Annotated in this window: 54 protein-coding genes and 1 other RNA gene (2 of these 55 running past the window's edge); 16 read left to right on the forward strand and 39 right to left on the reverse strand. The window is 69.0% G+C overall.

Annotated features, from left to right (window positions below; translation table 11 throughout):
• The 10 genes from ACMV5O_RS00790 to ACMV5O_RS00835 all read right to left on the reverse strand — a co-directional run.
• Positions 1-253 carry the 5' end (the start) of a TIGR03088 family PEP-CTERM/XrtA system glycosyltransferase gene (locus ACMV5O_RS00790; RefSeq protein ID WP_416161674.1) on the reverse strand. It extends 941 nt beyond the left edge of the window, so the window shows 253 of its 1,194 coding nt (coding positions 1-253); the start codon lies at positions 251-253; its stop codon lies beyond the left edge, outside the window.
• Complete coding sequence (locus ACMV5O_RS00795; RefSeq protein WP_416161675.1) at positions 253-1,539, reverse strand: TIGR03087 family PEP-CTERM/XrtA system glycosyltransferase; 1,287 nt, start codon at positions 1,537-1,539, stop codon at positions 253-255. Before ACMV5O_RS00795 ends, ACMV5O_RS00790 begins: the two co-directional genes overlap by 1 nt.
• Positions 1,540-1,543: 4 nt before the next feature.
• A complete protein-coding gene (locus ACMV5O_RS00800) occupies positions 1,544-2,593 on the reverse strand; it encodes a FemAB family XrtA/PEP-CTERM system-associated protein (protein WP_416161676.1) in 1,050 nt (349 codons plus the stop codon).
• A gap of 35 nt (positions 2,594-2,628) precedes the next feature.
• Positions 2,629-3,474, reverse strand: coding sequence for an XrtA system polysaccharide deacetylase (locus ACMV5O_RS00805; RefSeq protein ID WP_416161677.1), 846 nt, complete (start codon positions 3,472-3,474; stop codon positions 2,629-2,631).
• Positions 3,475-3,481: 7 nt separating this feature from the next.
• Positions 3,482-4,639 carry a non-hydrolyzing UDP-N-acetylglucosamine 2-epimerase gene (wecB, locus tag ACMV5O_RS00810; RefSeq protein WP_416161678.1) on the reverse strand — a complete coding sequence of 386 codons (1,158 nt, stop codon included), beginning with the start codon at positions 4,637-4,639 and terminating at the stop codon, positions 3,482-3,484.
• Positions 4,636-5,742 (reverse strand): XrtA/PEP-CTERM system-associated ATPase, encoded by a 1,107-nt coding sequence (locus ACMV5O_RS00815; protein ID WP_416161679.1) that lies wholly within the window; start codon positions 5,740-5,742, stop codon positions 4,636-4,638. Before ACMV5O_RS00815 ends, wecB begins: the two co-directional genes overlap by 4 nt.
• 11 nt (positions 5,743-5,753) lie before the next feature.
• The gene (locus ACMV5O_RS00820; protein WP_416161680.1) at positions 5,754-7,310 is read right to left on the reverse strand and encodes a TIGR03016 family PEP-CTERM system-associated outer membrane protein; all 1,557 of its coding nucleotides are present in this window, start codon (positions 7,308-7,310) and stop codon (positions 5,754-5,756) included.
• Positions 7,273-8,244 (reverse strand): XrtA-associated tyrosine autokinase, encoded by a 972-nt coding sequence (locus ACMV5O_RS00825; RefSeq protein ID WP_416161681.1) that lies wholly within the window; start codon positions 8,242-8,244, stop codon positions 7,273-7,275. Before ACMV5O_RS00825 ends, ACMV5O_RS00820 begins: the two co-directional genes overlap by 38 nt.
• A gap of 13 nt (positions 8,245-8,257) precedes the next feature.
• Positions 8,258-9,799 carry an XrtA system polysaccharide chain length determinant gene (locus ACMV5O_RS00830; protein ID WP_416161682.1) on the reverse strand — a complete coding sequence of 514 codons (1,542 nt, stop codon included), beginning with the start codon at positions 9,797-9,799 and terminating at the stop codon, positions 8,258-8,260.
• A 70-nt stretch (positions 9,800-9,869) separates the two neighbouring features.
• Positions 9,870-10,451, reverse strand: a complete 582-nt coding sequence (locus ACMV5O_RS00835; RefSeq protein ID WP_416161683.1) for an XrtA/PEP-CTERM system exopolysaccharide export protein — start codon at positions 10,449-10,451, stop codon at positions 9,870-9,872.
• A gap of 295 nt (positions 10,452-10,746) precedes the next feature.
• Here ACMV5O_RS00835 and ACMV5O_RS00840 point away from each other — a divergent pair, with 295 nt between their 5' ends.
• A complete protein-coding gene (locus ACMV5O_RS00840) occupies positions 10,747-11,532 on the forward strand; it encodes an N-acyl amino acid synthase FeeM domain-containing protein (protein WP_416161684.1) in 786 nt (261 codons plus the stop codon).
• 10 nt (positions 11,533-11,542) lie between these two features.
• Here ACMV5O_RS00840 and ACMV5O_RS00845 read toward each other — a convergent pair whose 3' ends face one another.
• Entirely contained in the window at positions 11,543-12,943 is a 1,401-nt protein-coding gene (locus tag ACMV5O_RS00845; RefSeq protein WP_416161685.1) for a DUF1302 family protein, read from the reverse strand.
• A gap of 11 nt (positions 12,944-12,954) precedes the next feature.
• Positions 12,955-13,704 carry an ABC transporter ATP-binding protein gene (locus tag ACMV5O_RS00850; protein WP_416161686.1) on the reverse strand — a complete coding sequence of 250 codons (750 nt, stop codon included), beginning with the start codon at positions 13,702-13,704 and terminating at the stop codon, positions 12,955-12,957.
• Positions 13,705-13,748: 44 nt separating this feature from the next.
• Between ACMV5O_RS00850 and ACMV5O_RS00855 the strand changes: the two genes are divergently transcribed.
• Complete coding sequence (locus ACMV5O_RS00855) at positions 13,749-14,528, forward strand: outer membrane lipoprotein-sorting protein (RefSeq protein ID WP_416161687.1); 780 nt, start codon at positions 13,749-13,751, stop codon at positions 14,526-14,528.
• A gap of 15 nt (positions 14,529-14,543) precedes the next feature.
• Here ACMV5O_RS00855 and ACMV5O_RS00860 read toward each other — a convergent pair whose 3' ends face one another.
• The 4 genes from ACMV5O_RS00860 to ACMV5O_RS00875 all read right to left on the reverse strand — a co-directional run bounded on the left by ACMV5O_RS00860 (position 14,544) and on the right by ACMV5O_RS00875 (position 19,257).
• Entirely contained in the window at positions 14,544-15,953 is a 1,410-nt protein-coding gene (locus ACMV5O_RS00860) for an MBL fold metallo-hydrolase RNA specificity domain-containing protein (protein WP_416161688.1), read from the reverse strand.
• A 73-nt stretch (positions 15,954-16,026) separates the two neighbouring features.
• The gene (locus ACMV5O_RS00865; RefSeq protein ID WP_416161689.1) at positions 16,027-17,439 is read right to left on the reverse strand and encodes a sigma-54-dependent transcriptional regulator; all 1,413 of its coding nucleotides are present in this window, start codon (positions 17,437-17,439) and stop codon (positions 16,027-16,029) included.
• A complete protein-coding gene (locus tag ACMV5O_RS00870; protein ID WP_416161690.1) occupies positions 17,436-19,046 on the reverse strand; it encodes a sensor histidine kinase in 1,611 nt (536 codons plus the stop codon). Before ACMV5O_RS00870 ends, ACMV5O_RS00865 begins: the two co-directional genes overlap by 4 nt.
• The gene (locus tag ACMV5O_RS00875; protein ID WP_324537724.1) at positions 19,012-19,257 is read right to left on the reverse strand and encodes a PP0621 family protein; all 246 of its coding nucleotides are present in this window, start codon (positions 19,255-19,257) and stop codon (positions 19,012-19,014) included. Before ACMV5O_RS00875 ends, ACMV5O_RS00870 begins: the two co-directional genes overlap by 35 nt.
• Positions 19,258-19,409: 152 nt before the next feature.
• On the opposite strand from ACMV5O_RS00875, the gene ACMV5O_RS00880 reads away from it, so the two are divergent.
• From ACMV5O_RS00880 to ACMV5O_RS00890, 3 genes are all read left to right on the forward strand, one after another.
• Positions 19,410-20,567: a pyridoxal phosphate-dependent aminotransferase gene (locus ACMV5O_RS00880; RefSeq protein WP_416161691.1), complete on the forward strand. Its 1,158-nt coding sequence runs from the start codon at positions 19,410-19,412 to the stop codon at positions 20,565-20,567.
• 99 nt (positions 20,568-20,666) lie between these two features.
• Positions 20,667-21,746: an S-methyl-5-thioribose-1-phosphate isomerase gene (gene mtnA / locus ACMV5O_RS00885; protein WP_416161940.1), complete on the forward strand. Its 1,080-nt coding sequence runs from the start codon at positions 20,667-20,669 to the stop codon at positions 21,744-21,746.
• Positions 21,747-21,766: 20 nt separating this feature from the next.
• Positions 21,767-22,471: a class II aldolase/adducin family protein gene (locus tag ACMV5O_RS00890; protein ID WP_416161941.1), complete on the forward strand. Its 705-nt coding sequence runs from the start codon at positions 21,767-21,769 to the stop codon at positions 22,469-22,471.
• Between the two features lie 126 nt (positions 22,472-22,597).
• On the opposite strand, the gene ftsZ is transcribed toward ACMV5O_RS00890, so the two are convergent.
• The 19 genes from ftsZ to rsmI form a co-directional block, all read right to left on the reverse strand.
• Complete coding sequence (ftsZ, locus tag ACMV5O_RS00895; RefSeq protein WP_416161692.1) at positions 22,598-23,743, reverse strand: cell division protein FtsZ; 1,146 nt, start codon at positions 23,741-23,743, stop codon at positions 22,598-22,600.
• Between the two features lie 141 nt (positions 23,744-23,884).
• The gene (gene ftsA, locus ACMV5O_RS00900; protein ID WP_324537730.1) at positions 23,885-25,114 is read right to left on the reverse strand and encodes a cell division protein FtsA; all 1,230 of its coding nucleotides are present in this window, start codon (positions 25,112-25,114) and stop codon (positions 23,885-23,887) included.
• Positions 25,111-25,974: a cell division protein FtsQ/DivIB gene (locus tag ACMV5O_RS00905; protein WP_416161693.1), complete on the reverse strand. Its 864-nt coding sequence runs from the start codon at positions 25,972-25,974 to the stop codon at positions 25,111-25,113. The genes ftsA and ACMV5O_RS00905 overlap by 4 nt, the downstream gene beginning before the upstream one ends.
• Positions 25,967-26,881, reverse strand: coding sequence for a D-alanine--D-alanine ligase (locus tag ACMV5O_RS00910; protein WP_416161694.1), 915 nt, complete (start codon positions 26,879-26,881; stop codon positions 25,967-25,969). The genes ACMV5O_RS00905 and ACMV5O_RS00910 overlap by 8 nt, the downstream gene beginning before the upstream one ends.
• On the reverse strand, positions 26,878-28,293 hold the full coding sequence (gene murC, locus ACMV5O_RS00915; RefSeq protein ID WP_416161695.1) for a UDP-N-acetylmuramate--L-alanine ligase: 1,416 nt from the start codon (positions 28,291-28,293) through the stop codon (positions 26,878-26,880). The genes ACMV5O_RS00910 and murC overlap by 4 nt, the downstream gene beginning before the upstream one ends.
• Positions 28,290-29,360 carry an undecaprenyldiphospho-muramoylpentapeptide beta-N-acetylglucosaminyltransferase gene (gene murG, locus ACMV5O_RS00920; RefSeq protein WP_416161696.1) on the reverse strand — a complete coding sequence of 357 codons (1,071 nt, stop codon included), beginning with the start codon at positions 29,358-29,360 and terminating at the stop codon, positions 28,290-28,292. Before murG ends, murC begins: the two co-directional genes overlap by 4 nt.
• Positions 29,357-30,586: a putative lipid II flippase FtsW gene (gene ftsW / locus ACMV5O_RS00925; protein ID WP_416161697.1), complete on the reverse strand. Its 1,230-nt coding sequence runs from the start codon at positions 30,584-30,586 to the stop codon at positions 29,357-29,359. The genes murG and ftsW overlap by 4 nt, the downstream gene beginning before the upstream one ends.
• Positions 30,583-31,983 carry a UDP-N-acetylmuramoyl-L-alanine--D-glutamate ligase gene (gene murD, locus ACMV5O_RS00930; RefSeq protein WP_416161698.1) on the reverse strand — a complete coding sequence of 467 codons (1,401 nt, stop codon included), beginning with the start codon at positions 31,981-31,983 and terminating at the stop codon, positions 30,583-30,585. Before murD ends, ftsW begins: the two co-directional genes overlap by 4 nt.
• Complete coding sequence (gene mraY, locus ACMV5O_RS00935; RefSeq protein WP_416161699.1) at positions 31,980-33,068, reverse strand: phospho-N-acetylmuramoyl-pentapeptide-transferase; 1,089 nt, start codon at positions 33,066-33,068, stop codon at positions 31,980-31,982. The genes murD and mraY overlap by 4 nt, the downstream gene beginning before the upstream one ends.
• 1 nt (position 33,069) lies before the next feature.
• On the reverse strand, positions 33,070-34,482 hold the full coding sequence (locus ACMV5O_RS00940) for a UDP-N-acetylmuramoyl-tripeptide--D-alanyl-D-alanine ligase (RefSeq protein WP_416161700.1): 1,413 nt from the start codon (positions 34,480-34,482) through the stop codon (positions 33,070-33,072).
• Positions 34,479-35,984, reverse strand: a complete 1,506-nt coding sequence (locus ACMV5O_RS00945; RefSeq protein WP_416161701.1) for a UDP-N-acetylmuramoyl-L-alanyl-D-glutamate--2,6-diaminopimelate ligase — start codon at positions 35,982-35,984, stop codon at positions 34,479-34,481. The genes ACMV5O_RS00940 and ACMV5O_RS00945 overlap by 4 nt, the downstream gene beginning before the upstream one ends.
• Positions 35,981-37,744 (reverse strand): peptidoglycan D,D-transpeptidase FtsI family protein, encoded by a 1,764-nt coding sequence (locus ACMV5O_RS00950; protein WP_416161702.1) that lies wholly within the window; start codon positions 37,742-37,744, stop codon positions 35,981-35,983. The genes ACMV5O_RS00945 and ACMV5O_RS00950 overlap by 4 nt, the downstream gene beginning before the upstream one ends.
• Complete coding sequence (gene ftsL / locus ACMV5O_RS00955; protein WP_416161703.1) at positions 37,741-38,007, reverse strand: cell division protein FtsL; 267 nt, start codon at positions 38,005-38,007, stop codon at positions 37,741-37,743. The genes ACMV5O_RS00950 and ftsL overlap by 4 nt, the downstream gene beginning before the upstream one ends.
• A complete protein-coding gene (gene rsmH, locus ACMV5O_RS00960; protein WP_416161704.1) occupies positions 38,004-38,939 on the reverse strand; it encodes a 16S rRNA (cytosine(1402)-N(4))-methyltransferase RsmH in 936 nt (311 codons plus the stop codon). Before rsmH ends, ftsL begins: the two co-directional genes overlap by 4 nt.
• A complete protein-coding gene (mraZ, locus tag ACMV5O_RS00965) occupies positions 38,936-39,379 on the reverse strand; it encodes a division/cell wall cluster transcriptional repressor MraZ (protein WP_416161705.1) in 444 nt (147 codons plus the stop codon). Before mraZ ends, rsmH begins: the two co-directional genes overlap by 4 nt.
• 396 nt (positions 39,380-39,775) lie before the next feature.
• Positions 39,776-40,159, reverse strand: an RNA gene (rnpB, locus tag ACMV5O_RS00970) — RNase P RNA component class A.
• 25 nt (positions 40,160-40,184) lie between these two features.
• The gene (locus tag ACMV5O_RS00975; RefSeq protein WP_416161706.1) at positions 40,185-40,619 is read right to left on the reverse strand and encodes a hypothetical protein; all 435 of its coding nucleotides are present in this window, start codon (positions 40,617-40,619) and stop codon (positions 40,185-40,187) included.
• A 2-nt stretch (positions 40,620-40,621) separates the two neighbouring features.
• On the reverse strand, positions 40,622-41,665 hold the full coding sequence (gene pyrC, locus ACMV5O_RS00980; RefSeq protein WP_416161707.1) for a dihydroorotase: 1,044 nt from the start codon (positions 41,663-41,665) through the stop codon (positions 40,622-40,624).
• A 124-nt stretch (positions 41,666-41,789) separates the two neighbouring features.
• Positions 41,790-42,665 carry a 16S rRNA (cytidine(1402)-2'-O)-methyltransferase gene (gene rsmI / locus ACMV5O_RS00985; RefSeq protein ID WP_416161708.1) on the reverse strand — a complete coding sequence of 292 codons (876 nt, stop codon included), beginning with the start codon at positions 42,663-42,665 and terminating at the stop codon, positions 41,790-41,792.
• Here rsmI and ACMV5O_RS00990 point away from each other — a divergent pair.
• From ACMV5O_RS00990 to ACMV5O_RS01000, 3 genes are read left to right on the forward strand one after another with little or no spacing between them, the layout of a single operon-like run.
• The gene (locus tag ACMV5O_RS00990; RefSeq protein WP_416161709.1) at positions 42,664-43,074 is read left to right on the forward strand and encodes a YraN family protein; all 411 of its coding nucleotides are present in this window, start codon (positions 42,664-42,666) and stop codon (positions 43,072-43,074) included. The two genes, rsmI and ACMV5O_RS00990, sit on opposite strands and share 2 nt — an antisense overlap.
• A gap of 44 nt (positions 43,075-43,118) precedes the next feature.
• Positions 43,119-43,712, forward strand: coding sequence for an SIS domain-containing protein (locus tag ACMV5O_RS00995; RefSeq protein WP_416161710.1), 594 nt, complete (start codon positions 43,119-43,121; stop codon positions 43,710-43,712).
• Positions 43,712-44,386 (forward strand): BON domain-containing protein, encoded by a 675-nt coding sequence (locus ACMV5O_RS01000; RefSeq protein WP_416161711.1) that lies wholly within the window; start codon positions 43,712-43,714, stop codon positions 44,384-44,386. Before ACMV5O_RS00995 ends, ACMV5O_RS01000 begins: the two co-directional genes overlap by 1 nt.
• Before the next feature lie 87 nt (positions 44,387-44,473).
• On the opposite strand, the gene mpl is transcribed toward ACMV5O_RS01000, so the two are convergent.
• Positions 44,474-45,823, reverse strand: coding sequence for a UDP-N-acetylmuramate:L-alanyl-gamma-D-glutamyl-meso-diaminopimelate ligase (mpl, locus tag ACMV5O_RS01005; protein WP_416161712.1), 1,350 nt, complete (start codon positions 45,821-45,823; stop codon positions 44,474-44,476).
• A gap of 81 nt (positions 45,824-45,904) precedes the next feature.
• Here mpl and ACMV5O_RS01010 point away from each other — a divergent pair, with 81 nt between their 5' ends.
• The 6 genes from ACMV5O_RS01010 (at position 45,905) to ACMV5O_RS01035 (ending at position 51,365) form a co-directional block, all read left to right on the forward strand.
• Positions 45,905-46,522 (forward strand): hypothetical protein, encoded by a 618-nt coding sequence (locus tag ACMV5O_RS01010; RefSeq protein WP_416161713.1) that lies wholly within the window; start codon positions 45,905-45,907, stop codon positions 46,520-46,522.
• Positions 46,519-47,070, forward strand: a complete 552-nt coding sequence (locus ACMV5O_RS01015; protein ID WP_416161714.1) for a TlpA family protein disulfide reductase — start codon at positions 46,519-46,521, stop codon at positions 47,068-47,070. The genes ACMV5O_RS01010 and ACMV5O_RS01015 overlap by 4 nt, the downstream gene beginning before the upstream one ends.
• Before the next feature lie 364 nt (positions 47,071-47,434).
• Positions 47,435-47,893: an acetyl-CoA carboxylase biotin carboxyl carrier protein gene (gene accB, locus ACMV5O_RS01020; protein WP_416161715.1), complete on the forward strand. Its 459-nt coding sequence runs from the start codon at positions 47,435-47,437 to the stop codon at positions 47,891-47,893.
• Positions 47,894-47,900: 7 nt separating this feature from the next.
• Positions 47,901-49,259, forward strand: coding sequence for an acetyl-CoA carboxylase biotin carboxylase subunit (gene accC / locus ACMV5O_RS01025; RefSeq protein WP_416161716.1), 1,359 nt, complete (start codon positions 47,901-47,903; stop codon positions 49,257-49,259).
• A gap of 7 nt (positions 49,260-49,266) precedes the next feature.
• Entirely contained in the window at positions 49,267-50,169 is a 903-nt protein-coding gene (gene prmA / locus ACMV5O_RS01030) for a 50S ribosomal protein L11 methyltransferase (protein WP_416161717.1), read from the forward strand.
• Positions 50,166-51,365, forward strand: a complete 1,200-nt coding sequence (locus ACMV5O_RS01035; RefSeq protein ID WP_416161718.1) for a DUF3426 domain-containing protein — start codon at positions 50,166-50,168, stop codon at positions 51,363-51,365. The genes prmA and ACMV5O_RS01035 overlap by 4 nt, the downstream gene beginning before the upstream one ends.
• A gap of 43 nt (positions 51,366-51,408) precedes the next feature.
• On the opposite strand, the gene ACMV5O_RS01040 is transcribed toward ACMV5O_RS01035, so the two are convergent.
• From ACMV5O_RS01040 to ACMV5O_RS01050, 3 genes are all read right to left on the reverse strand, one after another.
• On the reverse strand, positions 51,409-51,864 hold the full coding sequence (locus ACMV5O_RS01040) for a glycine zipper 2TM domain-containing protein (protein ID WP_324537858.1): 456 nt from the start codon (positions 51,862-51,864) through the stop codon (positions 51,409-51,411).
• A gap of 11 nt (positions 51,865-51,875) precedes the next feature.
• Entirely contained in the window at positions 51,876-52,811 is a 936-nt protein-coding gene (locus ACMV5O_RS01045) for a carbohydrate kinase family protein (protein ID WP_416161719.1), read from the reverse strand.
• 78 nt (positions 52,812-52,889) lie between these two features.
• Positions 52,890-53,309 (reverse strand): HIT family protein, encoded by a 420-nt coding sequence (locus ACMV5O_RS01050; RefSeq protein ID WP_416161720.1) that lies wholly within the window; start codon positions 53,307-53,309, stop codon positions 52,890-52,892.
• Positions 53,310-53,420: 111 nt separating this feature from the next.
• On the opposite strand from ACMV5O_RS01050, the gene ACMV5O_RS01055 reads away from it, so the two are divergent.
• Together ACMV5O_RS01055 and ACMV5O_RS01060 are read left to right on the forward strand one after the other, a co-directional pair.
• Entirely contained in the window at positions 53,421-54,188 is a 768-nt protein-coding gene (locus ACMV5O_RS01055; protein ID WP_416161721.1) for a GNAT family N-acetyltransferase, read from the forward strand.
• Between the two features lie 38 nt (positions 54,189-54,226).
• Positions 54,227-54,653 carry the 5' portion of a lysophospholipid acyltransferase family protein gene (locus ACMV5O_RS01060; protein WP_416161722.1) on the forward strand. 425 nt of this gene lie beyond the right edge of the window, so the window shows 427 of its 852 coding nt (coding positions 1-427); its start codon is at positions 54,227-54,229; its stop codon lies off the right edge, out of view.

Raw genomic sequence — 54,653 nt, forward strand, 5'->3', positions numbered from 1 at the left:
GCTCGCGAAACAGGCGCCACAGGCGCGGATAGAGCTTGATGCCCTGACCAGGCGGCTTGTGCAGCGAAACGAAGCCGACGTCCTCGCGCGTGATGCGCTGGCAGAAACTGTCCACACAGCGCGTGAGCGCGACCACCGTGTGGCGGTAGCGCTCGGGCGGCATGCGGTTGATGAGGTTGACGACGCCGTTCTCCAGCCCGCCGACGTCGAAGTTGTAGACGAGGTGCATCACCAGCGGCCGGCGTTCGGACATCAGGCCACCTGCGAGCGTGCGAGCGCGGGGGTGTCGCCGATGACGGTCGGGATGTCGTCCGCCGCCCCACCCTGGGCCGGCGCCACTTCGAGCAGCCCGTCGAGCATGCGCAGATTGGCCGACCAGCTGTAGCCGCGCAGCACGCAGGCACGGGCTGCGCGGCCCATGTTTGCGCGTCGCGCTTCGTCCTGCAGCAGGCCGACGACGCGGGCGCAGAAGCTGGCATCGTCGGCGGCGATCTCGCAGTCGCGGCCATCTTCGGCGGCGAGGCCTGTGGCCGGCGCGGCGGACACCACCACCGGGCGCGCCATCGCCATCGCCTCGAGCACCTTGTTCTGAATGCCGCGCGCGATGCGCAAGGGGGCCACGACGGCGTCGGCATGGGCCAGATAGGGCCGCACGTCGGGCACGGTGCCGGTGACGACCACACCCTCGCCGGCGAGCGCCTGCACCGCCGGTGCCGGGTTCATGCCCACGATCCAGAAGCGCGCGCCCGGGACCTGGGCGCGAATGCGCGGCAGCAGCTCGCGGGCGAACCCGGTGACGGCGTCGATGTTGGGCCAGTAGTCCATGGCGCCGCTGAAGACGAGCACCGGCCCGCCCGCCGGGTAGGGTGAGTCGAAGCGGTGATTGGGCGAGAAATACTCGGCGTCGACGCCGTTCTGCATGACGCCGACCTGGGTGGACAGTTCGGGCGCGGCGGCGCGAAACAGATCGGCCTCGGCCTCGGTGACGAACAGGCTGGCATCGCAGCGCGCGGCAGTGTCGCGCTCGAAGGCGAGCAGGCGCTCGCCTTCGCGGCGGTAGAGCCAGGACAGCGGCCAGCGGCGGTCGGCGGCGTATTGCGTCCACTTGGCCGAATCGACGTCGCAGAAGTCGATGACGCGGCGCTCGAGGCCGGGGGTGTCGAGGTACTGCGCCATCGGCCCGGAGAAGGCCACCGCGCTGCGGATGCCGTGCTCGGTCACCATGCGCTGCACCCAGGCCGCCAGGCGCGGGCTGCGGTAATAGGGCAGGCTGAGGGCTTCGCCCCGCAGCAGGCCGCGCAGGCTGGCGAGGCGGCGGATGCCGGGCTCGATCGGGACGACGCAGCATTGCTCGCACCACTGACGCAGCGCCGGGATGTGCTGGCGGTCGTCGGGATGGTCGACGAAGCTGCCGAGAAAGACGCGATGCGTGCGCGCGAGCTGACGCAGGATGTTGAAGGAGCGCACCTTGTCGCCCTTGTTGGGCGGATACGGGATGCGGTGCGTCAGGTAGAGCAGCGTGGGGCGGTCGTGCAGCACCGCCCTACCCCAGACTGCGCACGATGTGCGGCCCAAGGCGGTTGGCGACGCCGAGCGGCAGACGCTTCCAGAGCGCGATGAAGGCGCGGTACTTGGGGTTCATCGGGTTGTTCTGCGGCACGCTGTCGCGCTTGTACAGACAGTACTCGTAGGACAGCGGCTGCGGCTCGAAGCCCCAGTTCTTCTTGAAGCTGTAGGGGCCGGTGCCGACCTTGCTGCGACCGTAGTCGAAGACCTTGCAGCCACGCTCGCAGGCCCGGCGCATGAGCTCCCAGTACTTGAAGTCGTTGGCGGCGAGGTCGCGCGCGGCGAAGTCGTCGCCGGCGTAGTAAGGCAGCACCTCGTCACGGAAGTAGAAGCTGAGCACGCTCGACAAGGGTTTGCCGGCGGGGTCGGTGACGGTGAGCACCTCGCAGGCCTCGCCGAAGTCGGCCTTCAGGCGCTGGAAGAAGCGCTTGGGCAGGGCCGGCGTGCCGTGGCGCAGCACGTTGTCGGCGTAGAGGGCGAAGAAGCGCTCGACGTCGTCGTCGATCTCGCTGACGAGCCCGTTCTTGATGCCCTTGCGCACCATCGCGCGCTGCTTGCGCGGGATGGCGAGCATGTTGGCCTCGACCTCGGGCAGGAGCGTCTTGCGGAAGGTGACGTAGAGCTCCTGGCGCGGCCAGTCGCGATGCACCGGCTTGAGGTTGCGGTACTCGGTGTGCTGCACGCCCAGCGCCATCGCCAGCGCCTCGGCGCGCATCTCGAGCGCCTGGTAGATCTCGGGGCCGGCATCGACATCGGCCGCCACCCCGCCATAGACGCAGAAGGGCAGCGAGGTGAGCGCGTGGCCGAACAGGCGGCTGCGCACCTCGGCCAGCGGCAGCACGGCGACGATGTCGCCGGCGCGCTCGGCGTAGAGATAGAAGGTGCGATGGCGGAAGACGTCTTCGAGGATCTCGCGCCAGGCCGACAGGTGAAAGAAGGTGGCCTGCGGGCAGCGGCGGACGAAGTCGTCCCAGCGCTCGACCTGGTGGGGGGTGAGCAGGCTGACGTGAATCGGCAATCGGTCCATGACGCGCATCCGTGTCCGGGCAGGTTGAGGCGGGGTCAGGCGGCGTCGCGGAAGACTTCGTCAGCGCGCCCCCAGGAGAAATCCGCAAGCAGGCGGTCGAGCCGCGCTTGGGTGTGCTGAAGGTTAATGTAGTGCCGAAAGCGTGTTTTTGCCGTGGCGCCGGTCACGCGGGGCTGTTCGGGGTCGATCTCCCAGGGGTGGAAGTAGAAGATCGCGGGGCGGCGATCGTCGGCGTTGACGCGGGCGATCTGCCAGCGTGACAGCGAATAGGGCAGCAGGCGGAAGAAGCCGCCGCCGCCCGCCGGCCAGTTGCGCCCGAACAGGCGCACGGTGCTGACCGGCACCTCGACCAGGCCGTTGGGCAGGCGCCAGGGGAAGCGCGGCGCATCGGGGATGCCGTAGTGGTCGTGCTTGACCGGATAGACGCTGGAGCTGTAGCGGTAGCCGACCTCGGCGATGCAGTCGTGCGCCCACAGGTTGGCGGTGCCGATGGAGAAGCTCGGCGCGCGGTAACCGGTGACGGCCGCGCCGGTGATGTCCTCGAGCACCGCCTTGGCGAGCCGGATGTCGGCCTTGAAGGCCTCGGGACTGAGATCGCTGGCGCGCTCGTGGGCGTAGCCATGGCTGGCGACTTCGTGGCCAGCGTCGGCGATGCGACGCACGAGCTGCGGGTAGCGCTCGGCCACCCAGCCGAGGGTGAAGAAGGTGCCGCGCGCGCCATGTCGCGCGAGCAGTTCGAGCACGCGGTCGACGTTGCGCTCGACCCGGCAGGGCACGCTGTCCCACTGGCTGCGCGGGAAGTGCGGCGCCAGCGCCGAGACCTGGAAGTAGTCCTCGACGTCGCAGGTGAAGGCGTTGGTGATGCGGGCGGCAGCGTTCATGGCGGGGTCAGGCCTGGCGAGGGTGGGTGAGCAGCCAGTCGTGAAGATGGGCGGCGATGCGCTCGGCACAACGGCCGTCCCAGTACTCGGGCACGCGCCCGGCCTTGCCGCCGGTGGCCAGCACCTGTTCGGCGGCGGCGACGATGGCCTGCGGGTCGATGCCGACCAGGGTGTTGGTGCCCTGCTCCACGGTGATCGGTCGCTCGGTGTTCTCGCGGATGGTGATGCAGGGCACGCCGAGCGCGGTGGTCTCTTCCTGGATGCCGCCGGAGTCGGTGAGGACCATGCGCGCGCCCGACATGAGGCCGAGCATCTCCAGATAGCCCTGCGGCGGCAGCACCAGGAAGCCGGGCGTGTCGAGCTTGGCCAGCATGCCGAAGCGCTCGAGGTTGCCGCGGGTGCGCGGATGGAGGGCGATGACGAGCGGCAACTTGCGGCTGACGGCGTACAGGGCGTCGATGATGGGGCCGAGCACCTCGGGGTGATCGACGTTGGACGGACGGTGCAGCGTGACCACGCCGTAGCCGTGCTCGATGCGGCGGGCGTCGAGACCGGCCTGGGCAAGCAGCACGTCGGCGGGCACCGCCTTGGGCAGGCTGGCGCGCAGGCTGTCGATCATGACGTTGCCGACGAACACCGCACGCTCGGCGGCGATGCCCTCGCGCGCGAGGTTGTCGTGGGCGGAGCGCTCGGTGGTGTAGAGCACGTCGGAGATCTGGTCGGTGAGGATGCGGTTGATCTCTTCGGGCATGCGCCGATCATTGCTGCGCAGGCCGGACTCGACATGGATCACCGGGATGTGACGCTTGCTGGCGACCAGCGCGCAGGCGAGCGTGGAATTGACGTCGCCCACCACCAGCACCGCGCTGGCGCCGAACTGGTCGATGACCGGCTCGAAGCGCTTCATGACCTCGGCCGTCTGCACCGCGTGCGAACCCGAGCCGACCGCGAGGTTGATGTCGGGCTCGGGCAGTTCGAGGTCGGCGAACAGGCGGTCCTTCATCGCCGGATCGTAGTGCTGGCCGGTGTGCACCAGCAGCGTGGGGATGGGCGGATTGTGCGCGGCGAAGGCGCGGATGATGGGCGCGACCTTCATGTAGTTGGGGCGGGCGCCGACGATGCAGATGACCGGTGCGGCCGCCTCCGCCGCAAGCGAGGTGCTCATTCGCGCGCCTCCCCGGCCGTCTCGTCACGACGCACGGCCTGCAGCAACTGGCTGAGCACATTGAGGGTGGCGGCGACCGACTGCTCGAGCCCGGCGAGGCGAGCCTCGATGCGCTGCAGATCGTAGCTGCCCGCCATCTCCGCCGCTTGCGCCGCGAGCTCGGGCGACACCCGCAGGCGGTCGAGGGCGAGCTTGTTGGCGCCGAGCAGTTCGAGCGCTGCTGCCCCGGCCGCGCCGCCGGCATCGGCCTGCACGGCGTCGGTGAGCACCGGCCGGGCCCCGCCCGGCGTGGCGAACTCCTGCTTGAGCTCGTCGATGACCTCGCGCACGTCGGATTCGCCGATGCTGTGACGCTCGGCGATGTAGGCGGCGAGCATGAGGCGGTCGCACAGCGTGTTGATGCGGCGCGGGATGCCGCCGGTGTAGCCGTAGATGACGTTGTAGGCGGCGGGCTCGAAGATCGGGTCGTCGGTCCAGCCGACATGCGACAGGCGGTGTTCGATGTAGCCGCGGGTTTCCTGCGAGTCGAGCGGGCCGAGGTGGTAGGAGGCGATGACGCGCTGGCGCAACTGCTGCATCTCGGCGCGCTGCATCATGTCGCGGAACTCCGGCTGGCCGACCAGGAAGCTCTGCAGCAGGGCGTGGTCCTCGAGCTGGAAGTTCGACAGCATGCGCAGCTCTTCGACCGCGGCGGCGCTCAGGTTCTGCGCCTCGTCGACGATCAGCAGCGCGCGCTTGCCGGAGGCGGCGATCGAGACCAGGTAGGTCTCCAGCGCAAGCAGCAGCCCCGCCTTGTCCAGATTGCGGCTGGGCACGCCGAAGGCCGCGGCCACCATGCGCAGCATGTCGTTGGCGTCGACCTGGGTGCTGACGATGTTGGCGGCGACAACCTTGGCCGGATCGAGCTGCTCGAGCAGGCTGCGCACGATGGTGGTCTTGCCGGCGCCGACCTCGCCGGTGATGACGATGAAGCCCTCGCTCTGGTGCAGGCCGTACTCGAGGTAGGCCATCGCCCGCCGGTGGCCCCGGCTGCCATAGAAGAAGGCGGGGTCGGGGTTGAGCTGGAAGGGCTTGGCGCGGAGCTTGAAGAAAGTTTCGTACATCGGGTGTCCGGTCAGAAGCGCATGCCGAGCGTGGCGGTGATGGCGTTCTCGGTGTAGTCGGTGGAGCCCTCGGCCTTCTGGTAGCGGTAGCGCAGGCTGGTCTGGGTATTGGGGCCGAGCGTGCGGCTCACGCCCAGCGAGCCCAGCAGGCGTGTGGTCTCGAGCGTGGGGTCGTCGCGCCCTTCGGATTCGGAGCGCGTGAGGCTGGCATCGAGCGAGCTGGTGCCGGTGAGCTGGTGACTCCAGGCCACGGTCGCCGAGGTGGTGCGCACGCGGTCGGTGTTGAGGAAGTCGTCGCCCGGCAGCAAGCCGGAGATGTTGCTGACCAGCGAGCGGTCGGCGCGAGTGACGGAAAAGCTCAAGGTGTTGCGCACCCCGAGCAGCGAGAAGCCGCCGCCCACCGACTGATTTACGTAGGCGGCATTGGAGCGCAGGCTGACGATGCCGAGACACTCGAGCAGGAGCAACTGCCGCAGCGTTGGGTCGGTGACGTCGGGCCGGTAGGCCGGGTTGGACACCAGGCTGAGGCAGGCCTGGTCGAACACGAAGGCGTTACCGAGTTCCTGCGCCGTGGACGACAGATCCCTTGACGCGTTGACGAACCATACCGAGCGCCGCATGCGGTGATTGAAGCTGAAGTCGTAGCCGCGGCCGAAGATGCGGTCCTCGACCGTCGCCGAGATCGCGGTGCGATCCGTGGGGTACCAGTCGAAGCCGCCACCGACGATGCTGCCGCTGTCCTCGCGGCCGTTGTCGTAGTCGTTGGACTCGTGGCCGACGATGCCGCGCAGCCGGAACTGAGGCGAGAGGTTGGCGAACAGGGTGCCGCGCACCGTCTCCTCGGTGCGCGAACTGGTCGCCGCCGTGCCGCCGTCGGATTCGGTACGGCTGTAGGCAACACCCCAGCCGAAGAAGCGAAAGCCGCCCGGATCGGCCAGATTGACGCTCAAGGTATCCACGCTCTGGTTGCCCAGGCCTTCGCTGCCGGAGGTGATGCCACGCGAGGAGTACTGCACCGAGCCCCTGGCCGATTCGCCGAAGCGCAGCTCGGACTCGAGCCGCGGCGCGATGGACCAGGTGCGCGTTTCATTGGCCCGGCTCGAGGCGAGCGGATCCCCGGCTGCGCCGCCCGAGAACGCCGACAGGTTGTTGCGGCTGATGCCGGCGTCGAAGTCGAGGAACAGGAGATCCTCGATCGCTTCGAAGCTCCCGCTGCCCTGGAGGCTGAGAAAGGACGTGTTGTTGTCCGTGTTGTCGGCGTAGAGCAGGTTGCGCAAGCGTGCACTGAGGCTGCCGCTGAGCCGACCGCTGGTGCGCGAGACCGAAATGCCGGGCGAGACTTCAAGAATCCAGTCCGAGCCGCCCCCACCCGCTGTCCCGCCCCGGGATGCACTGGCGTTGTCGGTCCAGGTGAGTTCGGTGTCGAGGGTCGGCGTGACACGGACGGATTGCGCATGCGCGCTGCCGCCGACGCCGAGCACGGCGAGCGCCAGGGCGCCGAACCACTGCCCCCTGACGGCGCGCCTTGGCTCAGACCGCCTGCGGCTGGGCTTCCTGCGCTTGTCCATGTCCATATCCGTATCCATAGCCGTAACCGTAGCCGTAGTAGCCACCCACCGAACGCTCACGGGACTTGTTGAGCACCATGAGCCGCACGGCGCAGTCCTCAACGGTGTTCAGTGCCTGCCTCACGTGGGCATGGGTGGTGCGCTCGGCCTCGACGACCAGCACCACCTGCCCCATGTGCGTGGCCAGCACGCGGGATTCGGTGGTGACCAGAACAGGCGGCGAATCGAAGATGATGATGCGATCGGCGTAGCGGTGCGCCATCTGATCGAGCAGGTGGTCCATGGCCTCGGAGGCCAGCAGCTCGGTCGCGCGCTGATGCGGCATGCCCGCGGGGAGGATGGAGAGCTTGTCGATGTTGGTCTTGAGCAGCACCTCGCGCAGGTCGGCCACTTCGCCGGCCAGCACGTCCATGAGGCCAGGCTGCGCCGGCAGGCCGAGCTCGCGCAGGACCGACGGACGGGAGACGTCGGCATCGACCAGCAGCACCGTGTAGTCGAGCTCCATCGCCATGCTGATGGCGAGGTTGATGGCGTTGAAGGTCTTGCCCTCGCCCGGCAGGGCGCTGGTGATCATGATGAGGTTGCCGTTCTCGATTGCGGCCGGGCCCTCATCGGTGGCGTTGTGCAGCAGCGGGCGCTTGATGATGCGGAACTCTTCCGCGATCGAGCTGCGCGGTTGATCGGGGGTGACGAAGCCTCGCGCGGCCAGGCGCTCGAGGTCGATCCGCACCGAGCGCGCGGGCGTGCGCGGCGGCTCGCCGGCTACGGGCGCGGCGGACGCCGCTGGCGCGGCCTTGGCAGGCGCTGCCTTGGTGGCGACGACCGGCTCGGCTACCGGTTCGGGTGCAGCAGGCGCCTGGCCCTGCTCTGCGGGCTCGCTGGCCGCTTGCTTCAAGCGGTCGAGACGTTCGACTGCTTTCTCGATAATGCTCATCGTTTGGTTCCGTTCAGCCCTGCAGGATCTGGAGTGCGACCGTGGCCATCGCGAACACGCCGGCATAGGCCGCGAGTCCGGTACCGAAGGCGATCAGGCCGTTGCGGCGTTTGCGCCGGCGCTCGGGCGTCGGCAGCATGGACACCGTGCCGAGGACGGGCAGGCCGCTGATCTCGCGCAACTGACGCGGGTCACTGAAGGCAGGACGCAGCTGACTGATCAGGAAGGTCAGCGCGAAGCCCGCACCCAGGCCGACGAGCGCGGCGAGCGGCAGCAACAGCAGGCGGTTCGGCGCCGACGGCTTGTTGGGCAGCGAGGGCGGATCGATGACGCGGAAGTCGGCGATCCCGGACTGCGAGCTCATCTCGGCGGCGATGTTGGCGGATTCGCGACGCGAAACCAGCGCATCGTAGTTGCTCTTGTGCACGCTGTAGTCGCGGTTGAGCTGGGCCATCTCGGTCTCGAGCTCGGGAATGCGCTGGGCGTCTTCCTGGAGCCGCAGCAGCCGGCTCTCGAACTCACCGACACGGGCACGCAGGGAGGCTACCCGCGCCTCGCCCTGCGCGAGCGCGAGCTTGGTCTGCTCGATGCCCGAGCCCATGCCGTAGCCGCCGAACTGACCCATGGACGGGTTCTCACGCATCTGGGCCAGCTGCTCCTGCTTCTGCTTTTCGAGATCCTCGATGACGCGGCGGGCGCCGATCACATCGGGGTGGAGCTCGGTGTAGCGCTGCAGCAGGTCGTCGAGGCTGCGTTTGAGGGCGTCGATGCGCGCGTCGAGCTCGGGCGTGGCCATCATCGGCGGCGGGGCGAGCTCGTCGTCCGAGGGGTTGCTCGACAGCTGCTGGCGCATGGCGTCGCGCGAATTTTCCGCCTCGCGCAGTTCGAGCTGGGCCTGGCGCAATTGCTCGGTGACATCCGCGATCTGGCTGATGTAGTCGCGCGTGCCGGCTCCGATCAGCGCCATGTTGCGCAGACGGAAATCCTTCAGGCGATTCTCGGCCTCGGTGAGCTTTTGCTCATAGGCGCGGATCTGCTCCTCAATGAAGCGACGCGCGGTATCGGTGTCCTGGCGCTTGCCGCCCAGACCCGATTCGACGAACAGCGACAGCATGGACTGCACCACGCGCTGGGCGCGCTCGGGCTGTGTATCGCTGAAGGAGAGCGTGAACAGGTTGTCGCCCCGACCGGACTGGATGCGCAGGCGATTGGTCACCGAAGCGATCAGGGCCTCACGCTGCTCCGGGTTCTGCGCAGTGAGATCGAGGTCGGCCATCGTGATCAGCTTCTCGACGTTGGGCCGACTGATCAGGGTCCGGCTCAGCATGTCGATCTGCTGGCCGACGTTGGGTTGCACGGCCAGCCCCGACATGAGCGGCCGCAGGATCGATTGCGTGTCGACGTGGATGCGCGCGCTCGACTGATAGGTGTCGGGCATCGTGTAGATCACCACGCCACCGACCACGCCCACGATCCAGGCCAGCGCCATGCCCCACCAGCGAAAGCGCCACATGCCGCGCAGGTAGCCGATGACTTGTGTTACGAGTTCTTCCATGAGTCCGTGCCGTGCTGCGCGCCGCGCCAGCGCCCGTGAGGGGCGGACGGCGCGGCGTCGGGATGAAAAATCAGAACCAGCTCTGCGGGATGATGAGCACGTCGCCCGGACGCATCTCGACGTTGGCCGAGACGTCGCCGCGCTTGACGAGATCGCGAATGCGGACGCTGTACTGCTTGTTGCCTTCTGCCGTGCGCAGGATCGATGCCCCGTTGCCATCCGCGAAGTCGGTCAGCCCGCCGACGGCAATCATGACGTCGAGCAGGGTCATCTTCTGCTTGTACGGAAGCGCCTGCGGATTGGCCGCCTCGCCGATGACGCGGATCTGCTCGCTGTAGGGACCGACAAAACCACCGACGATGACCGTGACGACAGGATCACGGATGTACTTGGCAAGATGCTGCTCGATGTCGCGCGCCAGGGTGGTGGAGTCCTTGCCCATCGCAGGCAGGTCCTCGACCAGCGGCGCGGTGAGCTTGCCGTCGGGACGAACCGGCACGGAGGTGGACAGCTCGGGATTGCGCCACACGCTGATATTGACCGAGTCGCCCGGACCGATCACGTAGTTGTAATCCGCGTCCGCAGCGGACGCCGGGGCAGGCGGAAACTTCGACGCACAACCGGCCAAGCCGCCGACGACCAGCGCCAGCATCAGAAAACGACCCAGCGCCACCCACGCGCCCCGAATACTGCTGACCATGACACGCCCCCTGTGTTATCTCAAGACCGGCAATGATACGACGCCAATGTTTCCTTTGCGATGCTACGCGGATGGTCGCAACGCAGCGCAGGAACAAATGCACACAATCGCTTACACTGCGAACTAATCAGCGGCGGTAGATTCCGGAACATTTGCTGCAACAGGAAGACGCTCTCGCGGGATTGGGCGAGCGAGGCGTTGGAGCGAAGCTGTCCCCGAACATCAAAACGAGAACCCGGCCACTCCTATGCAACCACCACTCTCCGCGCTGGGCGCCGCATACGCGTCCAAGGCGGGCAAGGCCGTGCGCTTTGCTCCCGCCTCGCCGTTGACCAGCAGAGCGGGGCAGCCCGTTTCGCTACCTCATGACCCTCACCTCGCGCCGAACCTGTCGTTCGAGCGCAACGGCTTCCAGATCCGCATCGCCAATGGCTGCGACGTTCTGAAGAAGCAGACGACCAAGCTCATCGAGCGCATGTACTCGGCGCGCGGCCTGTTTCCCTACGGCATGCACGCCGAGCTGGACCGTCGCGACATCACCGTCGTCGCCCTGCGTGAGCATCACGCAGTGGCGACCCTGACGCTGCGCATGGACCACGGCGCTGGGCTGCTGGCAGATACCTTGTACCGCAAGGAGATCGACGCGGTCAGAAATATCGGCGGCCGAGTGTGCGAAATTACACGCTTGGCGATCGATCCCGAGCTCGGATCGCACGATGCGCTGGCGGGACTGCTGCAGGCGCTCTATGTGCTGGCAAGGCTGACCCAGCGCATGACCGACATCTTCATCGAGGTGCACCCGCGCCATGCGCGCTTCTATCAGCGCATCTTCGGCTACCGCATGGCGGGACCGGAGCGGATCTGCCCGCGCGTGGGCGCAGCGGCCGTGTTGCTGCACCTGTCGCAACAGGAGTTCGAGCGCTCGCTGGCCTACCACGAGAACCTGGCGGCACGGCGGCCGCAGCGTGTGCAGCGCCTGCTGCCATCGGAGACCGAACTGCAGGCGGTGCTGAAGGGCTTCGAAGCCGCCTGAGGGGCGGCGGTCAGAACCAGTGGCGCAGCTCGACGTAGGCGCGGTCGCTGCGGTCGTAGGCGCTGAATAGCCCATCCCCGCTGCCACCAAACACGTCGACACCCGTGACGGCGCGCCAGGCGGGCGCGAACTTCCAGGTGAGCTTGGGGCGCAGCATGTAGTCGGAGCGATTGAGGCTGGACACCGCGAGGAGCTCCATCTCGATCTCACTGCCGACCGTGTGCACGGCCTGGAAGGTGACGCCGGTTTCGCTGCGGTCGCTGATCATGTGCGGACGGTGCTCGTCCAGCCAGCGGCCATAGAGCTGCGCATTGAAGCGCCAGTCGCTGCCAGCCGGGACGTCGACGCCGACCGCGTAATCGACCATCGCGGTCTTCTCCAGCCCCACGAGCACACCGCCCGGCACCGGCGTGAACGTATTGACCCCGCGCCCACGGGTATGCACCGCCTCGCCCTTGAGCACGAAGCTGCCGAGATCCTTGCTGAAGGTGCCGCCGAGCTGGTGCAGGCGCTCGTGACGCAGCGAGGCCGCACCGGGCGTGACTTCGTATACGGTGGGCGAGATGTCGTAGCTGCGATAGTAGAAGGCCGACAGGTCCCAGCCATCGACGAGGTGGGAGATGCGCGCACCATAGTTGCCGTTGCTCACGCTGTCCGACGGCTCGTGCTCGGTGACCAGGGTGCCGGCCGGCAGCCATGGAAAGGCGTAGAAGTCGCCGCCGGGCTTGCCGATCTCGTCGAAGCTGGGCTTGGGAATCCACAGCAGCTCGAAGTGGGTGTCGGTGCCGAAATATTCGGCACGCGCGGCCCACTGACCGATCCGCATGCTTTCGAATTCGGGCAGCAGGAAGTCGCGCAGGTCGCGGGCGGAGACCACGTCGGCAAAGAAGAAGCCGACCATCTCGCCCCAGATGATGTGCTGCCGCCCGAAGCGGAATTCCCACTCACCGTGACCGATGTCGACATAGGCCTCGCGCAGCATGAAGTCGCGGCGCTGGTCGCGGCGCACGGCCGCCGGGTAATACTGATCCTCGAGATCGAAGGCGCCATCGACGTCGCCCCGCGCGGTGAGCTTCCAGCGCGCGCGCGGCGCAAGCTGGCCACTGCCGGTGAGTTCGGCGCGGGCGCGCAGGTGCGACCAGCGGTCGGGCTCGGGCAGGGTGTAGGCGGCGGCAAACTCGGCGTAGCCGCTCCACTTGATGCCGCTGCCGGCCGCCGCCGCCGCGCCTGCCGGGGCACCGACATCGAGTAGCGCATCGAGCTCGGCATCGAGCGCTGCATCGTCCTCCATGGTATCCGCGGCCAACTCGAGTTCATCCGCGGCGGTCGCGACTGCGGTGGCGGACACGGTGAGCACACCCAGGAGGGCGCACGCGAGCGCGTTCAGGGCAAGCTTGTTCGGTACGGGCATGGCTGACCTTTCTAGATTTCGGAGTCTTCTTCGTCGCGCGGCCGACGGTCCTGCACGAAAACCCAGCGCCCGTCGGCCTTCATGCCCAGCGCCGTAATCTGGCCGTCGGCGATGCGGACGAGTCGGTCTGCCATGTTCATGACCTTGCGGTCGTGGGTGGAGAAGACGAAGGTGGTGCCGGAGTGACGGTTGATGTCGCGCATCAGCTTGAGAATGCTCGAGCCCGTCTTGCTGTCGAGGTTGGCGGTGGGCTCGTCGGCGAGCACGATCTTGGAGTGGGTGGCGAGGGCACGCGCGATCGCCACGCGCTGACGCTGACCGCCCGACAGTTGGTTGGGCCGATGGTCGGCATACTTCTTCAGCCCCACCATGCCGAGGTAGTGCGCGACGCGCTCGGCGCGGTCCTTCTTCGACAGCTCGGGCATCTGCAGCAGCGGGTATTCGACGTTTTCTTCCGCCGACAGCACGGGCAGCAGGTTAAAGGTCTGGAAAATGAAGCCGATGGTACGGGCACGCAGGTCGGCCAGTTCGTCCGGGGTGCGATTGGACACATCATGCCCGTCGATGACGACCTGCCCCGCGCTTGGGGTGTCGATGCAGCCGATGATGTTGAGCAGGGTAGACTTGCCGCTGCCGGAGGGGCCGGCGATGGCAAGGAAGACACCGGGCTCGATGGACAAGGAAACGTCATCGAGCGCCTGGACGATCTGCTCGCCCAGACGGAAACTCTTGCTCACGTGTTCGATCTGGACGACGGGCATCTGGACGACCGAAAATTGACGAAAACGCCGAAAGGATAGCACTCATGACGCACAGTTTACGATCCCGTCGCCACTTCATCGCCACCCTCGCCGGTGGCCTGCTGTTGCCGGCCTTCGGGCGCGCCGCCGATACGCCGGCGGCAGCCGACGCCGAGGCCGTGCGCCTGGTGACGGCGGCTGACGCGATCCGCTTTCCGCGCGAAAGCTTCCAGACCGAGATCACGGTGCGCAATTTCAGCGACGGCGTCGAGGGCGACGCACGCAAGTTCCGCGTGCTGTCGCGCGGCAACGAGAACACCATCGTGCTGACCCTGGAGCCGGCCACCGAGCGCGGCCAGGCCCTGCTGATGCGAGGTCGCGACCTGTGGGTGTTCATGCCCGCCGTGTCGCAGCCGGTGCGCCTGTCGCTGGCACAGCGGCTGACCGGCCAGGTTGCCAACGGCGACCTGGCGCGCGCCAACTTTGCCGGCGACTACACGCCCACGGTGGCGGGCCGCGACACGGTGGGCGACGCGTCGGCGGTGGTGCTGGAGCTGGCGGCGGTGGACCGCGGCGTGACCTATGCGCGGGTGAAGTACTGGGTCGGCGAGGCCGACATGCGGCCGCTGAAGGCGGAGTTCTACGCCCTCTCGGGTCGCCTGCTGAAGACCGCGCTGTACGAGGACTTCCGCGACATGGCCGGCCAGTTGCGCCCCACCCGCCTGGTGATGGAGGACGCACTGAAGAAGGGCGAGGTGTCGGTGCTGACCTACGAGAACATGAACGTGCGCGAGCTGCCCGAGCGCATGTTCACCCGCGAGTACATGCGCCGGCTGCAGCAGTGAGCGGGGGCGCCGTGCTCAGGGGATGACCTTCACCTTGCCGCCCGTAACGGCGCTGAGGTGGGTGGCGAAAGCCTGACGCACGCTGTCCTCACCATGCACCAGGCGCACCTCGGCGGGCAGGTGGCGCATACGGGTGATGAAACGGGTGAGGTCATCGCGGTCAGCATGCGCCGAGTAGCCGGACAAGCTGTGGATGCCGGCGCGGATGGCGATGCGCTCGCCGTCGAGCTCGACATAGCCGCCGCGCGGGCCGTAGGTCTGGATCGCGTTGCCGGGCGTGCCGCGCGCCTGGTAGCCGACGAAGACGACGTCGTGGCGCGGATCGCCGAGCATGGCCTTGAGGTAGTTGACCACCCTGCCGCCGGCGCACATGCCGCTGGCGGCGATGACGATCGCCGGCTCGCGGCTGCGCGCAAGGCGGCGCACATTGGCCTCGTGCAGGGCGTGGCTGTCGATGGCAACGAGCTGCTCGTACGACAGCGGCCGGCGTCCGGCGCGTACCCGCGCCTTGGCCTCGGCATCCCAGAACGGCTGCAGCTCGCGGTAGAGCTCGGTGAAACGCTGGGCGAGCGGAGAATCCAGATAGATCCGAAGTTGCGACCACTGCTCGGCGAGCTTGCCGGGCCGCTGGCGCTGCCGGTGCAGGATGTCCTCGAATTCGTAGAGCAGCTCCTGCGTGCGACCGATGCTGAAGGCGGGGATGATCACCGTGCCGCCATCGCGTAAGCCATGCTCGACCACCGCCTGCAGGCGCTCGCGGCGGGCACGGCGGTCTTCGTGATTGCGGTCGCCGTAGGTGGTCTCGAGCACGAGGACATCGGCCTGCCAGGGCGACTGCGGCGCCGGCAGCAGGGGCGCGTGCGGCGCGCCGAGGTCACCCGAGAACAGCACGCGCTTGCGCTGCGGCCAGGCCGCACCGGAGAGCTCGCACTCGACATAGGACGAGCCGAGGATGTGGCCGGCACGCTGCAGGCGGATGCGGCAGGTGGCGTCGGGGCTGCGGTAGAGCGTGTGCCATTGGCGGTAGGGCAAGGCACGGATGCGTGGCTCGATGAGCTTGAGGTAACGCTCGACGAGATCCTTGTTGCGACTGACACCGACCGCGAAGGCATCGGCGAGCACCGTGGGCAGCAGCCGTGCCGAGGGCTCGCTGCAGAAGATCGGCCCCTTGAAACCCGCCGCGAGCAACCACGGCAGGCGGCCGCAGTGGTCGATATGGACATGGGTGAGCACGAGCGCACCAATGCCCTTGACCGGGAAGTCGATGTCGAGCTGATTGGCGCCCGCCCTGCCGTCGGGCGACGTCTCGGCGCCCTGGAACAGCCCGCAGTCGATGAGCAGGCTGTTGTCGTCCTCGATGAAGAGCTGATGGCAGGAGCCGGTGACGCCATTGCGGGCGCCGTGATGGAGGATGGTCGGAGTCATGGGCCGATTCTATATTTCGATGCCACCCATGCCAAATGGAAGCCCCTCCCCTTCCGACGCACGCCTTCCAGCCCTACTCCATGCCCCACTTCTGCAGCCGGTAGCGCAACTGGCGCAGCGTCATGCCGAGCTTGCGCGCCGCGGCGCTGCGGTTCCAGCGCGTCTGCTCGAGCGCGTGCAGGATGCGCAGGCGCTCGACCTCGTCGCCCGCCGCCTCTGTCGTCGGATCCATGCCGGGCTCGATCGCCGGCGCTTCGTGCGGTGCCGTCGCCCCCAGGCCGAAGCCCGAGTCGGTGAGCCAGCCTGCAGCGCAGGGATCGGGGTGGAGCTCGATGTCGGCGGCGCCGATCTCCTCGCCCTCGCACAGCGCGCAAGCGCGCTCGAGCAGATTCTCGAGCTCACGCACGTTGCCGGGAAAGGCGTAGCCCTGCAGCGCGCGCATCGCCTCGGCCGACAGCCGGTGGGGGGCGCCGCCCTCGCGCGCGGCGAGGCGGGCGAGGATGTGTCGGGCCAGCTCGGGCACGTCCTCGCGCCGCTCGCGCAGCGGCGGCACGCGCAGCGTGATGACGTTGATGCGGAAGAAGAGATCCTGACGGAAGCGCCCTTCGGCGACGAGACGGCCAAGGTCCTGGTGCGAAGCCGACAGCAGGCGCACATCGACCGGCTCCTCGGCATGGGCGCCGACCGGGCGCACCGCACGCTCCTGGATCGCGCGCAGCAGCTTGACCTGCATCGCCAGCGGCAGCTCGCCGATCTCGTCGAGGAACAGCGTGCCGCCGCTGGCGGCCTGGAACAGGCCCTCCTTGTCGCTCGCGGCGCCGGTGAAGCTGCCCTTGCGGTGGCCGAAGAACTCGCTCTCCATCAGCTCGGGCGAGATCGCGCCGCAGTTAACCGGCACGAAGGGACCGGCCGCGCGCGCGCCCAGGCTGTGGATGAAGCGGGCGATGACCTCCTTGCCGGTGCCCGATTCACCATGGATGAAGACCGGCGCCTGGTTACGGGCGAGCTTCTCGGCCTGACTGCGCAGATGCAGGAAGGCCGGGGAATGGCCGATCAGGGCCCGCTCGGGCGCGACCGCGGCCGACTCGCCGCTGCGCAGCTTGAGGGCGTGGGTGACGAGCTCGCGCAAGGCCTTGAGCTCGACCGGCTTGGTGACGAAATCGAAGGCGCCGAGCTTGAGCGCGCGGATGGCGGTCTCGATGCTGCCGAAGGCGGTGATGACCGCGACCGGCAGGCCGGGCTGGCAGGCCTGGATGTGCTCCACCAGCTCGAGGCCATCGCCGTCGGGCAGGCGCATGTCGGTGAGGCACAGCCGGTAACGCCGCGCCGCAAGCTGCGCGCGCGCCTCGGCCACCGAGCCGGCGGTGTCGCAGGCCAGGCCCATGCGCATCAGGGACAGTTCGAGCAGTTCGCGGATGTCCTCCTCGTCGTCGACGACGAGGACATCGATGGACTGGGGGCGGTTGCGGCGGTCGACGAGGGTCATGGCGAGGTGGGTCCGGTCAGCACCAGGTCGGCACCCGTGGCGGCAGTGGCGGCGAGCTCGAGGGTGGCGTCGTTGGCCTCGGCCAGCTCGCGGGCGATGTAGAGGCCCAGCCCGGTGCCCTTGGGGTGGGTGGTGAAGAAGGGTTCGAACATGTGCGCGCGGGTGCGCTCGTCGAAGCCGGGGCCGTCATCGGCCACATGCAGCGCGATACGCTCGCCCGCCAGCGGCTCGGCGTGCAGGCGAACCGAACCCGGCTGGCGCGAGCAGTAGCGGCAGGCATTGGCAAGCAGGTTGTCGAGGATCTGGTGCAGGTGGGCGCGATCGATGGCGAGCGTGAGCGCGGCGTCGATGTCGATGGCGTAGAGGGCGGCTTCGTCCGGATCGCGGAACACGCGCGCGTCGATGACCTCGCGCACGAAGGCGGCCAGCGGCAGCGCCTCGGGCATGGCCTGCTCACGGCGGCCGAGCGCGAGCACGTCGCGGATCATGCGCTCGATGCGCAGCGCGTTGTCGTTGATGATGCGCACCAGCCTGGCCTGCATCTCGCCGCGCTTCTCGTCCCGCAGCAGCTCGGCCGCCTGGGTGACGGCCGACAGCGGGTTGCGGATCTCGTGCGCCATGCTGGCGGTGAGGCGGCCGAGGGCGGCGAGCTTGATCTGCTGCAGCTGGCGCTGGATGTCGTCGAAATCGGTGAGGTAGAGCAAGGTGTCGCCCGCCGCGGCGCTGCCAGGCTCGCCCAGCACCGCGCGACAGCGCAGCAGCCGCCCGGCAGCACCGATGCGCAACAGCCGGCCCTCGACCGGGGCGTCCTGTTGCACGAAGCTGCGAAAGGCATCGTCCAGATCGGCCAGCACGAGCCCCTCGAGCGCTTCGGCGCGGGTGTGGGCCATGCCGAGCAGGCGCATCGCCTGCGGATTGGCGTGCAGGATGCGGCCGCCCGCGTCGACCACGAGGACGCCGTCCTGCATGTCGCGGATGATGTGCTCGCTCACCGCCTGCTGCTTGGCCAGCGCGGCGCCACGCTCGGCGGCGAGCGTGGCGTTGGCCTTGGCGCGCAGCGCGAGCAGGCGCGCGACGAGCGCAATGCCGAAGAAGCCCGCACAGAAGATGCCCACCTGCAGGAAGTCCACCGACTGCCCGCCGACGGCATGGCGCCAGGCGTTCTCGATCAGCACCGCGATGGTGGCGATGGCGGCGAAGAACAACACCATGCGGCCTTCGGCGACGAGGCCGGCGCCGGCCAGCACAACCATCATCAGCGCCGGCATGCCGCTGCGGTAGCCGCCGCTGACCCACATGATCATCGACAGCGCGAGCACATCGACGACCCCCTGGATGGCGATCGCGCGCTCGACGCCCAGCCGCCTCAGGGCGTCGGGGAAGCCGAGGGCGAGCACGGCCCCGAGGTAGGCGAAGGCGACGACCTGATAGACCACCGGGCGCTCGCCGCCCAGGCCGAGCTCGCGCCCGGCAACGAGAAACAGGCCGGCGATGACGAGGCGAAAGAGGTTGAGATAGCGCAGCGAGACGCGGCGCGCACGGTCGAGGTCGACCGGCGCCACCGCCGCATGCTCAGTCGCCACGCGGGCCGGCGTGGCGGTGGGCATCGCAGCAGTAGAAGGCCTCGCCGCTGCGCACGCCCTCGGATTCGGGGACGATCAGGCCGCAGTGCGAACACTCGAGCATGCGCTCGGGCGCAGCCGGCTTGCGCCCGGCTGCGCGGCCGGCGAAGCCGCCCTTGTCCTTGAACCGCCGCAGCGCGCCACGCAACCACCAGGCAGCAATGAAAAGCAGGATGAGGATGAGCAGGTTGCGCACGATGGAGGCCGCGCCCGACAGGCGCCGCAGGCAGTGAAAACTGCGCCGATTCTAGCATGCGGCCCTGCGGCCACTGCCCATGAGGGGCGCGGGTTTGCGACAATGACGGCATCGCCAGCACGCCCCGCCCCGTTCACGCCACCGCCGCCGCCATGCCGACCTTTCCTGCCGCCCTCGAATCCCGCCTGCCGGGCGTGGGCACGACGATCTTCACCGTGATGTCGCGCCTGGCCCAGCGCTGTGGCGCCATCAACCTGTCCCAGGGCTTCCCCGACTTCAATGCCGAGGAGGTGCTGTTCGAGCGGGTCGCGCACTGGATGCGCGCCGGCCACAACCAGTACGCGCCGATGGCCGGCTGCCTGCCGCTGCGCGCGGCGATTGCAGCCAAGGTCGAGGCCCTGTACGGCACGCGCTACGACGTCGAGACCGAGATCACGGTGACCGCGGGCGCGACTCAGGCGCTGTTTACCGCGGTGACCGCCTGCGTGCGCCCGGGCGACGAGGTGATCGTGTTCGAGCCGGTGTACGACTCCTACGTGCCGGCCATCGAGCTCGCCGGCGGCACCCCGTTGCGCCTGCAACTGACCGCCCCCGACTACCGCCCCGACTGGGACGCAGTGGCCGCCGCGATCACGCCGCGCACGCGCATGATCATGATCAACACGCCGCACAATCCCACCGCCACGGTGTGGACGCAGGCCGACCTCGAGCGCCTGGCGGCGCTGACGCGCGGCACCGGCATCGTGGTGGTGGCCGACGAGGTGTATGAGCACATCGTCTTCGATGGCGCAATGCACGCGAGCTGCGCCGCCCACCCCGAGCTGGCCGCACGCAGCTTCGTGGTGTCGAGCTTCGGCAAGACCTACCACATCACCGGCTGGAAGGTGGGCTACGTGCTGGCCCCGCGCGAACTGATGGCCGAGTTCCGTAAGGTGCATCAGTTCAACGTATTCACGGTGAATACGCCCGTGCAGCTCGCGCTCGCCGACTACATGGCCGACGCCTCGCGCCACACCGGGCTGGCTGCCTTCTACCAGGCCAAGCGCGACTTCTTCCGCACGGCGCTGGCGGGCTCGCGCTTCGAGCTGCTGCCTTCGCACGGCACATATTTCCAGCTCGCACGCTATGCGCGCATCAGCGACATGGGCGACGCCGCCTTCTGCGAGCACCTGACGCGCAACGTGGGCGTGGCGGCGATCCCGGTCTCGGCCTTCTTCGCCGACGGCCGCGACGAGCGCGTGATCCGCTTCTGCTTTGCCAAGAACGAGGCCACGCTGGCAGCGGCCTGCGACCGGCTCGCCGCGCTCTGAGGGCACGGCTCCGACGCGATCTGGGCGGCGTGCGCGTCCCGCCCTGCCGCTGAGCCGACCTCCCTTCTCTTTCCGACCCGGACCCCTCCAGCCATGACGATGTTCGAACAACCGATTCCCACCCTGTGCCGCGATGGCGACCGCCTGCTGATCCTGGACCAGGCCCTACTGCCGTTTCGCAGCGAGCGCGTCGCGCTGACCAGCGTGGACGAGGTCGCCGGCGCGATCCGCCACATGCAGGTGCGCGGCGCGCCGCTGATCGGCGCCACCGCGGCATTTGGGGTGGCGCTGGCGCTGGCGCGCCAGGGCGCCGACGACGCCACGCTGCAGGCGGCGATCGCGCTGCTCGGTGCGACCCGCCCGACCGCGGTCAACCTGCACTGGGCGCTGGAACGCATGGCCGCCGCGCTGCGGCCGCTGGCGCCGGCGCGCCGGGTCGAGGCAGCGTGGGCCGAGGCCGAGGCGATCCGCCACGACGACGCCGCGACCTGCGAGGCGATCGGACGCCACGGGCTCGACATCCTGCGCGCGCTGGCCGCGCGCCGCAGCGGGCCGCTGCGCGTGATGACCCACTGCAACGCCGGCTGGCTCGCCACCTGCGGCGCCGGCACGGCGCTGGCGCCGATCTACGCGGCACAGGCAGCGGGCCTGGCGGTCGAGGTCCTCGTCAGCGAGACGCGGCCGCGCAACCAGGGCCTGCTCACCGCCTGGGAGCTGCGCGCCGCCGGCGTGCCCCATGTGCTGATGGCCGACAACGCCGCCGGCCTGCTGCTGATGCGCGGCGAGGTCGACCTGGTGATCACCGGTGCCGACCGCGTCGCCGCCAACGGCGACACCGCCAACAAGGTCGGCACTTACCTGAAGGCGCTCGCCGCGCAGGCCGCCGGCGTGCCCTTCTACATCGCCGCACCGCATTCGACGCTGGACTTCGCCTGCGCCGACGGCAGCGCCATTCCCATCGAGGACCGTGGCGCCGACGAGGTCTGCCGCCTGCGCGGCATGGCCGATGGCACCGACCCTGCCGAGCTCGCCACGCTGCGGCTGGCGCCCGCCGACAGCCGCGTGGCCAACCCGGCCTTCGACATCACCCCCGCCAGCTTGATCCGCGGCATCATCACCGAGCGCGGCGTGGTGGCAGCCGATGCGCTGGCAAGCCTGTATCCGGAGGGCGGGCGATGAGCGCGGACGGTGGCGTGGACATGCGCGAGACGGTGGAGCATGGCGAGCCCGCGGGCGACGCCTGCGGCCTGCCCGCGGACGAGGAGCTCGCGCTGCGCAGCACCCTGCTCGACACTCTGCGCGCGATGGGCGAGGCGCGTCTCAACGTCGGCACCGCCGGCAATGCCAGCGTGCGCCTGCCGGCAGGAAAGATGCTGATCTCGCCCAGCGGGGTGCCGGCCGAACGCTGCCGGCCCGAGGACATGGCCGTGGTCGATGGGGACGGCCGCCATGCCGGCCCGCTCGCGCCCTCGTCCGAGTGGCAGCTTCACCGCGACATCTACGCCGCCTTTGCGGCCGCCGGCGCGGTGCTGCACGCGCACGCGCCCTTTGCCACCGCGCTCGCCTGCCAGCGCCTCGAGATTCCGCCCTTCCACTACATGATCGCGCGCTTTGGCGGCATCAGCGTGCGTTGCGCGCGCTACGCCACCTTCGGCACCCAGGCCCTGTCAGACGCCACCGTCACCGCGCTGCAGGCGCGCAACGCCTGTCTGCTCGCCAACCACGGCATGGTCGTCTTCGGCCGCGACCTCGGCCATGCGCTGGCGCTCGCGATCGAGTTCGAGACCTTGTGCGAGCAGTACTGGCGCACCCTGCAGCTCGGCCCACCGGTGCTGCTGTCGGAGGCCGAGATGGCCGAGGTCATCGAGCGCTTTCGCTGGTACGGCAAGGCACGCCGGGCCTGAAGCCGGCCTGAGGCGGGCACACGCGCAAATACAAAGCCCCTGCGCGGACGGGAGGCATTCGTCCGGACAGGGGCAGGACGCTGCATGGCAGCGTCGGTGGGCGGCGGGGCGCCGCCCGGGTCAGGCTCAGTCGGCCTGGCGGCGCAGGAAGGCCGGGATGTCGTAGGTGCCGACGCCGCTGGTGCTCATCGCCTCGACCGTGGTGCGACGGCCGCTGCGCATGACGGCGGGGACATCGAGGTTGCTCATATCCACCGCACCGCTGCTCATCGACGGACCGTAGGTGCCGGTGCCCTGCACTACCTGCATGACCGGCTGGCGCGCGGCACGCGGGGCGCCGAGGCCGGTGGCCACGACGGTGATGCGGATGCGGTCTTCCATCGCGTCGTCGAACACGGTGCCGTACTTGACGAAGGCTTCCGGCGCGGCAAAGGCCTGCACCGTCTTCACCGCGTCGCGCACTTCGGACATCTTGAGCGACTTGCTGGCGGTGATGTTGATCAGCACGCAGCGCGCACCGGAGAGCTCGGTGCCTTCGAGCAGCGGCGACACCGCGGCCTGCTCGGCGGCGATGCGGGCACGATCGAGCCCGGCGGCTTCGGCCGAGCCCATCATCGCGCGGCCCATCTCGGCCATCGCGGTGCGCACGTCCTGGAAGTCGACGTTGACCAGCCCGGGCACGTTGATGATCTCGGCAATGCCGCCAACGGCCGAGCGCAGCACGTTGTCGGCCGAGCGGAAGCATTCCTCGAAGCCGGCGTCGTCGCCATAGACGTCGAGCAGCTTGTCGTTGAGCACGACGATCAGCGAGTCGACATGGCGGGTGAGCTCTTCGACGCCGCTTTCGGCGACGCGGATGCGGTTCTCGAAGTCGAAGGGCTTGGTGACCACGGCGACGGTCAGGATGCCCATCTCCTTGGCGATCTCGGCCACCACGGGTGCCGCACCGGTACCGGTGCCACCGCCCATGCCGCCGGTGATGAAGACCATGTGCGCGCCTTCGAGCGACGCGGCGATGTCGTCGCGCGACTCCTGCGCAGCGGCACGACCGGCCTCAGGCTTGGAGCCGGCGCCGAGGCCGGTGTTGCCAAGCTGAACCTTGGTCGAAGCCAGGCAGCGCTTGAGCGCCTGGGCGTCGGTGTTGGCGGAGATGAAATCCACGCCCTTCACGCCCTCGCGAATCATGTGGTCGACCGCGTTGCCACCGGCACCGCCGACACCGATCACCTTGATCATCGTCCCGCTCGATTCCTTCTCAACGATTTCAAACATTTGCCTCGCCTCCTGATTTGACAGCCCTGCTAGACCCCGAATGCCGCCTAACCTGCATCTAGTATCAGACGCGCAGTCTACTACTAAATACGCGCTTGTTAGCCGGCCTTCATCCAAAACGACCGGACCCCCATGGCCCGGTCAGAAGTTACGTTCGAACCACGACTTCATGCGCCCGAAAAGCTGCTTCACGCTGCGCGTGTCACGCGCCTGCAGCCCGCGTCGGCGCTGCGCGGCCCCTTCCATCACCAGCCCCATGGCGGTGGCGTAGCGCGGCTGGCAGACGACGTCGGCGAGGCCGCCGTCGTACTGCGGCGCACCAACCCGCGCCGGCATGTGGAACACCTCCTCGGCCAGCTCGGCCATGCCGCGCATCACGGCCGAGCCCCCGGTGAGCACGATGCCCGAGGACAGCAGCTCCTCGTAGCCGCTGCGGCGCAGCTCGGCCTGCACCAGCTCGAACAGCTCGGACACGCGCGGCTCGATGACGTCGGCCAGCGCCTGGCGCGACAGCTTGCGCGGCGGGCGGTCGCCAACGCCGGGCACCTCGATCATCTCGTCGGCATCGGCGAGCTGGTGCATGGCCACGCCGTGACGGATCTTGATTTCCTCCGCCTCGGTGGTGGGCGTGCGCAAGGCCATGGCGATGTCGTTGGTGATCTGGTCGCCCGCCACCGGGATCACCGCCGTGTGGCGGATGGCCCCCTGGGTGAACACCGCGATGTCGGTGGTGCCGCCGCCGATGTCGACCATGCACACGCCGAGCTCCTTCTCGTCCTCGGTCAGCACCGCGTGGCTGGAGGCGAGCGGCTGCAGGCTCAGGTCCATGACCTCCAGCCCGCAGCGGCGCACGCACTTGATGACGTTCTGCGCCGCCGACACCGCGCCGGTGACGATGTGCACCTTGACCTCGAGGCGCACGCCGCTCATGCCGATCGGCTCGCGCACGCCGCCCTGGCCGTCGATGATGAATTCCTGGGTGAGGATGTGCAGGATCTGCTGCTCGGCCGGGATCGGCATCGCGCGCGCAACCTCGATCACGCGGTCGACGTCCATCGGCGAGACTTCCTTCTCCTTGATCGCGACCGTGCCGCTGGAGTTGAAGCTCTTGATGTGGCTGCCGGCGATGCCGGTGTAGACCTCGTGGATCTTGCAGTCGGCCATCAGCTCGACTTCCTGCACCACGCGCGAGATTGCGTCGACGGTGGCCTCGATGTTGACCACCACGCCGCGCTTGAGGCCGTTGGTGGCCTGGGTGCCGAGGCCGACGACATTGAGGCGGCCATCGGGCTTGACCTCGGCCACCATGCAGGTGACCTTGGCGGTGCCGATGTCCAGGCCGACGATCAGTTCCTTGTATTCCTTGCTCATTGCTTGCCTTTCCTGCCGGTGGTCGATGCGGGCTGCAACAGCACCGAGGCGTCCGCCGGCGTCAGCGCGAACCCGCCCGGATAGCGCAGATCCGCGATCTTGATGTCGATGTCGATTTCCTGATGCACGCCGGGCCATACCGCGATGAAACGCTTCAGGCGCTCGGCGAGCGGGGATTTTTCCTGTTCGCGCCCGAGCACGACCGTCATGCCGTTGTCGAGCTGGAGCTGCCAGGCCTCGCGCGCGGACAGGGCCAGGCCCACCAGGCGCACACCGAGCGGCTGCAGCAGGCCGGAGAACTCGGCGTAGCGTGCCAGCAGCCGGGCGGCCGAGCCCTGCGGGCCATCGAACTGCGGCATGTCGGCATTGCTTGCGGCGACGAAGACCTCGCCCTGACGATTGACGAGCCGTGCGTCACCGCTCTCGGACACCGTCCAGTAGGCCACGGCCTCGTGCTCCTCGATGCGCAGCTCGAGCGCGTCGGGCCAGCGCCGGCGCACGTCGGCCTTGCGCACCCAGGGCAGTTTCTCGAAGGTGGCGCGCACGCTGTCCAGATCGACCATGAAGAAGTTGCCCTGCACCGCGAGCCGCGCGGCGTATTCGAGCTGGGCCTCGGTAACCTGGGTCGGCGGCGTGACCACGACGAGCTCGCGCAGCGGAAACAGCGGCCGCGACAGGAACCAGATCACCAGCGCCCAGCCCAGGGCTACCGCCGCCGCCAGCGTGAGCAGGTCGGAGATCAGGTTGAGCAGCGCCGGGCGATGCCACAGGCCGTGCTCGCCCGCTGCGTGCGCGCGCCCACCCGCGGCCGCCTGACGGGCGGAGCGGATCGAGGCGGGGCGGGCACGCACTTCAGCCAAGGCGGGCCCCCTCCAGGATCTTCAGGCACAGGCGGGTGAAGTCCATGCCGGCGACGCGCGCCGACATCGGCACCAGCGAATGGCCGGTCATGCCGGGCGCGGTGTTCATCTCGAGCAGATAGGGCCGGCCGTCGGCGGTGAGGATGAGATCAGCCCGGCCCCAGCCACGGCAGCCGAGCACGCGCGCGCTCTTCATCACCAGCGCCTGCAGCGCGGCCTCCTGCGCCGGCGGCAGGCCGCAGGGGCAGTCGTAGCGGGTGTCGTCGGTGAAGTACTTGTGCTGGTAGTCGTAGTTGCCCTCGGGGGCCACGATGCGCACCAGCGGCAGCGCCTGATCCTCGAGGAAGGGCGCGGTGAGCTCTTCGCCGTCGATGAATTCCTCGGCGATGACCAGGCTGTCATAGCGCGCGGCCAGCTCCCAGGCGGCGCGCAACTGATCGGCGGCGGTCACCTTGGTTGCGCCCATGCTCGAGCCTTCGTGCGCCGGCTTGACGAAGATCGGCAGGCCGAGCTCGGCCACCACCGCAGCCCAGTCGGTGTCGGCGTCGAGGATGGCGTAGCGCGGCGTGGGCAGGCCGCAGGCCTGCCACACCATCTTGGTGCGCCACTTGTCCATCGACAGGGCAGAGGCCATGACGCCGCTGCCGGTGTAGGGGATGGCCATCAGCTCGAGCGCGCCCTGCACCGTGCCGTCCTCGCCGCCGCGACCGTGGAGCGCGATGAAGACGCGCTCGAAGCCCTCTTCCTTGAGGATGTGCAGGTCACGCTCGGCGGGGTCGAAGGCGTGCGCATCCACCCCGGCGGCCTGCAGCGCGGCCAGCACCGCGCCGCCCGACATCAGGGACACCTCGCGCTCGGCGGACGAGCCACCGAACAGCACCGCAACCTTGCCAAGACCGGTATTCACAATACTTCCTCGATGCGGGCGAGCTTGCCCGGCACGGCGCCGATACTGCCGGCTCCCATGGTGATCACCACGTCGCCATCGCGCGCGGCAGAAACAATCATTCCCGGCATGTCGGCGATGTCCTCCACGAACACCGGCTCGACCTTGCCCGCGACCCGCAGCGCACGCGCCAGCGAACGGCCGTCGGCGGCGACGATCGGCGTCTCGCCGGCGGCGTAGACCTCGGCAAGCAACAAGGCGTCCACCGTGGACAGCACCTTGACGAAGTCCTCGAAGCAGTCGCGCGTGCGCGTGTAGCGGTGCGGCTGGAAGGCCAGCACCAGGCGGCGGTCGGGAAAGGCGCCACGGGCCGCGGCAATGGTGGCGGCCATCTCCACCGGGTGATGGCCATAGTCGTCGATCAATGTGAAGCTGCCGGCCTCGTCGCCGTCCTGGTCGAGCAAGGCCACCTCGCCGTAGCGCTGGAAGCGCCGGCCGACGCCGTTGAACTCGGCCAGCGCCTTGACGATGGCGGCGTCGGGCACCTGCACCTCGGTCGCCACCGCGATCGCCGCCAGCGCATTGAGCACGTTGTGCATGCCGGGCAGGTTGAGCTCGATCGCCAGCCGGGTGGTCGTGCCATTGACCCGCACGCAGTCGAACAGCATGCGACTGCCGTCGGCGCGGACGTTCTCGGCGCGGATGTTGGCGGCCTCGGACAGGCCGTAGCGCACGATCTGCTTCGATACCCTGGGCGCGATCTCGCGCACGTTGGGGTCGTCCTCGCACAGCACCGCCACGCCGTAGAAGGGCAGGCGCTGGAGGAAGTCCACGAAGGCCTGCTTGACGCGACTGAAGTCGTGGCCGTAGGTCTCCATGTGGTCGGCATCGATGTTCGTGACGACCGAGATGACCGGATTGAGCAGCAGGAAGGAGGCGTCGGACTCGTCGGCCTCGGCCACCAGGTAGTCGCCACTGCCCAGGCGCGCATTGGCGCCCGCGGCGTTCAGACGGCCGCCGATGACGAAGGTGGGGTCGATGCCGCCTTCGGCGAGGATGCTCGCCACCAGTGAGGTGGTGGTGGTCTTGCCGTGGGTGCCGGCAATCGCGATGCCGTGCTTGAAGCGCATCAGCTCGGCGAGCATCTGGGCGCGCGGCACGACCGGCACCCGGCGCTCGCGCGCAGCCACGACCTCGGGGTTGTCGGCCTTGACCGCGGTCGACACGACGACCACGTCGGCCCCGGCCACGTTACCGGCGTCGTGGCTATGCACGACGCAGGCACCCATCTTCTGCAGCCGGCGGGTGGCAGCGTTGTTACCGAGGTCGGAGCCGCTGACGCGAAAACCCTGATTGACCAGCACCTCGGCAATGCCGCTCATGCCCGAACCGCCGATACCGACGAAGTGGATGTTTCTGACTTTGTGCTTCATGCGGGCGCTCCTTCGGCGAGTTCGGCGCACACCCGTGCCACCGCGGCCGCCGCCTGGGGCCGGGCCAGCGCGCGCGCATGCTCGGCCATCTGCAACAGGCGCTCGCGGTCGAGGCTGGACACGATGCCCGCCAGGCGCTCGGGCGTGAGTTCATTCTGGGGCAGCAGGTAGGCGGCCCCGCGTTCGGCGAGAAAGCGCGCATTGCCTGTCTGGTGGTCATCGACCGCATGCGGGAACGGCACCAGCAGGCTGGCGACGCCGACCGCCGCGAGCTCGGCGACGGTGAGCGCGCCGGCGCGGCAGACGACGAGATCGGCCTCGGCATAGGCCGCGGCCATATCCTCGATGAAGGGCCGCAGGTCGCCCTCGACCTGGACCTCCGCATAGGCCGCGCGCAGGGCCTCGAGCTGCTTCTCGCCGGCCTGGTGCAGCACCTGCGGGCGCTGTTCGGCGGGCAGGCGCAGCAAGGCCTGCGGCAGGACTTTGTTGAGCGCCGCGGCGCCCAGGCTGCCGCCCACCACCAGCAGGCGCAAGGGGCCGCTGCGGCCGGCGTAGCGCTCGGCGGGCGGGGCCACCGCCGCGATGTCGGCGCGCACCGGATTGCCCAGCCATTGCGCCTTCGGCAGCACGTCGGGGAAACCGCTGAGGACGCGGTCGGCCACCCGGGCCAGCACGCGGTTGGCCAGCCCGGCGACCGAGTTCTGCTCGTGCAGCACCAGCGGGCGACCGAGCAGGGCCGCCATCATGCCGCCGGGAAAGGTGATGTAGCCGCCCATGCCCAGCACCACGTCGGGCTTCGTGCGGCGCAGCGCGCGCAGCGCCTGCCAGAAACCCGACAACAGATTCACCGGCAGCAGCAGCTTGCGCACCAGGCCCTTGCCGCGCAGCGCGCCAAAGCGCACCCAGGCGGTGTCGTAGCCGCGTTGCGGCACGATGCGCGCCTCCATGCCCTCGGGGTTGCCCATCCAGACGATGCGCCAGCCCTGCGCGCGCAGCGCTTCCGCCACCGCGATGCCGGGGAAGATGTGACCGCCGGTGCCACCCGCCATCACCATCAGCGTTTTCATGGCGTCGCGCCCCGCTTGAGCTGACGCACCTCCCAGTCGATCCGCAGCAGGATGCCGATCGCGATGCAGTTGGCGACGATGCCCGAGCCGCCAAAACTCATCAGCGGCAGGGTCAGGCCCTTGGTGGGCAACAGGCCCATGTTGACGCCCATGTTGATGAAGGACTGCACGCCGATCCACAGCCCGATGCCCTGGGCGACCAGGCCGGAGAAGTAGCGCTCGAGCTTGATCGCCTCGCGGCCGATGAGGAAGGCGCGCTGGACGACGATGGCGAACAGCACGACCACGGTGAGCACGCCGACGAAGCCGAGCTCTTCGGCGATGACCGCGAGCAGGAAGTCGGTATGGGCCTCGGGCAGGTAGAAGAGCTTCTCGACGCTGCCGCCGAGGCCGACGCCGAACCATTCGCCTCGGCCGAAGGCGATCAGCGAGTGCGACAGCTGGTAGCCCTTGCCGAAGGCGTCCTGCCACGGATCCATGAAACCGAAGATACGGTCGCGACGATAGGGCGAGGTCCAGATCAGCAGCACGAATCCGACCACCGCCAGCACCGCCAGCAGCGCGAAGATGCGGACATTGACGCCGCCGAGGAAGAGGATGCCGAAGGCGATCGTGGTGATGACGACGAAGGCGCCGAAGTCGGGCTCGCTCAGCAGCAGGAAGCCGACGAACAGGATCACCACCAGCATCGGCAGGAAGCCCTTGATGAAGCTGCCCATGACGTCGAGCTTGCGCACCGTGTAGTCGGCGGCGTAGAGCGCGGCGAAGATCTTCATCAGCTCGGAGGGCTGCAGGTTCACCGGGCCGAGCGAGAGCCAGCGCTGCGCGCCATTGACCTCGCGGCCTACACCGGGGATCAGCACCACCACCAGCAGCACCACGCCGGCAACGAAGAGCGCGGGGGCGAGCTGCTGCCAACGCGCCATCGACAGCTGGAAGGAGACCACGCCGAGGCCGAGGCCGATGGCGAGGAAGACCGCGTGCCGCATCAGGAAGTAGTGCGACTTGTAGCCGGTGAAGCGGCTGCCTTCGGCGATCGCGATCGAGGCCGAGTAGACCATCACCAGGCCGAGCAGCAGCAGCGCGACCGCCGACCAGATCAGCAGCAGGTCGAGCTCGCGCGCCGGCGTGCCGCCCTGGGCGAGGCGCTGAACGCTGCGCTGGGCCGGGTCGGCCTTGCGCTCGGCAGCGTGGAGGAAGCCGCGCACGGCGCTGGCGAGCTTCATCGCGGCGTCACCCCGGGCAGGCGGCGCACCGCGGCGATGAAGACCTCGGCGCGGTGGGCGTAGTTGCGGAACATGTCGAGGCTGGCGCAGGCGGGCGACAGCAGAACGGCGTCGCCGGCCAGGGCGAGCGCATTGGCCCGCAGCACGGCGGCGTCGAGATCGGCGGCATGTTCGAGGGGTACGCCGCAGCCCGCCACTGCGTGCTCGATGCGGCGGGCATCGCGGCCGATGAGCAGCACCGCGCGCGCCTTGCGCGCCAGCACCGCGGCCAGCGGCGAGAAATCCTGGCCCTTGCCGTCGCCACCGGCGATCAGCACCACCGGGCAGTCCATGCCGTCGAGCGCGGCGGCGGTGGCGCCGACGTTGGTGCCCTTGGAGTCGTCGTAATAGCGCACGCCGTCGGCACGCTCGGCGACCAGCTCGACGCGATGCGGCAGGCCGCGAAAGGCAATCAGGCCGGCGATCAGACGCTGCGGGGCGATACCCAGCCCCCCCTCGCACAGGGCGAACGCGGCGAGCGCGTTGGCGGCGTTGTGGCGCCCTGCGAGCGGCAGGTCGGAGAGCGCGATCAGGCGCTGCTCGCCGCGCACCAGCCAGGCCTGGCCAGCGCGCTCGGCGATGCCGTAGTCGTCGGCGCTCGCGGGTGCCGAGGTGCCGAAGCGGATCACCCGCCGGCCCGGCAGCGCCATCGCCGCCACCCGCGCATCGTCGCGGTTGAGCACCTGCACCCCCTGCCCCTGGAAGATCGCTGCCTTGGTGGCGGCGTACTCCCCAAGGCCGGCATAGCGGTCGAGGTGGTCGTCGGTGACGTTGAGCACGGTCGCGGCTTCGGGATCGAGCGCGCGCATGGTCTCGATCTGGAAGCTCGAAAGCTCGAGCACCCAGCACGCCGGCAGGGCTGCGCCCAGCTCGAGACGCTGCATCAGCACATCGAGCGCTGCCGGGCTGATGTTGCCGGCGGCCACCGCGTCGATACCCGCCGAGCGCGCGAGCGCCGCAGTGAGCGCGGTGGTGGTGGTCTTGCCATTGGTGCCGGTGATGGCGAGCACGCGCGACTGCGCGCGCACGCCGAGCTCGTCCAGCGCCTGTGCGAGCAGGCTCATCTCGCCGGTGATCGGCAGCGCGCGGCGATGCGCTTCGGCCGCCACCCCGACCCGGGGGTCGATGCCCGGGCTGAGCGCCACCAGATCGACGCCTTCGAGCACGCCCGCGTCGTAGTCGCCGGTGACGATCTCGGCCAGCGGCGCGTCGGCGCGCAGGGCGTCCAGACCGGGCGGGGTCGGCCGGCTGTCGGCGACGCGCAGGCGCGCGCCACGCAGCGCGCACCAGCGCGCCATGGCGAGGCCGGATTCGCCCAAGCCGATGACCAGCACGAGTTTTCCGGTGAGCGCGCTCATCTGAGTTTGAGAGTGGACAGGCCGAACAGCACCAGCATGATGGTGATGATCCAGAAGCGCACGACGACCTGGGTTTCCTTCCAGCCGCCGAGTTCGAAGTGGTGGTGCAGCGGCGCCATGCGGAAGATGCGCTTGCCGCCGGTGGCCTTGAAGTAGAGCACCTGCAGCATCACCGACAGGGTCTCGGCAACGAACAGCCCGCCCATGATGAAGAGCACGATCTCCTGGCGCACGATGACGGCGATGGTGCCGAGCGCCGCGCCCAGCGCGAGCGCGCCGACGTCGCCCATGAACACCTCGGCCGGGTAGGCGTTGAACCACAGGAAGCCGAGTCCGGCGCCGCAGATCGCGCCGCAGAACACCGCCAGTTCGCCGGCGCCGGCGATGTAGGGCACGCCGAGGTAGTTGGAGAAGCCGACGTGACCGGCGACATAGGCAAAGATGGCGAGCGCGGCGGCGACCATCACCGTGGGCATGATCGCCAGGCCGTCGAGGCCGTCGGTGAGGTTGACCGCGTGGCTGGTGCCGTTGATGACGAAGTAGGTCAGTGCGATGAAACCGAAGATGCCCAGCGGATAGGCGATGGCCTTGAAGAAGGGCACGATGAGCTCGGTCTCGGCCGGCGTCGAGGCGGTGAGGCCGAGATAGACCGCGGCCGCAAGCGCGATCGCCGAGGTCCACAGGTACTTCCAGCGGCTGGCCAGGCCCTTGGGGTCGCGATGCACGACCTTGCGCCAGTCATCGACCCAGCCCACCGCGCCGAAGCCCAGCGTGACCAGCAGCGTCACCCACATGTAGTCGTTGCCGAGGTCGCCCCACAGCAGGATGGTGAGGCCGATCGAGATCAGGATCAGCGCACCGCCCATCGTGGGCGTGCCGGCCTTGGTGAGGTGCGAGCGCGGGCCGTCGTCGCGCACTGCCTGGCCGATCTTCTTTGCCGCCAGCCAGCGGATGACCGCCGGGCCGGCGATCAGCGAGATGGCGAGCGCGGTGAGCGCGGCCAGCACCGTACGCAGCGTGATGTAGCCGAAGACGTTGAAGCCACGAATGTCCTGGCCGAGCCAGAGAGCGAGTTCCAAGAGCATGTCAGGAGCCGGTTTCCTTTGCAGGGGCGGAATTGTGCACTGCCACAAGAGCGTCCGCCACCCTTTCCATACGCATGAACCGCGAGCCTTTCACCAGCACCACCGAGTCTGCATCCAGCCTGGGCAAGAGGGCCTTGACGAGGGCCTCGGGCGAGCCGAAGTGATGTCCGCCGTCGCCGAAGTTGCGCGCCGCCACCGCGCTCATGTCGCCAAGCGCAAAGAGGCCGTCGATGCCCTTGCTCTTGGCATAGCCACCGATCTCGTCGTGCACCTGCGCGCTGCTGTCACCGACTTCGCCCATGTCGCCGAGCACCAGCCAGGTGTGGCCGGGCATGGCGGCGAGCACATCGATGCCGGCGCGCACCGAATCCGGGTTGGCGTTGTAGGAGTCGTCCAGGATCAACGCCCCTCTGGGTCCGGTGCGACGCTGCAGGCGGCCGCGGGTGCCGACGAACTCGGCCAGCCCCTCGGCGACGGCCTCGAGCGACACCCCCGCCGCGAGGCAGGCCGCGGCGGCGCCAACGGCATTGCGTGCGTTGTGCAGACCCGGCACCTGCAGGGCGAACTCGACCTCCCCCTGGGGGGTGTCGAGTTCGAGCCGCGAGCCGAGGCCGCGCAGGGTACACCGACCGCGCACGTCGGCTTCGTGCTCGATACCGAATGTCACAATCGCCCGGCCGGCGTTGATCGAGCGCCAGTAGCCGGCGTGGGTGTCGTCGGCGTTGATGATGGCGACGCCGGCGGCGCCGAGCCCCTGGTAGATCGTGCCCTTCTCGTGCGCGACCTCGTCGACCGAGCCGAGCCCCTGCAGGTGAGCGCGCTGGGCGTTGTTCACCAGCGCCACGGTGGGCAGCGCGAGGCCGCTCAGGTAGGCGATCTCGCCCGGCTGGTTCATGCCCATCTCGACCACCGCTGCGCGGTGGAAGTCACGCAGCTCGAGCAGGGTCAACGGCAGGCCGATGTCGTTGTTGAGGTTGCCGCGGTTGGCGAGCACGGACTCGTCGCCGAAGCCGTCGCGGCGGGCCTGGGCGCGCAGGATCGCAGCACACATCTCCTTGACCGTGGTCTTGCCGTTGCTGCCGGTGACGCCGATCAGCGGCACGGCGAAACGCGCACGCCAGGCCGCGGCTAGGGTGCCGAGCGCGAGCCGGGTGTCGTCGACGACGAGCAGGGGCAGTGGCGCGCCGGCGAGCGCAGCCGCGCCCGCTTCATCCACCAGCGCGGCGGCGGCTCCGGCGGCGGCGGCGGCGGCGACGAAGTCATGGCCGTCGAAGTGCTCGCCGCGCAGGGCAACGAAGAGCTGGCCGGGCGCGACGCTGCGGCTGTCGCTGCCGACGCTCTCGAAGCGTGCCAGTCCAATCGCTCGCGCGCCATGGGCAGCCAGCGCGCGCGCGCCATCCTGTAGCGTCATCATCGGCCTTCTCCCCGCTGGTGCCAGGCCTGCAGGGCGGCACGCGCCTGCTCGAGATCGGAGAACGGCACGCGCTGGCCGAGGACCTCCTGATAGGGCTCGTGGCCCTTGCCGGCGATCACCACGATGTCGTCGGCGGCGGCCTCGCCGATCGCGATGGCGATGGCCTGGGCGCGGTCGACGACCTTCTCGGCCTGTGGGCCGGCGCCGGCAGCGACCGCCTCGATGATGCGCAGCGGATCTTCCGAGCGCGGGTTGTCGCTGGTGATAACGACGCGGTCGGCCAGCGCCTGGGCCACCTCGCCCATCATCGGCCGCTTGCCCGGATCGCGATCGCCACCGCAGCCGAACACGCACACCAGCCGACCGCGCCGGGTGTGCACCGTCCCGCGCAAGGCCTCGAGCACCTTGGCCAGCGCATCGGGCGAGTGGGCATAGTCGACGATGACGAGCGGCTCACACACACCGCCCACCAGTTGCATGCGGCCCAGCGGCGGGCTGAGCCGCGACAGCACCGGCGGCAGCGCGTCAAAATCGATACCGCGCGCGAGCAGGGCCGCCGCCACCGCGACCAGGTTGGAGACGTTGAAGGGCGCCACCATGCGCACGTTGACGTCGGCCTCGCGCCCCGCCCACACCAGACTGAAGCGCAGCCCGGCGGGCGCGGCCTGCAGGCGATCGGCGAGCAGCACGCGCGCGCCGGGGACGGCATCGGCGTTGGCCTGGTGCAGGGAGCACGCGATCACCTCGCGCCCCTCGCCGACCAGTCGCCGCGCCAGGGTGAGGCCGAAGGGGTCGTCGATATTGAGGATGCAGGTACGCAGCTCGGGGCGGGCAAACAGCCGGGCCTTGGCCTCGGCGTAGGCCTCCATGCTGCCGTGGTAGTCGAGGTGGTCGCGGCTCAGGTTGGTGAAGATGGCGACATCGAACTGAGCGCCATTCACCCTGCCCTGGTCGAGACCGATGGAGGACACCTCCATCGCCGCCGCGCCGGCCCCGGCGGCGGCAAAGCGCGCCAGCCAGCGATGCAGATCGAGCGCATCGGGCGTGGTGTTGATGCCCTCCTCGAGTTCGTCCGGGAATCCGCAGCCGAGCGTGCCGATGATGCCGCAGCGCGCGCCGAACTCCTCGCTCGCCCGCGCCAGCATCTGCGTGACCGTGGTCTTGCCGTTGGTGCCGGTGACACCAGCCAGCCACAGGCGCTCGGAGGGACGGCCGTGGATCTCGTGTGCGAGGTGGCCGGCGAGCTCGCGCAGGTTGTCGACGGCCAGCGCCGGCACCGCCACCCCTTCGGGCGGGACGCCGCCGGCGCGCTCCCACAGCAGGGCCGATGCGCCGCGTGCGGCGGCGTCGGCGAGAAAGCGGCGTCCGTCGGTGCGCAGCCCGGGCCAGGCCGCGAACACGCTGCCGGCGGCCACCTTGCGCGAATCGGCAGTGATGTCCCGCGGCGCGACGCCGAGACTTCGGAGTTGCTCGAGCAGGGCGAGGGCTTGGGCGGCGCTCACATGTTCTCCCGGCTGGAAGGCGTGCGGCCGGCTTCCTCGTCAGCGCTGCGGCGAGCGAGTTGCAGCGGCGTGAGCGGCACGTCGGGCGCGACGCCGAGGGCGCGCAGCGCGCCTTCGGTGACACGGGAGAACAAGGGCGCCGCGACCGCACCGCCGTAATACTGACCGGCGGACGGCTCGTCGATCATCACCGCGACCACCAGCCGCGGATTGGACGCGGGCGCGAAGCCGACGTAGGACGAGATGTACTTCCTGGCGTAGCGGCCGTTCTCGAGCTTGCGCGCGGTACCGGTCTTGCCCGCCACGGTGTAGCCCGGCACCTGGGCGCGCACCGCCGTCCCCTTCGGTCCGGCCACCAGCATCGAGCGCACGGTACGGGCGGTCTCGGCCGAATAGACGCGGCGCCCGGAACTGGGCTGGCCGTCGACGCGGGTCAGCGACAAGGGCACGAGCTCGCCGTCGCGCGCAAAGACGAGGTAGGCGCGCGCCATCTGGATCAGGCTCACCGAGATGCCATGGCCGAAGGACATGGTGGCCTGCTCGATCGGCCGCCAGCTCTTGGCCGGCCGCAGCCGGCCCGAGGCCTCGCCCGGAAAACCGAGATTGAGCGGCGTGCCGAAGCCGAGCTGATCGAACAGGTGCCACATCTCGTCGGCGCTGAACTGCTGGGCGAGCTTGACGGTGCCGACGTTGGAGGACTTCTGCAGGACCTCGGCGACGGTCATGAGGCCGTTGCGCTTGACGTCGGAGATCGTTGCCGTACCGATGGTCATGCGACCGTTGCCGGTATCGATGACGGTGTCCGGGGTCGCCTTGCCGCGGTCGATCGCCAGCGCCGCGATGAAGGGCTTCATCACCGAGCCCGGTTCGAAAGTGTCGGTGAATACGCGATTGCGCAACTGGGCGCCACTGAGGTTGGCGCGGTTGTTGGGGTTGAAGGTCGGCGCGTTGGCCAGGGCCAGCACCTCGCCGCTGCGCGCATCGAGCACGACAACCGCGCCCGCCTGCGCCTTGTGCTGCTCCATCGCCTCGCGCAAGGCCGACCAGGCCAGATACTGGACCTTGCCGTCGATCGACAGCGCGACGTCCTGGCCGTCGCGCGGCGGGCGGATGGCCTCGACGTCCTCGACGATCTGGCCGCGGCGATCCTTGATGACGCGGCGCGCGCCGGGGCGGCCGGCAAGCTGCTTCTCGAAGGCGAGTTCGATCCCTTCCTGGCCCTTGTCCTCGACGTTGGTGAAGCCAAGGATGTGGGCCATGACCTCGCCACCGGGGTAGTAGCGCCGGTATTCCTGCTGCTGATGGATGCCGGGCAGGCGCAGATCGGCGACCTGCTTGGCGACCTCGGGCGGCAACTGGCGCTTCAGGTAGGCGAAGTCGCGGCTGGCGGCGAGGCGGCGATTGAGCTCGTTGGCGTCCATCTCGAGCAGGCGGGCGAGTTCGCGCGCCTGCGCCGGCTCGAGCTGGGCATCGGCGGGCAGTGCCCAGATCGAGCGCACCGGCGTGCTCACCGCCAGGATGTCGCCGTTGCGATCAGTGATGCGGCCCCGCGTGGCAGGCACTTCGAGCGTGCGCGCGTAGCGCGACTCGCCCTTGGCCTGCAGGAAATCGTTGTGAACCCCTTGCAGATAGAGCGCGCGACCGGCCAGCGCGACCGAGCAGCCCATCAGCGCGAGCATGACCAGACGCGGGCGCCAGGCCGGCAGATCACGCTTGAGGAGCGGATTGTGATTGAAGGTTACGCTGCGCGGGTTCTTCATGATTGCGGCTCCACCACCAGCACCTGCCCCGGCGGGGGCAGGCGCATACCCAGCTTTTCACGGGCCAGTCTTTCGACCCGACCATGGGTTGCCCAGGTGCTCTGCTCCAGCTGCAACTGCCCCCACTCGACCGCCAGCGCCTGGGCACGGCTCTGCTCGCGCTCGTACTCGGCGTGCAGCTTGCGGGCCTGGTGCTGGGCCGAGACCACGCCCAGCGCGCTGGCCACGACGAGGGCGACGAGCACGGCGTCGGCGCGCATCATGGCGTCACCTCGGTCCGCTCGGCCACGCGCATCACGGCGCTGCGCGCGCGCGGGTTGGCGGCGACTTCGGCCTCGCCCGGGCGCACCGACTTGCCCACCAGGCGCAGGCGCGGCTGCGGCAGCTCGGCCGCCCGCAGCGGCAGGCGCCGCGGCAGCACCGGCGGGCGCGACTCGTCACGCATGAAGCGCTTGACGATGCGGTCCTCGAGCGAGTGAAAGCTGATCACCACCAGCCGCCCACCGGGCCGCAGCCGTGACACGCAGACCGGCAGCACGCGGCTCAGCTCCTCGAGCTCCTGATTGATGAAAATCCGAAGAGCCTGGAAGGTGCGTGTCGCAGGGTGCTGCCCCGGCTCGCGCGTACGGACCGCTTTCTCCACGATCGCGGCAAGTTGTCCAGTGGTTGCGACAACCCCCCCTGCCCGAGCAGCTGCAATCGCCTTTGCAATCGCATGAGCAAACCGTTCTTCTCCATATTCCCTGATGACCTCCGTGATTTCGCCGACGGAGGCATCCGCCAGCCATTCGGCCACGGTCTGCCCGTGGCTGGTATCCATGCGCATGTCGAGCGGCGCATCGAAGCGAAAGCTCATGCCGCGCGCGGCGTCGTCGAGCTGGGGTGAGGACACCCCGATATCCAGCAGCACGCCATCGACGGCCTCGACGCCAAGCCGCTCGAGCTCGTCGTCCAAGGCGCTGAAGGCGGCATGAACCAGCGTCAGGCGGGCATCCTCCAGCGCGCGGCCGGCGTCGATCGCCGCCGGATCGCGGTCGAAGGCGATCAGCCGCCCCTGCTCGCTCAGCCGTGCGAGCAGGGCGCGGCTATGACCGCCGCGACCAAAGGTGCCATCGACGTAGATGCCGTCGGGATGGATGGCGAGGGCGTCGACCGCTTCCGCAAGCAGGACGCTGACATGGGTCCCGGTGCTCACAGCGTGAGGCTCTCAAAGCCGGCCGGCAGGTCGGCGGTGGCCATCTCGAACATGGCCTGCTGCTGTTGCTGCCAGCCTTCGTCGGACCACAGCTCGAAGTGACTGCCCTGCCCGACCAGCCAGACCTGCTTGTCGAGCTTGGCGAACCTGCGCAGGGACTGGGCCACCAGCACGCGACCGGCGCCGTCGAGCGCCTCCTCCTGGGCAAAGCCCACCAGCAGGCGCTTGAGCAAGGCCGTCTTGGCATCCAGCCCGGGCAGGCCCAGCACTCGATCACGAATCGGCACCCACGCCGGGACCGGATAGACCAGCACACAGCCGTGGGGATGCGCAGTCATCACCACCTGGCCGTCCTCGACGGCCAGGGCGTCACGATGCCGCGCGGGAATCGCAAGGCGACCCTTGGCATCGAGATTGAGCGCTGCGGCCCCCTGGAACATCGTCCCCCCTGACGGCGTCGGGAAAGCATCGGAATGACACTTTCCCCCACTTTTTTCCACTTGAACCCACTTTAGTGGAAAGGCCATACCCGGTCAAGGTCGCGCCTCCGGAATCCCGTTGTTTCACAATGACTTATGTCACAGTAACGAAGCACCAATAAATCCTGAAAAATCAAGGCCGATACGATGCAATGCTGAGATTCGACGCGAGCCGGGACCTCCGTCGTGCGGATGTGGGAGAAGGTGGGATATACGGGTAAAGAAATGCCTGTCCGAGACCGACATTCGCCGTCGAGCGAGACGGAAACGCAACTTGTGGTCGCGATCGCGCCGGACGGGGCGATGAGGTGGGAAATTCGGACGCGGGCGCACAAAGGGCTGCCACGCGGCGGATGTGGGGGAAGTTCGCCGATAAGCCGGGTTCTGTCGAACGCCACCGGCGCGAGCCGGCGACATCGGGCAGTCATTCCTCTGGGGGCCGTGTTACCACGGCGCTCTAGCAGCCTACCCGGGAGCGACGCGAGCCACGCCAATGCTCCCCTATTTGGCCTTGCCCCGGATGGGGTTTGCCGTGCCAGTCCTGTTGCCAGTCCTGCGGTGAGCTCTTACCTCACCGTTTCACCCTTACCTGATCCCGCTCGCGCGAGCCATCGGCGGTCTGCTCTCTGTTGCACTTTCCGTCGCCTCACGGCGCCCGGCCGTTAGCCGGCATCCTGCTCTGCGGGGCCCGGACTTTCCTCCACGCACGACGAGGTGCGCAGCGACTGCCTGGCGAACTTCCCGCGGCGGATTATACGCGCAGGAATCAGTTCGCAGCCGCCGCAGCGACAAATGCGGGCGCGCCGTCCTTGAGGACGAAGCGGCCGACCAGCGCACCGGGCGGCTGGCCGTCCGGGTTGTCCCAATCCTGGACGAGGCACTGCTCGGTGCCGGCGAGGTACCAGCGGTTGCCCTGATGCAGCGCCCACAGGCGATCGCCGGCGGCGTAGATGCGCATTTCGACCAGCGCCGTGGGGCCGGGATGGATGCGCACGCGTTTCTGGCAGCTGGGCAGGCGCGAGGCGATGATCGATTGCTTGAGCTCGTCATCCCAGGGGAATTTCTGCTCGCGCACCAGGATCAGTGCGTGCTGGCTGCCCTCGATCATGTAGGAGGTGGCGCTGTTCTCGCAGCCGGCAAGGGTCAGCAGCAGCGCGCCCGCTGCCAGCAGGCGACGCGCGGCGATGTTGCGCTTGGCCATGGTCACGCTCCCGCGCCCGCCAGCTTCCAGCCGATCTGTTCGCCCGCACGCAGGGGCACGACGGGATCGCTGCCGAGATAGGGGTAGCTGAGCGGCACGGTCCAGCTCTCGCGCACAAGAGTGATGGTGTCGGTGTTGGGCGCCAGACCGTAGAAGGCGGGACCATTGAGGCTGGCGAAAGCCTCCAGCCTGTCGAGCGCGCCGGCTGCATCGAAGACCTCGGCGTAGAGCTCGATGCCGCCGTGGGCGGTGTAGCAGCCCGCACAGCCGCAGGCGTTCTCCTTCGTGCTGAGCGCATGCGGCGCCGAGTCGGTGCCGAGGAAGAAGCGCGGATTGCCCGAAGTCACCGCCGCGACCAGGGCCTCGCGGTGGGTTTCGCGCTTGAGCACCGGCAGGCAGTAGTGATGCGGGCGGATGCCACCGGCAAAGATGGCGTTGCGATTGAGCAGCAGATGGTGGGCGGTCACCGTGGCGCCGACGTTGGCACCGGCCGCACGCACGAACTGCGCCGCCTCGGCGGTGGTGATGTGTTCGAACACGACCTTCAGGCCGGGGAAGCGACGCACCAATGGCGACAGCGTACGCTCGATGAAGACGCGTTCGCGATCGAAGACATCGACCTCGTGGCCGGTGGCCTCGCCATGCACGCACAGCACCATGCCGAGCTTTTCCATGCGCTCGAGCACCGGGTAGATGCGCTCGATCGCGGTCACGCCGGCGTCGGAGTTGGTCGTCGCCCCTGCCGGGTAGAGCTTGGCGGCGGGGATGCGCCCGCTGGCCACGGCACGATCGATCTCGTCGGCCGCCAGGTTGTCGGTGAGGTAGAGCGTCATCAGCGGCTCGAAACCCGAGCCCGGTACGGCGGCGAGAATGCGTTCGCGGTAGGCGAGGGCCTGCTCGGTGGTGGTCACCGGCGGCTTCAGATTGGGCATGATCAGGGCGCGGCCGAAGCGAACAGCGGTATGCGGCACCACGGCGTCGAGCGCGGCGCCGTCGCGCACGTGCAGATGCCAGTCGTCGGGGCGGACAAGGGTAATCGAATGCATGGAACGGATCCTCGTGAGAGCCCCGGGATTATAGGCGCATCCCGCTTGCGCCGGCCGCTCTCATGCCAGATCAGTGCGCGCCGCCGACGGGCGCGGGGCCCCGTCGCCAGCAGGCGGGCCAGCCTCAGTCCGGCGCGCGCAGTTCGAGCGCGCGTGCGTAGAGGGCCTTGCGCGGCGCGCCGGTGATGTCGGCCGCCAGTCGTGCCGCGGTCTTCACCGGCAAGGCTTCGAGCAACAGGCTGAGCACGCGCTCGGCCTCGGCCGCCAGCCCCTCGCTCGCCGGCGCGCCCGCCAGCACGAGCACGAACTCGCCGCGCACCCGGTTGGCGTCGGCGGCAAACCAGGCGGCGGCGTCGGCCAGCGGCATGCGCACGATCTGCTCGTGCAGCTTGGTCATCTCGCGCGCGACCAGGACCTCGCGCGCGCCGCCGAAGACCTGCACCATGTCGGCCACGCACTCGAGGATGCGATGTGGCGCCTCGTAGAACACCAGCGCCTCGTGCGCGTCGGCCAGCTCACCGAGCGCCGCGACCCGCGCGCCGGCCTTGGCCGGCAGGAAGCCGACAAAGCGAAACCCGCCTTCGGCGAAACCGGACACCGACAGCGCCGCGACCGCCGCGCACGGCCCGGGCAGCGGCACCACCGGATGGCCGGCCGCGCGCACGCGCGCAACCAGCCTTGCGCCCGGGTCGGACACCGCCGGCGTGCCTGCATCGGTGATGAGCGCCACCTGGCGGCCGGCGGCGAGGAGTTCGATCAGCCGGGCTGCGGCCGCCTGCTCGTTGTGCTGATGCACCGCCTGCATGCGCACCCTGAGCCCGAAGGCATCGAGCAGGCGCTGGCTGTGGCGCGTGTCCTCGGCCGCCACCACATCGACCGCGCCCAGCACCGCCAGCGCGCGCAGCGTGATGTCATGCAGGTTACCGAGCGGCGTCGCCACCACATACAATGACGGCGTACTTGAAAGCGGTCGATCAGGCAGGGGGGCGGAGACAGTCATGGGTGAGTTCGAGCGCGCGGGGGCGCACAGTATCGACGCCCGCCGGACGGCGGCGCAAGCGCGCGGCGCGGCGGCTGAGGCGCTCGCCGCCGACCATCTCGCCGCCCGCGGGCTGCGCGTGCTGGCGCGCAACGTCCGCTGCCGCGGCGGCGAGGTGGACCTGATCTGCCTCGACCGCCGCCATGTCGTCTTCGTCGAGGTGCGCCTGCGGACGAACACGCGCTTCGGCGGCGCCGCCGAGAGCATCACCGCGGCCAAGCGCCGACGCGTGCTGATCGCCGCGCAGTGGTGGCTGGGCGGGGCGGGGAGGCGTTTTCAGAGCGCGCCCTGCCGCTTCGACGCCGTGCTGCTCGACGCCCTCGACCCGGCCCGCATCACCTGGTTACCCGGCGCCTTCGATGCCGGCTGACACTGCATGCTAGACTTTCACGCCCTGCAGACGACCAACGCAGCATGAATCTGATCGACCGCATCTCGCGGCAGTTCGAAGACAACATGCGCACCTCGCTCGAGGCGCTCGAAATGCTCGCCGCGCCTATCGCCGGTGCCGTCGAAGTCATCACCGCCAGCCTGCTCGAGAGCGGCAAGGTGCTCGTGTGCGGCGGCAGCGGCTCGGCCGGTGACGCGCGGCGCTTCGCCGCCCAGCTGGTGAATGGCTTCGAGTTCGAGCGCCCGTCGCTCGCCGCGCTGGCGCTCAGCGCCGACACGTCCACCCTTGCGCCGCTGGCCGGCGACCCCGACACGGCGAGCCTGTTCGCGCGCCAGATCGAGGCCTTCGGCCACCCCGGCGACATCCTCCTGACCCTGTCGGCCAGCGCGGACTCGGCGCGCATCGAGGGGGCGATCCGCGCCGCGCACGAGCGCGACATGCGGGTGATTGCCCTCACCGGCGCCGACGGCGGGCGGATCGCCGACTGCCTCGGCCCGGACGACATTCACATCTGTACCCCAGCCGAACGCAAGGCACGCATCCAGGAGCTGCACCTGCTCGTGCTGCATTGCCTCTGCGACGGCATCGACTGTCTGTTATTAGGAGTGGAAGACTGATGAACACGCTGCCCCCCGCCCGCCCCCTGCAAGTCGAACGCCCTGCCACCGACGGACGCCGCCGTGCGCTGCTGCTAGGCCTTGCCGCCGCGGGCGCGCTGCCGCTGCTGCAGGGCTGCTTCCCGGTCGTAGCCACCGGCGTCGGCGCCGGCGCGGCGATGGTCTCCGACCGCCGCACCAGCGGCACCTACGTCGAGGACGAGAGCATCGAATGGAAGGTGTCCAGCCGCATCCGCCAGCGCTATGGCAACACCGTCCATGTCAACGTCACCTCCTACAACCGCAACGTGCTGCTCACCGGCGAGGCGCCCAACGAGACCGTGCGCGCCGAGCTCGACGGCATCGTGGCGGGTGTCGAACATGTGCGCGGCGTCATCAACGAGGTCGTGATCGGCCCTAGCTCGACGCTCAGCGCGCGCGCCAACGATGCACTCATCACGTCCAACGTCAAGGCGCGCTTCGTCGATGCGCAGCGCTTCTCGGCCCACCACATCAAGGTCGTGACCGAGGCCAATGCCGTCTTCCTGCTCGGCATCGTCACCCGCGCCGAGGCCGATGCCGCGGCCGAAGTCGCGCGCACCAGCCAGGGCGTGCGCAAGGTGGTGCGCGTGTTCGAGTACATCAGCGACGAGGAGGCACGCCGCCTCGACAACCCGACCGGCGCACGGCGTTGAGTCCCTCATGAACGGCCTGCGGCGCAACGATGCCGGCGGCGGGCCGGCCGACGCACGGCGTACGGGGCCGCGCCGCGAACGATGCCGTCAGCGCGCGGCGAGGGCGTCGAGCAGTTTCTGGTGGACGCCGCCGAAGCCGCCATTGCTCATGACCAGGATGTGATCACCGGCCTGCGCCTGCGCCGCCACATCGGCCACCAGTTCTTCAAGTGCATCGTAGCTGTGCGCGCGCGCGCCGAGCGGCGCGAGCGCCTCGGCCGTGTCCCAGCCCAGACCCTGACGGTAGCAGAAAACGGCATCGGCCCCCGCCAGGCTGGCCGGCAGCTGCGCCTTCATGACGCCCAGCTTCATGGTGTTGGAGCGCGGCTCGAGCACGGCGAGGATGCGCCCTGCGGGCTCGCGCCGGCGCAGCCCGTCGACGGTGAGCGCGATCGCAGTCGGATGATGGGCGAAGTCGTCATACACCCGCACGCCGCCCACCGTGCCGCGCAGCTCGAGGCGGCGCTTGATGCCGGCAAAGCGCGCCAGGCTGGCGATCGCCTGCGCCGGCGTGACGCCGACGTGGCGCGCGGCGGCAATCGCGGCGAGGGCGTTGTCGCGATTGTGACTGCCCGCGAGCGCCATCTCGACCCGACCGAGCTCGACCCCGCCAAGACGGAACACCGCCTCGGCGTCGCTCACGCCGGCCCCCGCCGACCACTGTGTGCCGTCATTGAACCACTCGAGCTCCGACCAGCAGCCGCGCGCGATCACGCGCCTGAGGCTGTCCTCGTGCGCATTGGCAACGATGCGTCCGCTGGCCGGGATGGTGCGCACCAGGTGATGGAACTGGGTCTCGATCGCGGCAAGGTCGGCAAAGATGTCGGCGTGGTCGAACTCGAGGTTGTTGAGGATCGCCGTGCGCGGACGGTAATGCACGAATTTGGAGCGCTTGTCGCAGAAGGCGGTGTCGTATTCGTCGGCCTCGATGACGAAGAACGGCGACTCGGTGAGCCGCGCCGACACACCGAAGTTCTGCGGCACGCCACCGACCAGGAAGCCGGGATTGAGGCCGGCGTCCTCCAGGATCCAGGCCAGCAGCGAGGTGGTTGTGGTCTTACCGTGGGTACCGGCGACCGCCAGCACCCAGCGCCCGGCCAGCACGTGCTCGGCCAGCCACTGCGGCCCGGACACATAGGACAGGCCACGGTCGAGAATGGCCTCGAGCAGCGGATTGCCACGCGACACCGCATTACCGATGACGAACAGGTCGGGCTCGAGCTCGAGCTGAGCAGGGTCGTAGCCCTCGATCAGGCCGATGCCCTGCTCCTCGAGCTGGGTGCTCATCGGCGGATAGACGTTGGCATCGCAGCCGCTGACGGTGTGGCCGGCCGCGCGCGCCAGCAGGGCGACGCCGCCCATGAAGGTTCCGCAGATACCGAGGATGTGGATGTGCATGAGGCGCTGAGCTCCGAGAGGCCGTCATCCGGATGAAACCGGCCCGTGTACAATGGGCGCGCATTCTACCCGAGCCCCATCATGCCCTCACATGCCCATGTTTCCCGCAGCGGCAGTCTGAGACGCGAAATCGCCGCGCTTGCCGCCCGCATGATGGCCGAGGACGGCGTCAGCGACTTCGGCTTCGCCAAGCGCAAGGCGGCCAGGCAGCTCGGCGCCACCGACGCCGACGCCCTGCCCACCAACAACGAGATCGAGGCCGAACTGCGCGCCTGGCAGGCGCTCTACCAGGACGAGGAGCAGCCCGAGCGGCTGCGCGAGATGCGTGGCGCAGCGGTCGAGGTGATGCGCCTGCTGGCGGATTTTCGCCCTTATCTCACCGGCGGCGCGCTCGACGGCACGGCCGGCCGCTATTCCGAGCTCGAGATCGAGATCTTTCCCGAAAGCACCAAGGACGTCGAAATCTTCTTCCTCAACCAGGACTTTCCCTACGAGCACCGTGAGCCCCGCCGGCCAGCCCCGCATGCAGCCGAGGCCGTCCTCAGCTTCGACTGGGACGAGGTGCCGGTGAAGGTGTCGGTATACCCCTCGAGCGCAGAACGCACCATCCGCCGCGGGCAGGAGCGCGCCCGCCTCGCCCAGGTCGAGGCCCTGCTCGCCGCAGACGACCCGACCCACGAAGGGAGCCCCCAACGATGAAGCGCAGCCTCCAGCTCGCACTGTTCGCCGTGGTGGCGATCGGCGCGGCCACCGCCGGCTACCTGAGCAATCGCGACGCCGAACCCGGCGTGCCCGCCGGCCTGCAAGCGGTCTCGCGCGAGACGATCGACGCCCTGCTCGCGCTGCGCCTGCCCGACACCGACGGTGAGGAGCAGGCCCTGGCGCAGTGGCAAGGCAAGATCATCGTTGCCAACTTCTGGGCCACCTGGTGCCCGCCCTGCCGCAAGGAGATCCCCGACTTCTCCGCGGTCAGCCAGGCAATGGCCAACGAGCCGGTGCAGTTCGTCGGCATCAGCGTGGACTCGGCGGACAAGGTGCGCGAGTTCGATGCCGAATTCCAGGTGCCCTACCCCTTGCTGATCGCCGGCACGCCGGTGCTGGAACTCGCCGCCGGCTTCGGCAACACGGCCCGCGCCCTGCCTTTTACAGTCATTCTCGATCGCGACGGCACGATTCGCCACCTCAAGCTCGGAACCTTGCACCGTGAGGAACTCGAGCGCAAAATCCGCGCACTGCTGCCCTCCTGAGCGCCCCCGCGTACCCGCAGCCAGCGAGCCAAAAGTGGACAACTTGCAAGCAATTGCGGCAAACTTGCCGTCATGAAGCACGCAACAAGCCTGCCACAACACCTCGCCCGAGGCCGCGAAACGCCATCTGAAGCCTGGGTTTCGCGCGCTTGCGGCGGTGTCGACGCAGGGCACGCGAGCGCTGACGGGCGGCTCGAGCCCCCGCTCGCACGACGACGACGCGCCTGAATGGGCGCGAAGGCGGGCACGCTGCAATGGCAGCGCCAGCCATCGAGCGACGGGTCGTCGTCTTCACACCGCAAAAAAATCACTCAACATCCGACCGCAGCCTGTCCGAGCGCTGCGGCCCTGTCCGGAGAAAACCATGGATCTGCGCAAGCTGAAGAAACTCATCGACCTCGTCCAGGAATCGGGCATTTCCGAACTGGAGGTCACCGAGGGCGAAGAGAAGGTCCGCATCGCCAAGCACGCGAACCCGACTCCTGCGACCTACTATGCGCAAGTTCCCGCCAGTGCTCCGCCTGCCCCTGCCGCCCCCCCCGCCGCCGGCACCCCAGCAGCAACCCCGGCCGCCAATGCGCTGCCCGAAGGTCACATCGTCAAGTCGCCGATGGTCGGTACCTTCTACCGGGCCAGCGCACCAGGCGCCAAACCCCTGGTGGAGGTCGGCCAGAGCATCAACGAAGGCGAGCGCCTGTGCATCATCGAGGCGATGAAGCTGATGAACGAGATCGAGGCCGACGCGAGCGGGGTGATCAAGGCCATCCTGGTCGAGAACGGCGAGCCGGTCGAGTACGGCCAACCCCTGTTCGTCATCGGCTGAGCGCGCCATGTTCGAGAAGATCCTGATCGCGAACCGCGGCGAGATCGCGCTGCGGATCCTGCGCGCCTGCCGCGAGCTGGGCATCAAGACCGTCGCGGTGCACTCCGAGGCCGACACCGAGGCCAAGTACGTGCGCCTCGCCGACGAATCGGTCTGCATCGGCCCGGCCTCATCCAGCCTGAGTTATCTGAACGTGCCGGCCATCATCTCGGCGGCCGAGGTGACCGACGCCGAGGCCATCCACCCCGGCTACGGCTTCCTGTCCGAAAACGCTGACTTCGGCGAGCGCGTCGAACAATCCGGCTTCGTCTTCATCGGACCGCGCCCGGACACCATCCGCCTGATGGGCGACAAGGTCTCGGCGAAGGACGCGATGAAGGCCGCCGGCGTGCCCTGCGTGCCGGGCTCGGACGGCGCCCTGCCCGACGACCCCAAGGAGATCGTCAAGATCGCCCGCGCCGTCGGCTATCCGGTGATCATCAAGGCGGCGGGCGGCGGCGGCGGGCGCGGCATGCGTGTGGTGCACACCGAGGCGGCCCTGCTAAACGCCGTGACCACCACCCGCGCCGAGGCCCAGGCGGCCTTCGGCAACCCGGTGGTGTACATGGAGAAGTTCCTCGAGAACCCGCGCCACGTCGAGATCCAGGTGCTGGCCGACCAGCATGGCAACGCGGTCTATCTGGGCGAGCGCGACTGCTCGATGCAACGTCGTCACCAGAAGGTGATCGAGGAGGCGCCCGCGCCCGGCATCGATCGCAAGTTGATCGCCAAGGTGGGCGAGCGCTGCGCCGAGGCCTGCCGCAAGATCGGTTACCGTGGCGCCGGCACCTTCGAATTCCTGTTCGAGAACGACGAGTTCTACTTCATCGAGATGAACACCCGGCTGCAGGTCGAGCACCCGGTCACCGAGTTCATCACCGGGGTCGATCTGGTGCAGGCGCAGATCCGGGTGGCGGCGGGCGAGAAGCTGTGGTTCCGCCAGCGTGACGTCGAGTTCCGCGGCCATGCCATCGAGTGCCGCATCAATGCCGAGGATCCGTTCAAGTTCACCCCTTCACCGGGACGCATCAGCAACTGGCACACGCCCGGCGGCCCCGGCATCCGCGTCGACTCGCACGTCTACAACGGCTACACGGTGCCGCCGCACTACGACTCGATGATCGGCAAGCTGATCGCCTACGGCGACACCCGCGACCAGGCGATCCGCCGCATGCGCATCGCCCTGTCCGAGATGATGGTCGAGGGCATCAAGACCAACATCCCGCTGCACCAGACGTTGATGCTCGACCCGCGCTTCAACGAAGGCGGCACCAGCATCCACTACCTGGAGCACAAGCTCGCCGATCGCAACGAAGTGAAGGACTGACGCGAGAATGTGGATCTCCGTCACCCTGCAGGCCGAGGCCGACAAGGCCGAGGCCCTCTCCGACGCCCTGATGGAGGCCGGCGCGCTGTCGGTCTCGATCGAGGACGCGGACGCCGGCACCGAGGCGGAGAAACCGCAGTTCGGCGAGCCCGGACACCTGCCCACCGGCTTGTGGGACCACAGCCGCGTGATCGCGCTGTTCGATGCTGGCAGCGCCGGCGAGACCCTCGCTGCGATGCTGGCCGAGGCGTCACGGGCGGCCGGCTTCGATGCCGTGCCGCCGTTCACCTCGGAAGAGGTGGCCGAGCAGAACTGGGTGCAGCTCACGCAGAGCCAGTTCGACCCCATCCGCATCACCGACCGGCTGTGGATCGTGCCGTCCTGGCACGAAGCGCCCGACGCCGATGCGATCAACATCGAACTCGATCCCGGCATGGCCTTCGGCACCGGCTCGCACCCCACCACCCGGCTGTGCCTGCAATGGTTGTGCGACGTGGTCACGCCCGGCTGCAGCGTGCTCGATTACGGCTGCGGCTCCGGTATCCTTGGCATCGCCGCGGCCAAGCTCGGTGCCGGCAACGTGCTGGGCATCGACATCGACGAGAAGGCGGTCGAGGCAGCGCGTGACAATGCCGGACGCAATGCCGTGGACCTGCGCCTGCAGCACTCGGGCATCCCGGTGGGTGAGACCTTCGACCTCGTCGTCGCCAACATCCTCACCAATCCGCTGTGCGTGCTCGCGCCGGCGATCGCCGCCCGCATCGCCGCTGGCGGCCGGGTGGCCTTGTCGGGTGTGCTCGACACCCAGGCCGAGCAGGTCATCGAGGCCTGGGCCCCCCTTGTCACGCTGCACGTCGGCGCCAGCCTGGACGGCTGGATACGGCTCGAAGGACAGCGCCCCAGGCCATGATGCTCACGCGCTGCCCCGCCTGCCAGACGGTGTTCCGGCTGCGGCCGGAGCAGCTGCACGCCAGGCGTGGCGAGGTGCGCTGCGGGCACTGCTTCCACCCCTTCAACGCGCTCGAGCACGCCATCGACAGGCCGGTCGAGGCGCCGCCCGCTACTGCGTCCGCGGCAGGCGTGGCCCGCCCGGACCACAGCGAGTCGCCGCCGCCCACCCTGGAACGCGCCACCCGGCGCACACAGGCGGCGGACTTCTTCGTGCTCGCGGAAAAGCCGCAGACCCCGCCTTCGGCCGGTGCGGCCCTGGATTTCGAGATTCCGGACTTTACGCCGCCCGACGAACCCCGGCCTGCCGAGTCGGCCAAGGGGGCAGCATGGGCCGAGCGCGCGGAGGAGCCCGAACGCCGTGAGGTGCCCGCGTCGCCCGTGCCCTTCGAACGCACTGGACTGACCGACTACAACCTGTCGTACGACGCCGAAGGGTCAGCGGCACACGCACAAGCCGCCTTCATCCCGCAGGTGATGCCCGATGTGCTGCGCAGCGGCCGCCGCGCGGCCGCTGCCGTGCCAGCGGAGCCCTCGGCCGTGGCAGCACGCGAGTCCGCGCCTGAGACGGAGCCCCCCGCGCAACCGGCGGCGCAAGCTGCACCGGAGCCTGCACCGGAGCCTGCACCGGACATCGCCCGCCTCGACGCCGCCTATGGCCGCCCGAAGCAGGCCGCCCACCCGGCTGTACGCGCACTTGCGAGCCTGGTCCTGGTGCTGATGCTCGGCCTGCTGGGCACCCAGCTCGGCTATCTGTATCGAATGGAAATCGCACGCGAGTTGCCCGGCTTGCGGCCCCTGCTCGTCGCCGCCTGCACGCCGATCGGCTGCACGGTGCCCTATGCGCGCGATGCGGACCGCATTGCCATCGACGCATCGGAACTGCAATCCGAACCGGGCCGACCCGGTCACTACCTGCTGCAGGCAACGCTCAACAACCGCGCCGACTACCCGCAGCACTGGCCGCACCTCGAACTGACGCTGACCGATGCCGGCGACAAGCCGATCTCCCGTCGCGTGCTGGCACCGGCCGACTGGCTGCCAGACACCCAATCCGCCGAGGCTTTTTCAGCCCGCAGTGCGGTCGGCGTGCGCATCCCCTTCGAGGCACCGGGGATCGCGCCGACCGGCTACCGCATCTACCTCTTTTACCCTTGAACCCGGCGCGCGCGTTGCAAGCCGCGCGCCGCGACGCGTCCGCTCAGCGCGTGACGCGCGTGGTGCCGCCATCGCGCAACACCCGCACGCGCTCGCCCGGGCGGAAACGCTCGCCCTCATCGCCCTGCACCACGGCGAGGAACTGACCGTTGTCCAGGCGCACCGTCACCTCGACACCCGGCGTGCGGGTCGCGCCCTCCTCGACCGCCGAGCCTGCCACGCCACCTGCAACCGCCCCGAGCACGGTGGCGACCGCCTGGCCGCGCCCACCGCCGATGGTGCTGCCGGCAATGCCGCCGACCGCCGCCCCGGCAACGGTTCCGATCGGTGTCTTGGTGCCCTCGAGCTGCACCGCGCGCACCGACTCGATGGTGCCGAACTGCACGGTCATCGCCCTGCGCGCCTCGGTGCGCGAATACGTGCCACCGCCCAGGCCTTGCGCACAGCCGCCAAGCACCAGCACGGCAACGATCGCACCGACGGCCGCGCGCAACTTCATTCCCTTGTGATTCACCCAAGTTCCTCCCCGAACTCCGCCGCAAAGCGGGATGCAATGTCCGCCCGCGTCGGCTGGTGGTTCTGCCCACCGCGATGCGCGATCTTGATCGCGCCCATCACCGAAGCCAGGCGCACGCTCTTCAACAACGGCCAATCGTTGACCAGCCCGTGCAGCAGGCCCGCCCGGTAGGCATCGCCGCAACCGGTCGGATCGACGATCGCGTCGGCTTTGACCGCCGGCACGGAGAACACCTCGCCGTGCCAATGAACGCGCGAACCCTCCGCGCCCAGCGTCACGACCAGCGCCTCGACCTCGCGCGCGAGTTCAGCCTCGCTGCGCCCGGTCTTGTCGCACATCAGGCGGGCCTCGTAGTCATTGACCGTACAGTAGCGCGCCTGTTGCAGACAATTCAGTAACGCTTCGCTACCGAGGATCGGCAGCGCCTGGCCGGGATCGAAGACGAAGGGCACGCCCACCTCGGCAAAGCCGGCCGCGTGGCGCAGCATGCCGTCCGCACCGTCCGGCGACACGATGCCCAGCCTCACGCCGCGCGCCTCGCGCACGTCGTTGAGGTGGGCGTGGAACATCGCTCCCGGATGGAAGGCGGTGATCTGGTTGTCGTCGAGGTCGGTGGTAATGAAGGCCTGGGCGGTAAAGCTGCCCGCCACCTCACGCAGGTGGTCCTGGCGCATGCCGAGCGCCTGCAGGCGGGCGCGGTAGGGCCCGGCATCCTCACCCACCGTCGCCATGATCAGCGGGTCGCTGCCGAGCAGCTTGAGGCTGTAGGCGATGTTGCCCGCGCAACCGCCGAACTCCCGGCGCATGTCGGGCACCAGGAAGGAGACGTTCAGGATGTGGATCTGCTCGGGCAGGATGTGATTCTTGAAGCGGTCGGGAAAGACCATGATCGAGTCGTAGGCGACTGATCCGCAGACGAGGATGGACATTGGCAGGCGTGGCGAAGGAAAGCACCATTATCCCAAAATCCGCCGCCCCCCATGTTGCCCGCTTGCGCGGGCCTGGCTTCAGCCCACCGCCAGGGCGGCGCGCAGCTTCTCCGCCATGGCCTCGAGCGCCTCGCGTGGCGGATTCTTCACCGGCCATGCGAGCTCCATGCCATCGCCCTCCCAGCGGGGCAGCACATGGATGTGGAAATGGAACACGGTCTGCGCGCCGGCTTTCTCGTTGGCCTGGAGCAGTGTCACCCCCTCGCAGCCAAAGGCCTGCTTGGCCGCGCGCGCCATGCGTGCCGCGGTGCGAAAGGCGGCGCCGGCGAGGCTGTCGTCGAGCTCATAGACATTGGCACGGTGCGGCTTGAGCAGCACCAGCATATGGCCCGGGTTGACCGACTGGATGTCCATGATGGCGAGGGTGTGCTCGTCCTCGAAGACCTTCGACGCCGGCAGCTCACCCTTGACGATGCGGCAGAACACACAGTTTTCCATGCTTCCAGGCTCCTTTCCGTTGTGCGTGTCACCACATCGTAATGAGCGCGTCACTGCATCGCAACGCGCGCTTTCGAGAATGGCGCCAAACGAACAGCACGGAAGACCGCCATGCTCCAGCACGTCCAGCCACGCCCGGAAGGCGCCGCACGCAAGTCGCGCAACCTGCACGTGGGGCTCGCCACCTGCGAGACCGAGATCCTCGCGGCGCAGAAGCTGCGCTACCGCGTGTTCGCCGAGGAAATGGGCGCACGCCTGCCGACCCGTACGCCAGGGGTCGACCGCGACATCTACGACCCCTTCTGCGAGCACCTGATCGTGCGCGACGAGGACGCCGGCCGTATCGTCGGCACCTATCGCATCCTGTCGCCGTCGGCCGCGCGCAAGGTCGGCGGCTATTACTCGGAGAACGAATTCGACCTCACCCGGCTGCAGCACCTGCGCAGCCGGCTGGTGGAAATCGGCCGCTCGTGCATCGACGCCGAGTATCGCAGCGGTGCGGTGATCACCCTGCTGTGGTCGGGGCTGGCGCGCTACATGCAAGAGAACGGCTACGACTACCTGATCGGCTGCGCCTCGGTGAGCATGGGCGACGGCGGCCACGCCGCAGCCAGCCTGTATAATCGGCTGCGCGATCAATACCTGGCACCGCTCGACTACCATGTCTTTCCGCGTGCCCCGCTGCCACTCGAGAGCCTGCGCAAGGACCTCGCCGTCGAGCCGCCGCCGCTGATCAAGGGCTACCTGCGCGCCGGCGCCTGGATCTGTGGCGCGCCGGCCTGGGATCCCGACTTCAACACCGCCGACCTGCCGATCCTGTTGCCGATGGGCAAGGTCGACGAGCGCTACGCCAAGCACTTCCTGGGACGCAAGGACTGAACGAGAAAGCCCGCCACCGCGACACGGAACCGAGCACGATGAACGCCGCCGAGCACAAGGCCGCCATCGCTGACGTGACGCCTCCGCAAGCGGCACCGGCCGCAGGCTCGGCCGCCAGCCAGCGGACGCCGCGCCTGCTGCGCGCCTGGCGCTATGGCCGGCTGGCGCTGCACCTCGCACAGGGCCTGTTGACGGTCGCCTTCGTCTATCCCCTGTGCAGTCGCCCCACCCACCAGGCCCTGCGGCGCCACTGGTCGGCGGGGCTGCTGCGCGTGCTCGGCATCGAGCTCGAGGCGCGCGGCGAGCCCGTCACGCCCGGCTGCATGCTCGTCGCCAACCACATCTCCTGGGTCGACATCTTCGTCATCAACGCACTCGCGCCGTCGGCCTTCGTGTCCAAGGCCGAGGTGCGCACCTGGCCACTCATCGGCTGGCTGGCGGCGCGCAACGACACCATCTTCCTGC

It is taken from the genome of Thauera sp. WH-1 (assembly GCF_047806685.1).
Taxonomy (GTDB): domain Bacteria; phylum Pseudomonadota; class Gammaproteobacteria; order Burkholderiales; family Rhodocyclaceae; genus Thauera.

What these genes read in the sequence shown, in the direction of transcription:
- ACMV5O_RS00800 (WP_416161676.1), bottom strand. Translation starts at nt 2,593, where the DNA reads ATGGACCGATTGCCGATTCACGTCAGCCTGCTCACCCCCCACCAGGTC.
- ACMV5O_RS00805 (WP_416161677.1), bottom strand. Translation starts at nt 3,474, where the DNA reads ATGAACGCTGCCGCCCGCATCACCAACGCCTTCACCTGCGACGTCGAG.
- wecB (WP_416161678.1), bottom strand. Translation starts at nt 4,639, where the DNA reads ATGAGCACCTCGCTTGCGGCGGAGGCGGCCGCACCGGTCATCTGCATC.
- ACMV5O_RS00815 (WP_416161679.1), bottom strand. Translation starts at nt 5,742, where the DNA reads ATGTACGAAACTTTCTTCAAGCTCCGCGCCAAGCCCTTCCAGCTCAAC.
- ACMV5O_RS00820 (WP_416161680.1), bottom strand. Translation starts at nt 7,310, where the DNA reads ATGGACAAGCGCAGGAAGCCCAGCCGCAGGCGGTCTGAGCCAAGGCGC.
- ACMV5O_RS00825 (WP_416161681.1), bottom strand. Translation starts at nt 8,244, where the DNA reads ATGAGCATTATCGAGAAAGCAGTCGAACGTCTCGACCGCTTGAAGCAA.
- ACMV5O_RS00830 (WP_416161682.1), bottom strand. Translation starts at nt 9,799, where the DNA reads ATGGAAGAACTCGTAACACAAGTCATCGGCTACCTGCGCGGCATGTGG.
- ACMV5O_RS00835 (WP_416161683.1), bottom strand. Translation starts at nt 10,451, where the DNA reads ATGCTGGCGCTGGTCGTCGGCGGCTTGGCCGGTTGTGCGTCGAAGTTT.
- ACMV5O_RS00840 (WP_416161684.1), top strand. Translation starts at nt 10,747, where the DNA reads ATGCAACCACCACTCTCCGCGCTGGGCGCCGCATACGCGTCCAAGGCG.
- ACMV5O_RS00845 (WP_416161685.1), bottom strand. Translation starts at nt 12,943, where the DNA reads ATGCCCGTACCGAACAAGCTTGCCCTGAACGCGCTCGCGTGCGCCCTC.
- ACMV5O_RS00850 (WP_416161686.1), bottom strand. Translation starts at nt 13,704, where the DNA reads ATGCCCGTCGTCCAGATCGAACACGTGAGCAAGAGTTTCCGTCTGGGC.
- ACMV5O_RS00855 (WP_416161687.1), top strand. Translation starts at nt 13,749, where the DNA reads ATGACGCACAGTTTACGATCCCGTCGCCACTTCATCGCCACCCTCGCC.
- ACMV5O_RS00860 (WP_416161688.1), bottom strand. Translation starts at nt 15,953, where the DNA reads ATGACTCCGACCATCCTCCATCACGGCGCCCGCAATGGCGTCACCGGC.
- ACMV5O_RS00865 (WP_416161689.1), bottom strand. Translation starts at nt 17,439, where the DNA reads ATGACCCTCGTCGACCGCCGCAACCGCCCCCAGTCCATCGATGTCCTC.
- ACMV5O_RS00870 (WP_416161690.1), bottom strand. Translation starts at nt 19,046, where the DNA reads ATGCCCACCGCCACGCCGGCCCGCGTGGCGACTGAGCATGCGGCGGTG.
- ACMV5O_RS00880 (WP_416161691.1), top strand. Translation starts at nt 19,410, where the DNA reads ATGCCGACCTTTCCTGCCGCCCTCGAATCCCGCCTGCCGGGCGTGGGC.
- mtnA (WP_416161940.1), top strand. Translation starts at nt 20,667, where the DNA reads ATGTTCGAACAACCGATTCCCACCCTGTGCCGCGATGGCGACCGCCTG.
- ACMV5O_RS00890 (WP_416161941.1), top strand. Translation starts at nt 21,767, where the DNA reads ATGCGCGAGACGGTGGAGCATGGCGAGCCCGCGGGCGACGCCTGCGGC.
- ftsZ (WP_416161692.1), bottom strand. Translation starts at nt 23,743, where the DNA reads ATGTTTGAAATCGTTGAGAAGGAATCGAGCGGGACGATGATCAAGGTG.
- ftsA (WP_324537730.1), bottom strand. Translation starts at nt 25,114, where the DNA reads ATGAGCAAGGAATACAAGGAACTGATCGTCGGCCTGGACATCGGCACC.
- murC (WP_416161695.1), bottom strand. Translation starts at nt 28,293, where the DNA reads ATGAAGCACAAAGTCAGAAACATCCACTTCGTCGGTATCGGCGGTTCG.
- murG (WP_416161696.1), bottom strand. Translation starts at nt 29,360, where the DNA reads ATGAAAACGCTGATGGTGATGGCGGGTGGCACCGGCGGTCACATCTTC.
- ftsW (WP_416161697.1), bottom strand. Translation starts at nt 30,586, where the DNA reads ATGAAGCTCGCCAGCGCCGTGCGCGGCTTCCTCCACGCTGCCGAGCGC.
- murD (WP_416161698.1), bottom strand. Translation starts at nt 31,983, where the DNA reads ATGAGCGCGCTCACCGGAAAACTCGTGCTGGTCATCGGCTTGGGCGAA.
- mraY (WP_416161699.1), bottom strand. Translation starts at nt 33,068, where the DNA reads ATGCTCTTGGAACTCGCTCTCTGGCTCGGCCAGGACATTCGTGGCTTC.
- ACMV5O_RS00940 (WP_416161700.1), bottom strand. Translation starts at nt 34,482, where the DNA reads ATGATGACGCTACAGGATGGCGCGCGCGCGCTGGCTGCCCATGGCGCG.
- ACMV5O_RS00950 (WP_416161702.1), bottom strand. Translation starts at nt 37,744, where the DNA reads ATGAAGAACCCGCGCAGCGTAACCTTCAATCACAATCCGCTCCTCAAG.
- ftsL (WP_416161703.1), bottom strand. Translation starts at nt 38,007, where the DNA reads ATGATGCGCGCCGACGCCGTGCTCGTCGCCCTCGTCGTGGCCAGCGCG.
- mraZ (WP_416161705.1), bottom strand. Translation starts at nt 39,379, where the DNA reads ATGTTCCAGGGGGCCGCAGCGCTCAATCTCGATGCCAAGGGTCGCCTT.
- ACMV5O_RS00975 (WP_416161706.1), bottom strand. Translation starts at nt 40,619, where the DNA reads ATGGCCAAGCGCAACATCGCCGCGCGTCGCCTGCTGGCAGCGGGCGCG.
- pyrC (WP_416161707.1), bottom strand. Translation starts at nt 41,665, where the DNA reads ATGCATTCGATTACCCTTGTCCGCCCCGACGACTGGCATCTGCACGTG.
- ACMV5O_RS00990 (WP_416161709.1), top strand. Translation starts at nt 42,664, where the DNA reads ATGGGTGAGTTCGAGCGCGCGGGGGCGCACAGTATCGACGCCCGCCGG.
- rsmI (WP_416161708.1), bottom strand. Translation starts at nt 42,665, where the DNA reads ATGACTGTCTCCGCCCCCCTGCCTGATCGACCGCTTTCAAGTACGCCG.
- ACMV5O_RS00995 (WP_416161710.1), top strand. Translation starts at nt 43,119, where the DNA reads ATGAATCTGATCGACCGCATCTCGCGGCAGTTCGAAGACAACATGCGC.
- ACMV5O_RS01000 (WP_416161711.1), top strand. Translation starts at nt 43,712, where the DNA reads ATGAACACGCTGCCCCCCGCCCGCCCCCTGCAAGTCGAACGCCCTGCC.
- mpl (WP_416161712.1), bottom strand. Translation starts at nt 45,823, where the DNA reads ATGCACATCCACATCCTCGGTATCTGCGGAACCTTCATGGGCGGCGTC.
- ACMV5O_RS01010 (WP_416161713.1), top strand. Translation starts at nt 45,905, where the DNA reads ATGCCCTCACATGCCCATGTTTCCCGCAGCGGCAGTCTGAGACGCGAA.
- ACMV5O_RS01015 (WP_416161714.1), top strand. Translation starts at nt 46,519, where the DNA reads ATGAAGCGCAGCCTCCAGCTCGCACTGTTCGCCGTGGTGGCGATCGGC.
- accB (WP_416161715.1), top strand. Translation starts at nt 47,435, where the DNA reads ATGGATCTGCGCAAGCTGAAGAAACTCATCGACCTCGTCCAGGAATCG.
- accC (WP_416161716.1), top strand. Translation starts at nt 47,901, where the DNA reads ATGTTCGAGAAGATCCTGATCGCGAACCGCGGCGAGATCGCGCTGCGG.
- prmA (WP_416161717.1), top strand. Translation starts at nt 49,267, where the DNA reads ATGTGGATCTCCGTCACCCTGCAGGCCGAGGCCGACAAGGCCGAGGCC.
- ACMV5O_RS01035 (WP_416161718.1), top strand. Translation starts at nt 50,166, where the DNA reads ATGATGCTCACGCGCTGCCCCGCCTGCCAGACGGTGTTCCGGCTGCGG.
- ACMV5O_RS01040 (WP_324537858.1), bottom strand. Translation starts at nt 51,864, where the DNA reads ATGAAGTTGCGCGCGGCCGTCGGTGCGATCGTTGCCGTGCTGGTGCTT.
- ACMV5O_RS01045 (WP_416161719.1), bottom strand. Translation starts at nt 52,811, where the DNA reads ATGTCCATCCTCGTCTGCGGATCAGTCGCCTACGACTCGATCATGGTC.
- ACMV5O_RS01050 (WP_416161720.1), bottom strand. Translation starts at nt 53,309, where the DNA reads ATGGAAAACTGTGTGTTCTGCCGCATCGTCAAGGGTGAGCTGCCGGCG.
- ACMV5O_RS01055 (WP_416161721.1), top strand. Translation starts at nt 53,421, where the DNA reads ATGCTCCAGCACGTCCAGCCACGCCCGGAAGGCGCCGCACGCAAGTCG.